This window comes from Streptomyces sp. NPDC056948, assembly GCF_042674225.1.
In the GTDB taxonomy this organism is placed as follows: domain Bacteria; phylum Actinomycetota; class Actinomycetes; order Streptomycetales; family Streptomycetaceae; genus Streptomyces; species Streptomyces purpurascens.
In genome coordinates, this window is sequence record NZ_JBHUQX010000011.1 from 1 (window position 1) to 48,192 (window position 48,192).

The window sequence follows — 48,192 nt, forward strand, 5'->3', positions numbered from 1 at the left end:
CGGTTGGTTCCGTCCGGGGCCGCGGCGTCGGTGAGAGGGCCCGGGGTCAGCCGGAGTTGGCGCTCGACGGGCCGAAGAACTCGATCTCCGCGATGGCGACCTGCTTCTTCGCCGAGATGCCGTGGGCGGACTCGATGGTGAAGCGGACGGCGGTGACCTCGCCCACGCGGAAGGCACGTCGCTGGGGGCCCGCGCCCTGGTCGAGGGTGATCTGACGGGTCGTCTTCTTACCGTCGGCCCCGGTGATCGTGGCCTCTACGCGGTGCGGGAGCGCCGACTCGCGGAGCTTGTCGGGGCGGATGGAGACGCCCGGCGTGATGATCAGGTCCAGGAGCCGGGTCGGCTGGTCGAAACGGGCCTCCACCCACTGGCCCTTGCCCGTTTCGGAGACGCCCGGGCCCCACCAGGTGTCGTTGAGCTTGTCGAAGGCGAGGCCCGGCTTGTGGCCCGGGAAGTAGCGGGACGCGGCGTAGCGGTCCGGGGACACCTCGGCGCGCTTGGCGAAGTGGTCGCGGGTGGCCTGGATGCCCTGGGGGATGTTGATCACCAGAACGATCAGCAGGGACAGCACGATCACGATGCCCAGCCAGGACAGGACGCGGTCGAAGGTACGGCGCAGCCGGGGGCGGTCGCCCGCCCACGGTGCCTCCTGGCTGCCGAAGGGGCCGAGCCGTCGCCACCAGGGGAGCCGGATCGGGCCGGCCGGTCCGTCGCCGGCCATGGGCATCGCGCACCGGGCGCAGAAGTGCCGCTCGGGCCGGTTGCGGGTGGCACACCAGGGGCAGGGGGTGCCGCCGTCCATGCCGTGTTCCTGACCGGGGGCGCGTACGGCCTGCGGGCGCTGCGGTTCGGGGCGGCCGGGCAGGACCGGGGTGACGGAGGGGTGCGGCTCGGACTGGGGCTCGGGGTCGCCGACCGGGATGAGGAGGCTGCGGGCGCGGTCGGTCATGCCGTGCGTGTCGGCGTCGGCGGGGTGGGGGGTGTGCGGGGCCGGGGGGAGGGGTTCGGTGGGGGCGGTTTCGTCCGGGGGCGGGGTGGTGTCGGGGCGAGCGTGGGTGTTCGCGCTGTCGGTGTCGGGCGGGCCGGGGTGGTCCGGATGCCCGGGGGAGGCCGCTTCAGGGGTGGCCGTTCGCGGAGTGGACGGGTAGTGGGCGGCGGCTTCGTCGGTGGCAGCGGCGCTGGTGGCGGCCTGTCGCGTCGCCGTGCCGGTGCCGAGCCGGTCCCGGGGCGTCCGGGCCAGACCCGCCCCGCCGTCCGGCCGGGCGAACGCGTCCCAGCCGGGCTCGGGCGAGGAGGCGCCGCCCGGCTCACCGTCGGGCCTGGCGTGGCCGGTGGGCCCCGAAATCCTGGAACCTCCGGCGGACCCGGACGCCCGGGTGGGCCCGCCGGGCTCGGGCTCCCCGGCAGGCTCGGAGGTCCGGGAGGACCCGGTCGGCTCGAAGGCCCGGCTCGGGCCGGCCGGCCGGGACGCCGAGGCCGGATCCGAGGGCCGGGACGCCTCGGGGGTCCCGGACGCCCCGGCGCGGGGGCCGGTGCTGCCTGCGGGGCGGTCCGTCCAGCTCAGTACCGCCCCGCAGGCGTCGCAGAAGGACTGGCCCGGTTCCGCGCGGGTGCCGCAGTCGGCGCAGTTCTGGGGGGTTGTCATGTCTCCCGGGTCCTTTCGGCGGGGGCACCGGCGGTCACCTGGACCGTGTACGGCATATGAGCGGGGCGGGCGGCGGACACGAGGGTCTCCAGGCGGTAGTGGTCCGCGGGGGTCGGGGCGGGCAGTCGTAGGTGGACGTGCAGACGGGGGCGGGGTGCGCCGGGGAACGGGCCGAGCGGCCGGGCGTTCCACGCGGCGCCACCGCTCTCGCTGATCTCGGGCTGCACGCCGAACGCGAGCCGGACCGCCTCGGACAGCCCGCGCCGGGTGCCGCGGATGCGGTGCAGATACGCGGCGGCGGCCACGGCCGCCCGCAGGCGTGCCTCGGGTTCGTCGCCCGCGGTCTCCGCGCCGACCCAGCTCCCCAGCCACTGGGTGAAGTCGAGCGGGGTGAGGGACGGGCGGAAGTAGGTGTCGAGACAGTCCAGCACGCTCAGGATCGGGGCGATCACGTCGTCGAGCCCGGCGACGAACCGCTGGGCCAGGTCGTCGTCGGCGAAGACGGCCGGCAGCATCGAGCCGATCGGAGCGGAGGTTCCGAGGCCGTCGATCGAGCCCCTCATCAGGAACCGTCTCCGATCACCCGGACGCGGTGGTCGAACGAGAACACCAGCGACGGCGCGGACAGATCGATCCGGTTCGTCGGTTCGCCGCGTTTGCCGGTGAGCGGGTCCGCGGGGTGCAGGATCACCTCGTCGACCAGTTCCACCCCCGGTACGCGTTGCAGCACCGCGAACACCTCCCCGGCCTGGACGGGCCGCCCGAACGGCCAGCCGGTGCCGTCCGTGCCGCCGGTCAGCGGATCGAGGTGCCGGTAGAGGGCGTCGTGCGCCTCCCGGCGCACCCGGTCGGTGTCGACACCCCGGAAGGCATGCACCGTGGCCACCACGGTGACGCCCTGGTAGTACGGCGGGCCCACCGCCAACCGGGTCCCGATCAGGCGCCGTTCGTCCAGATGCCGGGTGATGCGGTCCAGCAGCGCGTCGCCGGGCACGAGTTGTTCGAAGCGCAGCCGGCCGCCGGGGTCCGGAACGGCCTGCGGCACGACCAGCACCCGTACCGCGTAGGCCCCGTGCTCGCCCTCCTCGCCCTCCAGGCAGGTGATGCGCGCGGTCTCCGGGGCGGCGCGGCGGGCCAGTTCCTCGTAGTCGCGCAGCGTCACGGCACGCTCCTGGGCGCGCAGGGTGATGGGGGCCCGGACCTTCGCCTCCTCCACCGTCTCCCCGTCCACACCGCCGCGCGCGGCCTCGCGGTTGACGACCTCGGAGATGTACGGGATGGAGGTGCGCAGGACCTGTACGGCACCGCGCGCCACATTGCCCGCGCGCCCGCCGCCCGTGCGGTAGCGGCGGGCCCGGACGGGTGCTCCCTTGGGGGCGACCATCCCGTACTGCCGCAAGGATCCGTCGGGTTCGCGCACGGCCGGGCCGAAGGCGATCTCGCCGGTCGTGGCGTCGAGGGTGATGTGCCGGTCGTACGGCCCGGAGCCCGCGAAGTTCGGGACGACCCGCCAGTCCGTCCAGCCGTCGTGCTCGGCGCTCTGCAGCAGCACCGGCGGGTCGTCGCCGACCACGGGCGCGTGCACCAGGCGCAGCCGCTGGCCCGGCAGCCCGGTGGACTCGCCGAGCGCCTCGTCGTACACCGTCTCGGCGTGCACGGCGGCGGTCGTGCCGCCGATCGTGAAGGCCTCGGCGGCGCGCACGGTGGGCGAGGTCGTGTAGAAGGGCTGGTTCGGCCGGGGGTCGGTGACCCGGCAGCGCAGCCAGCCGGCCTCCTGGCCGGCGTTGCGGGACAGCACATGCCCGCCGGGGATGTGCAGGACCACCTCGCCGGGCCGGTTCAGGCCGCCCGTGCCGTCCCGGTCGACCTCACAGGGCTGCCAGCCGTCCGCGGTCCACGCCTCCCACACCAGCGGCGGCTGCCGCGGGTCCACGCCGACGCCGTCCACCCGGCTGTCCAGGTCCAGGGCGACCGCGCAGTGCGGGACCGCGGAGGTCAGGCCGAACAGCACGGCATCACCGGGGCCGGGCGCCTCGGCGAAGCACAGCAGGTCCTTGTCCTCCTCGGCGAGGTCGGAGGTCCGGTCGACCATCGGCTCACCCCGGTGCTGCACCAGCAGATGACGCAACGCGCAGGGCACCACCGTCAGTTCGCGCTCGGTCCCGAAGACCACCGCCTCCTCGCTCTCGGTGCGCAGCGTGGCGACCTCCGTGCCGACCGGCACCCACACCGGCTCCTCCTGCGGAGCCGACAGCCAGAACGTCACCTCGGTGCGGGCCGCGGACGGCGGGAACAGGGTGATCCCGACGAGGTCCAGGAACGCCAGGTGGTTCTTCTCCGGCACCCGGTTGAGCCGGTACACGATCTGGTCGGCCATGTGGGCGACCGTCTCGACGAGGGTGACGCCGGGGTCGGAGACGTTGTGGTCCGTCCACTCCGGGGCGCGCTGCTGGATGTAGCGCTTGGCGTCGTCGACGAACTGCTGGAAGCGGCGGTCGTCGAGGTTGGGGGAGGGCAGTGCCATCAGCGGTCGCTTTCGGGGGCGTCGGGCTCGTCGTGGGACGGAATGACGTAGAAGGGGAAGACCAGGCTGCGCGGGTTGTTGGTGCCGCGGATCGAGTACCGGACGTCGATGAAGAGGACACTCTGGTCGGTGCCGGCGCTGACCTCGACGTCGTCGACCTCGATGCGCGGCTCCCAGCGGTCCAGGCTGGCGTACACCTCGTGCTGGATACGGCCCGCGGTCTGCTCGTTGACCGGCGCGAACACCAGGTCGTGGATCGCGCAGCCGAAGTCCGGCCGCATCGGCCGCTCGCCCGGAGCGGTCGACAGGACCAGCCGGATCGCCTCCTCGATCTCCCGCTCCCCGCTGACCAGGGCGATCCCGCCGGTCGGCCCGATGCGCAGCGGGAACGACCAGCCGGAGCCGACGAACTGCTCGGCCATCAGAACCACACCCTGTCTTCTCTCGAAACGGTCACGGGATCGGCATCGGCACGGGAATGGTCTTGACGCCGAACACCGGCGACCCGATGAGGGTGGTCGGAGCCTTGATCGTCGTGTTGATGAGCGAGTTGATCTGCACCGTGCCGACGCCGGTGAGGTTCGCGACGCCCTTCGCGTCCAGGTTCAGGGCGCCCATCGCGTTCACGCTGATCGCACCGGCGGCCCGCATGTTGACCACTCCGCCGCCCTGGATGGTCAGCGGACCGCCGCTCTTGAGGGTCAGACTGCGCCGCGCGCTGAGCAGGAGATCGGCGCCGGCCTCCACCGACACCGACCGGCTGCCCTTGATGGTGACCGAACCCTTGCTGTCCACGACGATCTCGGTCTTCGTCCGGTCCAGGTTGATGACCAGCTGCTTGTCGCCGGAGGCCAGCCGGACACCCTGTTTGCGCAGGCCGGTCTTCTGGCTGAGCAGGTCCATCCGGTTGCCGTCCCGGTCCGAGACCGTGTGCCGGCTCGCCTTCTTGCGCACGGTGTCGTGCAGCGGCACGTCGTTCACGGGCGTCGGCTTGTCCTTGCCGTTGTAGAGCCCGCCGATGACGAAGGGATGGTCGAGGGCTCCCCGGTCGAACGCGACGAGCACCTCGTCGTTGACGTCCAGCGGGAAGATGCCACCGCCGCCGAGGCCGCCCCACTGCACGGTCCGCGTCCAGTCGCTGACATAGCTGTCGTCCAGCCAGGGGAACTGTAGCCGGACCCGCCCCTGCTTGAGCGGGTCGTTCACATCGGTGACCAGGGCGTTGGCCACACTCGGCAGCCGCGGCGCGCTCTCGGCGCCGCCGGAGGCGAGCCCGTACAGCGACCGCCACTGCCGCCCGCTGACCGTCACCCACACCTCGTAGTGCCTGCCGTCGCCGAAGACATGCCGTACGGACGTGGCCGTGTACTTGCCCTCGAAGGGCTGCCCGACGTCCGAGAGCGTGACCGGAACTCCCGGGCGCAGCTTGGGATTTCCGCGCGCGACGACCTCCATCTCGGCGAACGAGGAGGTGAGGTCGTCGGCGAGGGCGTCGGCGGCGAACTTCACCTCGTTCTGCCGGTCGTACGGCGTGCCCGTCTCGACCAGCTTGGCCGGCTTGAACTTGCCGGCCGCCGCGCCGGGTGTCGTGCCGATGCCGAAGCCCGGGTTGTCGGTGGCGGTCGCGGTCGCGGTCAGCTTCTTCTTCGTCGTGACGTCCCAGCCCCGCGACTCGACCTTGCCGACCTGGTCGGCGGCGGTGACGGCGGACCGCAGCCGCAGGATGTCGTGCCCGGCCTGGAGCACGAACGGGCTCCGGTCGCCGTCGGTCTTCGGCGAGGGCGCGCCGGACGACGGCTTCGGCTTCACGAACTGGAACTTGCCGTCCGCGTCGACGGACATCACCATCTCGTTCTCGTCGGCGAGCCGGGCGAGGAAGTCCCAGTCGGTGACGTTCGACTGGCTGATGAACTCGTACACCGTCTTAGTCGACTGCACCCGCCCCAGCGGCACCCCGTCCTGCGCGGCCAGCTTGCGCGCGATGTCCGACGCGCTCTGGTTGCGGTAGGCGGCCACCCGGCGGCGGCGCAGCAGACGGTGCCCGACGTCGTAGCCGCGGATCACGGTGAAGGTGCCGGTGCCGTCGTAGTCGGCCTCCAGACCGGTGACCTCGCCGGTCAGCAGCGGGTCGGCGGCGCCCTGGCCGTCGGACACCGGCGTGATGACCACCGGCGTGCCGAAGGTGACCTTCAGATCGCGCAGGAGGATCCGGTACGGGTCCCGGAACGTCAGCCGGAACGCGGCCGGCACCCCGGCGCCCTGGTCGACGTAGCTGTCGACCAGCGCCCGGGCGAAGTCGGGCGGCAGCTTGGCGCCCCCGAGCTTCACCTCGAGGACGTTGGAGAACGCTGACTGCACCATTACGGACGTACCTCCTCGGCGGCGGGCAGCACCAGTTCCGCACCGGCCGGCAGCCGGGACGGGTCGTCGATGCCGTTGGCCTCGGCGATCGAGCGCCAGGCGGCGGCGTTGCCGTACTCCCGCCAGGCCAGCGACTGCAGCGAGTCGCCCGCCACGACCCGGTGCACGCGCTGCGCGGTGAGCGCGCCCGACGTGGGGTTCTGCCTCTTGGTCTTGCTCGGTATCTCGTGAAGCTGGAGCCGGCAGGTGGCGCGGATGGGCACGCCGGTCGTGCCGAAGAGGGAGTACGTCGCCTCCACCGAGCTCACGTACGCCGTGAACCGGGCCGTGGAGAACGACCCCCACTGGAACACCACCCAGGGCGGCGACGGCTGCTTCGCGGCGATGCTGGCGTTGGTCACCTCGCAGCAGGCGAGCAGCGACTCCACCTTCTTCAGCACGGTGTTGCCGGTGGGCTTGGCGGAGGAGTCGAGGAAGATCTCCACGCTCATCTCCCGCGCCTCGGCGCCCATGAACTCCGGCAGGGCGCCGTCCCGTTCGATCTGCGCGGGCGTCGACTTCCACTGGGCGCGGCGGGTCAGGGAGAGCTGCGACGGATTGAAGTCGAAGCCGAAGGTCTTGATGATCCCGCCGGGCGTGGTGCTCTTGCCGACGGGAGGTTCGTGGATCGCGAGCGTCGCCCTGACGAGGCTCTTTCCGGCGCCCCTGCTGCTGGCTCTTGCCATGTCGTGATGCCCCTTCAGTCCGTGAACCCGTGGTGGGCGATCTCCAGGACCTCGGTCGCCACGGCCGGGTTGGCGGGGTCCAGGCTGGGACCGCTCCAGCTCACCGGCAGTACCTCGATCAGCCCCCAGCGGGCCACCTCCGAACCGTCCGCGCGCAGCGCCGCGATCTGGGCGGTGGGCCGCTTGATCCCCGTCTGCACGGACGAGATCCACTTGGCGACCTTGGTGGTGTCCGGGGTGAGCGGGCGGGTCAGCCGGATGGTGGAGAAGGTGACACGGGTGGGCAGTTGCCAGACGAACCCGTTGTTGCCGCCCTCCTGGCGCTGCTCGACCTCCACCTGGGACGACAGCCCTTCGCATCCGTTGAAGTAGCCGAGGCTCTCACCGTCGATGCTGAGGGTGAACCAGATGGTGGAGCCCGGGTCCTGGCGGGACATCGAGGGCCTTTCTGTATCAGTGGCGGGGGTCGCGGAGTCTGCCGATCCGCTCGCGGTCCATGCGGAGTTCCGTGCGGATCAGCCGGGTGATGCGGCCGATGAGGCGGTGGACCAGTTCGTCGAGCTGGAAGTCGGTGAGCTCACGGGGGTCGAATCCGCCGTTCGGGATCTCTGTGTAGGCGGGCGGGGGTGGTTGGTTCGCGGACGCGGATGCGGTTGCGGATGCGGATGCGGGTGCGGACGTGGACGTGGATGCGGGTGCGGATTCCGAGTACGGGGGTGGGGGGCTGGGGCTTTGGTGTGGCGAGGGGGGTGTGTAGGGGGGTGGTGCGGTCTGGGTCGTGAGGGTGTTGGCGATGGTGGCGGCCGCGGCGGCCGCGAGGGCGCCGGTGGTGTTCTTGGGGGCGTTCTTGGTGCTGGACTTCGGCTTCTTCCAGAAGCGTTGGACCACGGGGAGGGGGGAGGTGGCGGATGGGGTGGCGGGGGTGGTGGGGTTGTTGGTGGCCGGGGGTGTCGGTGCTGGGCTCACGGGGGCGCCCAGTGGGGCGCGGCGGGGTGTGGTGCTGGGTGTGGTGAGGACCGGGGCCGGGGCCGGCTGCTGGGGTGAGGCGGCGGGCTGTGGGGTGATCGGTGCGCCTAGGCCGAGGTGGGGGGTACGGGGGGTACGGCCTGTGGCTGGGGGCTGTGTGGGGCTGGTTGCCGTGGTGGGAGGGAGTGCCGCTCGCTGAACGGTGTGCACCGACGGTGGAGCGACGGTTGCCTTGGCAGCGGGGTGTGCGTGCGAGGGGTCGTGGGGTGGCTGTGCTTCAGGGCTCGTGGGGGGCTGCGCGACGCCGGTGGGTGCGGGAGCGGGGCTGTCGGCAGGCGGCCGTGGTGATGGTGCGGTGGGGGCGCCTGCTGTCGGGGTGGGAGCGGGGGAGTTGGTTCGGCTGTTGTCGGCTGGTGTTGGGGTGGTGGCGCCGGTGGGTTTCGTAGAGCTGTTGCCGGGCTGTGGGCGGGGCGGTCGGGCAGGGGCGGTCTGTTGGCGTTGGACCGTTGGGGCCGGGCTGGGGCCGGTGGGGATGCGTGCAGGCGTGTGGGGCGGTGAGGCGGGAAATCCTGTTGGCGGTGTGGGGTCGCCGGTGGCTGGGGTGCGGTTGGGTGCGGTGTTGCCATCGCTGGGCTGTGGGCGTGGGGTGGGGGTGGTGGGTGTCGCGAGGCTGCCCTGGCCGGGTGTCGGTGCTGAGTTGCCGGCGGGTGTTGAGGCGCTGTTGCCGGGCTGTGTGCCCGTCGACGGTGTGGGGGTGGTGGGTGTTGTGTGGCTGTGCCGACCGGGTGCCGGTGTGGTGTTGCTGGTGGGTGACGTCCTAGCGGCGTTGTTCGACTGCGTGCGTCGTGGCGCTTGGGCGGGGGCGGCGGGCGGGGTGTGGATCGGTCCTGTGCCTGTGCCGGAGGGCGACGGCTGCGGTCGGGTAGGGGTGGCCGGTCGTCGTTGAACGGACGGGGTCGGTGCGGCTGCGGTGTCTACCGTGCTGTGCGCGGACTTGCCCGGCATCGACGGAGTGCCCGCCCTGCCCGACAGCGTGGGCCCTTGCGCCCCGGCCGGTCCTGACGGCGGCGTCACCGCACCCGGCCCGGGCACGGCCCCCTTCGGCTGCGTGAGTGCTGCCTCCGCAGCCGGGCTGTTCGTCGTACGGCTGATGACGGCCGGGCCCGACGGGAGAGCGTCGCCTCGTTCGGCGGTGTCCGGGGTGTTGCCGTTGCCCTCATCGGCAGGGCCGGTGACCGCCCGCTGGACAGAAGCCGGGGCTGCGGGCGTGGGTGTGTCAACTCCCGGCCTGCTGACGCTCGTTGAAGTACCCTCGTGCCTCGCCGTCCGCCGCGTCGCAGGGAGCGTTCGTCGCTGTACCGGTGCCGCTTCTGCCTGTGTCCTCGTCAGGGAGTTCGGCCGGGACGGCCGGCTTGCCGGAACGGGCGTCACGTGGAGGCCCGGAACGGGGAGCGGTGCGGCGACCTGCTCCCGGACGGGCGGCGGTATCGGGGACACCACGGGAACCGCCGCAGCAGCCGGAGTGACGGGAGCGGTCGAACGGGCGGTCGCGGCACGTGCGGCCCTTGGGGCCGGCAGCGACCCGCCACCCGAAGGTGCGGAGCTGCCCGTACCCAGCCGCTGGACCGCGGGCGCGTGCGCCCGGGCAGCCCTCGCGACCCCACCGGCCTCCGCGCTCGCGGCAGGCCCCGGGGTCATCCCGACTTCCGCGCCGCCCCCGACGCGCTCCGAGACCCCGGGCGCGTCCGAGGCCCCGGCACTCGTCGAGGCCTTGGGAATCCCCGAGCCTCCGGGCACCTTCGAGTCCCCGGCACCCTGAGAAGCTCCGGGAGTCCCCGAAGCCCGGGGGGTCTTCGAGCCACTGACCCCCTTCGAAGCCCTGGCCCCCTTCGAAGCCCTGGCCCCCTTCGAGGTCCCAGCCCTCTTCGAGGCTCCGGGAGTCTCCGAGTCCCCAGCCCTCTTTGGGGCCCCGGGAGTCTCCGAGGCCCCGGGAGTCCCCGAGGCCGTGGGAACCTTCGAACCCCCAGCGCCCTTCGAAGTCCCGGGAGTTCCCGAACCTGCGGGAGTTCCCGAAGCCCCGGGAGTTCCCGAACCCGCGGGAGTTCCCGAACCCCCGGGAATCCCCGAGCCCCCGGAAACCATCGAACCCCGGACAACCTCCGAAACCCCGGACCCCTCCGAGCCCCAAGGCACCTCCGAGCCCCCCGAAACTCCGGCAACACCCCCAGCCCTGGCGGCACCGGCACTGCCACTGGAACGGGAACTGGCACCGAAGTCGGCACCGCCACCGCCACCGCCACCGCCACCGCCATTGCCACCGGAACCGCCACCGGAACCGGCACCGCCACCGGAACCGGCACCGCCACCGGAACCGGCACCGCCACCGGAACGGGAACCGCCACCGGAACCGCCACCGCCACCGAAATCGGCACCGGCACTACCACCGGTACCTCCACCAGCACTCCCACCACCACGGACCCCCGTCCGCCCCACCGCCCTCGCCGGAACCTCCCGCAACGGCACCGCCGGTGCCCGCTGCACCACCGGTTCCGGGCCGGTCAACGGCAAAGCTCCCGTGGGGCGTTCGAGGCCGAACACCGGGCGGCCCGACGTCGGGTGCGAGAGGTCGCCGAGCAACGTGCGCGACTGCCCGTTCAGGACCGCGGGCGACGCCGTGCCCGCGAACGACGGGTTCTGCCACGTCGGCAGGCGTCCGCCGAACCCCGCGTCCGCGACCCCGGGCTCCTGACCGGAGGCCAGGGCCCGCTGGATCGACGGCAGCCTCGACCAGGCGGCGCTCACCACGGGGCCGGCACCCGCGCCGGCCGCCGCCGCACCGGTCTCCGTACCGGCGTCCGTACCCGTACTCGCGGAACCACCGTCCGCCGGTACCGCCTCGGCGGCGGCGACCCGGTCGCCGCCGTCAAGCCCGTCGTCCCGCCGCCCCCGCAACCGGTCCAGGAACCCCATGCCTCAGTCCTCCGCCCCGGCCCGCGTGACCAGGGACGCGATCTCGGCCGTGTAGCGGCGCCGGTCGCGGTGTTCCAGGTCCAGGATCTCGTCCATGCTCCAGTGGAAGTGGTAGGCGACGTACGCGATCTCCTCGTGCAGCCGGTCGGTCGCGTACGTCACGATTCCCCCAGGCGGCTCCCGCCGAGTTCCACCTCGAAGGGCTCCGCGCAGTGCGGGCACTCCACGGCCGCGCGGGTGTGGCCCTCCGCGTTGATCTGGCGGTAGAAGTCCTGCAGGAAAGCGAGGTCCGAGGCGAACATGTTCTCCACGGTCCCGTCGTGCACATGCGGCAGCGTGCCGAGCCGGGTGATCACCCGGCCCAGCAGCACCACCGACAGGAACGCCGGGTTCTCCTGCACCCGCACGTCCCGCAGCGGCACGAGTTCGTCCCGGGCCGTCGACAGGCGCATCACGCCGTCGCGGTGGACGGTGCCCGCCTCGTCGACGTACCCGCGCGGCAACTGGAAGGGGAACTCGGTGCGCAGTTCGTACTGTTGCTGTGGCGCGGCCTGCTCCGGGACCGGGGCGGCGGGCGGGGCCTGCATCGGCCCCGGCCCCACCGTCCCCGCCGCGTCGGCGCCCGCGTGCACGACCGCGCCGCCGGCCCTGGCGGCCGTACGCCTCATTACTCGATGTCCAGTTCTTCGAACACGATGGTGACGGTCTCGGTGAGCGCCGACGCCTCGCCCGCCTTCACGGTGCTCGTGTCGATCTTGCTGCACCACGCGTTGCGCATGTTGTAGCGCTTCACGGGGTTGCTCTGGAAGTCCATCATGATGATGGACGCGTTCTTGCGGGCCGTGCTCATCTGGCCGGTGATCGACTGGTTGATCCACTCGGTGAACGCGGCCGACTGGGTCATACCGCGGACGACCGTGCAGGTCCCGTTCTTCTTCACGCCCGGCAGGTTCACGACCTTGTTCTGGCCGTTCTGGGTGTTCTGCTGGTACGTGATGACGTCCTGCTCCATGGACAGGCCGCTGACCTCGGCGAGGTACTCGACCATGACGCCGTCGATCTGCAGCCCGAAATTGTGTGAGGTGAGGGAGTCACCCGGCGAAAGGCTCATGTGCTGTCCGCTGTCCTTCTAGGGGGTCGTGGTGAATGGCAGGGGTGCGGCCGGGGCTACTCCTCCAGCTCCCCGCCTCCGCTGGAGAACTGGGCCAGCCTGAAGATCACGAACTCGGCGGGCTTCACCGGTGCGATGCCGATCTCGCAGACCACCCGGCCGACGTCTACCGACTCCGGCGGGTTCGTCTCGTCGTCGCACTTGACGTAGTACGCCTCTTCGGGACGCTGGCCGAACAGGGCGCCGTCGCGCCACTCGTTGACCAGGAACGCCGAGATGTTGCGCCGGATCCGGGCCCACAGGTTGTGGTCGTTCGGCTCGAACACCACCCACTGGGTGCCGATCAGGATCGACTCCTCCAGGTAGTTGAAGTACCGGCGGATGTTGAGGTAGCGCCAGGCCGGGTCGGAGGAGAGGGTGCGGGCGCCCCAGACACGGATGCCGCGGCCGGGGAAGGCGCGGATGCAGTTGACGCCGATCGGGTTGAGCAGGTCCTGCTCGCCGCGGGTGATCTGGAGTTCGAGGTCGACGGCGCCGCGGACGACCTCGTTGGCGGGGGCCTTGTGGACGCCGCGCTCGGAGTCGTTGCGGGCCCAGATACCGGCGACATGGCCGCTCGGCGGCACCAGCCGGGAGTGGCCGGTGGCCGGGTCGAAGGTCTTGATCCAGGGGTAGTACAGGGCCGCGTACTTGGAGTCGTAGCCGGCGGTCTCCTGGCGCCAGACCCGGATCTGGCGGGCGTTCATGCCAGGCGGCGGGTCGATCACGGCGACCCGGTCGCCCATCAGCTCGCAGTGCGCGATCAGCCCGAGCTGGACGGCCTTGACGGCCTCCAGGTCGATCGCGCCGCGCTGGTAGGCGGCCATCAGGTCGGGGACGGCCACCATGGAGACCTCGTCCACGGCCTCCAGACCGCCGAAGCCGGTGCGGTCGGCGGAGTCGCCGAGGTACTGGGCCGGGCCCGGGTGCGAGGCGTCCGCGTTCCCGGTGGAGGCGGCGGGGGCGGCGGGCGCGGGCGCCGGGGCCGCGAGGGCCACCGTCTGGTTGTCCGGGCGGGCGAGCTGCGCGGCCGGCGCGGCCTCGGCGACGGTGATGAGCTTGGAGCGCTCCTTGACCTGCGTGACGACGTAGTTGCGGCCGCCCTTCTTGGCGGTCACGTCGAACGTCTCGACCGGCTTGTCGCCGTCCTTGACGATGAGCTTGAAGCGCTCGGCGGGACCCTCGCCCTCGGGGTCCGCGACCTCGACGCTCAGATCGCCCTGCGCCACCGCGGTGACCGCGAAGGTGCCGAGCTGCTTCGGCTCGCCCGCGGGCAGTGCGGCCGGGGCGTTGCCGGAGCGGCCGGTGACGGCGGCGGGGCCCTGGCCGGCCTCGGCGGGAGCACCCTCGGAGGAGCCTCCCACGCGGACGACGTAGGCGGCGGAACCGCCGTTGTTGAAGAAGCCGTAGACGGAGTGCGCGAGGTAGTACCCATCGGTGAACTCACCGAAGGCCGCCACGTACTGCGTCCAGTTGGTGACCAGTGTCGGCTCGTTCAGCGGTCCGGTCGGCGCGAGTCCGACGAAGGCCGCCACCGACGTCCCCACCCCCTCGATCGGGCGCGAGCCGCTGGCCACCTCCTCGACGTAGACGCCGGGCGACAGGTAGGACGGCATGCTCTGCTCTCCTCGGGGTACGAGACACGAACAGCCCTCACCCTCGCGCGCGCCGGACCGGTGCGGGAACGGCCTTCGGTGCCGAAGCGGGGGCAATCCCGTTGCCCGCAAGGGCATTTCCGAAGGTGTCCCGGCCCTCGCCGAGCGGGCCCTGCCCTCACCTCTGCCCTCGTGGCCCTCCCTTTCCACGGCCACGGCGGGCGAAACTGACGGGTCAGCCGTCGAGTCGAGGAGAACGCCGTGCACGCACACGGAACAGGGGGCAAGCGGACCGCCGATCGGGACGACCGCAGCGCGAACGCGCCCGGCGTGCCGGCGCACCCGATGCTGGCGCTCCAGCGCATGGCCGGCAACGCGGCCGTGGCCCGGACCGTGGCGGAGGAGCGGCACGAGCACGACGCGCACTGCGGGCACACGCCCTCCGTACAGCGCCGCGCCCTGGTGCACGACGTGGTGAACACCCCGGGGCAGCGCATGGACTCCGGGCTGCGGACCGAGATGGAGGCCCGTTTCGGCGGCGCCGACTTCAGCGGCGTACGTGTGCACAAGGGGTCGCTGGCCCGGGAGTCGGCGGCGGAGCTGGGCGCGAAGGCGTACACGTCCGGGGCCCACATCGTCGAGGGCGCGCCGCTGACCAAGGAGGACTGGGCGCACGAACTCACCCACTTCCAGGACCAGATGGCCGGCCCCGTCCCCGGCACGGACAGCGGCGCCGGCGTCAGGATGTCCGACGTGGGCGACTCGGGCGAGCGACACGCGGTGGACAACGCCCGGCGGGTGATGAACGGTCCGGTGCCCGCCGTTCAGCCGACAGCGGCCGAGGGCACCGGCGGGCCGGCCGGCGGCGCGACGGGCGAGGGGACCGTCCAGCGGACCGTGTGGACGTTCGACCAGGGCGCCGGCGTCCAGGACGAACGCGAACGACCGCACTAGCGGTGGCGTAGCGAGGGCGGGGCCGGCGCTCTCAAGACCTCCGCCGAGCTGGGCCTCGACCCCGGCAGGAAGCCCCACCCGGGTGACACGTACGACGACGAGAGCGAGCGGCTCCACAGCAGCGAGAACGTCGCGTTCTCCACCAAGGGCCGGATCTCCGAGAAGGATCTCGTCCGGCGCAGGACACAGACCAGCCGCGCGGTGGCCGAGGCCAAGCAGCGCATCGCCTCGGCACTGAAGATGCTGAGGGAGGCCGACGGCGACCCCGAGGGGGCGCTGCCGGCGGGTCTGGAATCGGGCTTCCCCGTGTTCCGGACCGCCCCTCCCGGGGCGCTCGCGCCGTTCCTGCCCCGGATCGCCGAGATCGTCCAGCGCATCCACGACGGACTGAACGCGCAGGGCGCGAAGATCGCCCTGGTCGGCAGCGGTGTGCCGGGCGTGCCGCAGAACGCCACCGCCTGGGTCGACGGGAACCTGTCGGAGAACGTGGCGGGTCTGTTCAGCCTCGGCCACGACAAGATGAGCGAGGAACTGCCGCCCCTGATGGAGCGCTCAGGACCGATCCACCTGCTGGAGCCGGGCCAGATCGCGTGGTACATCGTCCACGAGGCCACGCACCGCTTCGCCGGCACCCTCGACTACCAGTACAGCCCGTACTTCGAGGAGGTGCAGGAGGACGAGTTCACGGCGTCGGCGGATCCGGAGGTGGCGGCCGCGATGGAGCCCGCGATGCTCGACCGGCGCAAGGTGCGCGATCCGAAGGAGTTCAACGGCAAGGACGAGCAGACGTACCTGGGCAAGCAGTCCAACTGGTACGCCCTGGGGCGGCGCGCCCTCATGAACGCCGACTCCTACGCCCAGTTCGTCCTGACGGCGACCGGCGCACCGGCGCCCCGGACCTGATGGCCCGCACCGTGGCCCGTTCGGCCCTCTCATCGTGCCCTTAAGCTTCCTGACGCGCCGTGCACACCCCGGCTAGCGTCGCGACGTGAGCCTGTGGACATCTCTGGAACCCGCCTCCGCGACCGTCGACCCGGGCAGCAGCACGCGCGTGCGCCTGCGCCTGCGCAACACCGGCGACATCGTCGACGAGTACCGCTTCGAACCGGTCGGCCCCGTCGCCCCCTGGACGACGGTCGAGCCGGCGTCCCTGCGCCTCTACCCCGGCACGACCGGCACGGTGGAGCTGACGTTCGCGCCGCCGCGTACGCCGGACGCCACGGCGGGCCCGAACCCGTACGCGGTGCGGATCACGCCGACCGAGCATCCCGAGGCGACGACCGTCCCCGAGGGCAACCTGACCATCACGCCGTTCACCGAGGTCCGGGCGGAGCTGGTGCCGCCCACGGTCAAGGGGCGGTTCCGGGGGCGGCCCCGGCTCGCCGTCGACAACGTGGGCAACACCAAGCTGACCGCGTCCCTGAGCGGCAGCGACAACGGCGACGAACTGTCGTACGACATCCACCCGTCCAATGTGCAGATCGAGCCGGGCCGGGCGGCGTTCGTCAAGACCACGCTCAAGCCCAAGAACATCATCTGGTTCGGGTCGAAGGAACAGCGGCCCTACACCCTCGCCGTGCAGCGGTCCGGCGCCACGGCGATGCCCGTGGAGGGGACGTTCGTCCAGCGCGGGTTCCTGCCGGGCTGGCTGGCGACCCTCTTCGGGATCCTGTTCGCCCTCGCGTTCACCTTCCTCATGCTGTGGCTCGCCTACAAGCCCTCGGTCATCACCAAGGCCGACGCGTCGCCGGCCGCCGCCGGCAGCACCCTCGAGCCGTCCCCGACCCCCACCCCGTCCCTGACCTCGGCCCCGCCGCCCCCGTCACCCACCCCGCAGAAGCCGGAGGGCGGCGACGGCCAGGGCGGCGGAGGAGGCGCGCCCAAGCAGACCAAGAAGCCCCCCAAGCCCGTGGTGCCGGCGGAGAACATCCTGCTGCGCAACACCACCACCAAGATGTGCGTCGGCCTTCCGGGCGCCGGTAAGGACGACGGCCGCCCGCATCAGTACACGTGCAACGAGTCCCCGCAGGGCACCCAGCGGTGGAACCTCGAGGTGACGGAACCGGACAAGGGGCCGGGCGGCCACGCGCTCTTCCTGATCCGCAACGTCAAGGAGCAGCTCTGCGTGGACCTGCCCTACTACGGGGCGGCTGACGTGCGGTCCCCGATCACCAAGTACACCTGTGACGGCACGACCCGCGACAACCAGCTGTGGTGGATCGACAAGCAGCCGAGCGGCGCCTACTGGATCCGCAACTTCGCCAGCAACAACAAGTGCCTGGACGTGGCCGGTTACAGCACCGGCGTCGACGGCACCAACCTGACCCTCTTCGACTGCTCCAACACCGACGACCAGGAATGGGAAATCGTCAAGCCGTCGGAGGACTGAGCGCGAGGCCGCTACCAGGTGCCTTCCCCCGGCACCAGGCGGCCGGCCTTGCGGTACTCACGGCGGGCGCCCTCCAGGAGGTCGTCCGCCGTGACGTTGCCCCCGCGCCCCGCGGCCAGGTACGCGGCGGTCACCACCGCGCTGCGGATGGAGCCGCCCGCCAGCTCGAAGCCGGAGGCCACCGCGTCGAGTTCGATGCCGTCCGCGCGGGGCACGTGCGACAGGCTGTGCCACCACAGCGCGAGGCGCTGCCCGGCGTCCGGGAACGGGAAGTCGACGATCAGGTCCAGACGCCGGGTGAACGCCTCGTCGATATTGGCGCGCAGGTTGGTGGTGAGCAGAGCGATGCCGTCGAAGGACTCCAGCCGCTGGAGCAGATAGGCGCTCTCCAGGTTGGCGTACCGGTCGTGCGCGTCCTTCACCTCGGACCGCTTGCCGAAGACGGCGTCGGCCTCGTCGAAGAGGAGCACCGCGTCCGTGCGGTCGGCCTCGGTGAAGATGCGTTCCAGGTTCTTCTCGGTCTCGCCGACGTACTTGTCGACGACGGACGAGAGCTGGACGACATAGAGATCGAGTCCGAGGTCGGCCGCGACGACCTCCGCCGAGAGTGTCTTGCCGGTGCCGGACTCGCCCGCGAACAGGCCGAGGACGCCCCGGCCCCGGCCGCCGCCCGCGCTGAGCCGCCAGTCGCCGAGGACCCGGTCGCGGTGGCGGGCGCGCAGGGCGAGTTCCCGTAGCTGGGTCAGGGGCCCGTCGGGCAGGACGAGGTCCCGCCAGTCCACGTCGGGCCGGATCCGGCGGGCATGCTGCTCAAGGCCGGAGGCGGACTGCTGCCGGGCGGCGAGGCGCAGGTGGGCGGGGGAGAGCGGGGTCCCGTCGAAGTCGGCGAGGCCCCGGGCCGCACGGGCGGCACGCGTGATGTGGTCACCGGCCAGGTGGTACGGGGCGACGGTGGCGGCCAGGTCGAAGCCGGGTTCCCCGCCGAGCGCGGCCGACCAGGCGTCCACCGCGCCCGCGCGCTGTGCGGGTGCCTCCAGGACGAGTGGGTCCTGGTCGCACCACTGGGGGTCGTACGGGCGGGACCCGGTCACCAGCACGGGGACATCGACCGCCGCGGCCAACTCCCGGAACAGCGCCGCCGGTTGTTCCGGCAGCCCCGTGACGACGACCGCACGGTCGCTCAGCCGGGCCTCACGCAGCAGGTCCGGGACGCGGTCCTCGGGACCCGTGAACCGCACGGCCGCGACGCCCGCGGCGCGCAGGGCGGCGTCGACACAGGGAAGCCCGTCGCCCTCGCGGCGCTCGCGCAGATACACGGTGAGCGGCGGCCCGGAGACCAGCAGGGCGGCCAGCCGACGGGCGATCCGGGCGGCCTCGTCGTCCGGGCCGGGGAGGTCCGTACCGGCCTCCGGCGCGGGCAGCGTCTGCAGATGGCCGGCGAGTGACGCGTCGGGGGTCTCGTCGCCGAGGAGGTGGGCCACGAGACGGTCCGGCACGCGCAGCGCGCGGCTGAGGAAGGGGCGTTCGGGTTCCTCCACGGTGAGCAGCCCGAGCGCGGACAGCGGGGCCGTGGGATGCAGCCGGGCCCGTCCCTCGGCCAGGTGCACGGGGATCCCGCACAGGTCGAGGGCGAGCGCGACGGTGGCCCGCCGGCGGCTGACGTCGTCGTTGAGGTAGCCGTACAGCGGCTCGAAGCCGCGGTCCAGGTCGGGGGCGAGGGCGATGAGGAGCAGCGCGGTGTCGAGCTCGGTCAGGCGGAGCCGGGCGGAGAGGCCGGCCAGACGGTCGAGACCGGCGTCGGGTCCGGGCGGCCCGCCGGTGCCGGGGGAGCTGAGCGGCAACTGCTCGGCCGGGCGCAGCAGATGCCGTACGGCCTCCTCCGACAGGTACAGGCCGCGCAGCGGGTCGCCTGCCGTGGGGTCGCCGGCGGACCGGTGCTCCACCAGCAGGGCGACCCGGTCCCGCAGTTCGGCCAGGCGGGAGAGGAGTGCGGTGGCGGGGGTCTCGGTGTCGGACGTCCGCGTGGTCATGTCGTGCGGTCCGGTCCCTGGCCCCGTCGTGCCGTTCTGCGGGCTTCGCGGGCCTCTTGGGCCGCCGCCACCTGCCGTGCGCTGTGGGCGCGTTCCTCCGTCCGCGGCTGCGTGTCGTCCACGGTGCGGACACGGACCGCCACGCCCTCGGTGACGGGCGGACCGGCGTCGTACTCGGGGTAGGCCGGGAAGGGGGCGGTGATCACGAGGTCGAGGGACGGCTTGAGTTCGCCGCCGAGCGCCGACCAGATCTCCGCGAGGGAACGCGACTCGGTCTGGGTGCCGGCCACGGACATCGGGATCGTCATGCCCAACGCGCCGAGGGACCCCGGCAGTTCGGAGGAGCCGATCAGCTCGCGCGGGATCAGCGTGGCCAGCACCGCGGACAGCAGCCGGTGTTCGTCCTGGGGCTGCTTCGTCCACGCCGTCACCAGGTACGACAGGCGGAACCAGCGGGGCGGCTGCCGGTGCTTGACGACGAAGTCCCGTTCGTCGTGGACCGGGACATGGCCCCGCTGGCGGCGGGCGACGTCCTCCCGGATGTCGTACAGATAGGCGTTGATCGTGGGCGCGTTGCGGCGGGCCGCCCAGTCACGGGTCGGGGCGTCGAGCGCGACGTCGATGCCGGAACCGGCCAGTGCGCCGCCGCTGAGCAGGTTCTTGAGAACCTCGTCCACCTCGTGGATCACCGATGTGCTCCCGTTCCCACACTGCCGTGCTGTGCGCCGCCGTATCCGATCCTGCCCTCCGCCCCGCCACGGCCCGCAGGGTCGCCGGGGACGGCGGCGGGGCAGAAAGCGCTGCCCGTGGGGTCGCCTTCGGATGCCCGTTCGGTCAGATGTAGCCTTCCCGCAGGGCATGGGCCACGGCGTGTGCCCGGTTACGCAGGTGCAGTCGGGTGGTCAGCCCGTGCATCACGTTCTTGACGGTGCGTTCGGAGTAGGACAGCTTGCTGGCGATCTCACCGGTGTCGAGTCCCTCGGACACCAGCCGCAGTACGTCCACCTCACGGGGTGTCATCCCCGAGGCCGGAGCTCCGGTACGGCCGGCGGCGCCGCGATGCAGGGTTCCCACCTGGTTGATCAGCCGGCCGAGCAGATCGGCGGGCAGGTCGCCGTCGCCGCGGGCGGCCGCGAGCACGGCCTGCACCAGCCGGGTCGCGGTGGCCTCGCGGCGCCAGACGATGGCACCGACCCCGCACTCGATCACGTCGAGCAGTTCCGTCTCCCGCAGCGCGGACACCACGAGCACCGCCCGCGCGCCCTCGCTGCGCACCACCCGGCGCAGCCGGGTCAGGGCCGTGTCGTCGAGGACGTCGTCGATGAGCAGGGCCACCGTGCCGGGGCCGGACTCGGTCTCCTCCCGCAGGTCGATCTCCGGGAACCGGCGCAGCTGGCTGAGCGCTCCCTCGCGCGTTATCGGGTCCGTGGCGTGTACCGCCACGGGTATCCGGGACGCGGAATCGGCCGTGCCGGGGCGTGTGGTCCGCGATGAGCTGAGCAACCGTTTCCCCTATGTCCACGTACGCGCCACCTCTGTGGGGTCGGTGGCGGATGTGCACTCCTCACCCTTCTGGGGCGGACGGTCCGGTCGCAATCGTGGATCACCACGAGGCGCACCACGAGATCGGCCCCGCGCCGACCACGAGATCGCCGGCGGCCGCAGAGCAGCCGTGCGGTGACGGCCCGTCCGGTTCCACCGGGGCCGGAACTCGCCGCCGTGGCACTTGTCACGGCACCAGCCCCGGGCGCAGGCCGTCCTCGACGGGGGAAGACGCCACGTCCGACCAGGGAGGCAGGAATGCCCGATCCTCAGCTCGAGCAGTCGCGGCGTGCGCGGCCGGCCGAACACCGGGAGGCCGCTGCCCTGCTGGCGGCCGGCCTCGCACGCGCCCGATCCGGGACGGGCGGCCTCGTGCTGCTGCGCGGAGCCACCGGCACCGGCCGGACCAGCGTCCGGGAGGCGGCCGCCGAGGCCGCCGCCGCCCAGGGCGTACGGGTGCTGCGCGCCCGCTGCTCGCAGGGCTGGGCGGCCGCGCCGTTCGCCGCCGTGCTCCAACTCCTGGGACCCGTACCGGGCTCGGGGCAGGCCGACCCGGCCGGCGACGAGCGCGAGCAGTCCGTCCTGCTCCGGCACGCGCTGCGCTCGTACGCCGGTGAGTCCCCGCTGCTGCTCGCCGTGGACGACGTCCACCTCGCCGACGGTCCCTCGTACCGCTGGCTGGTGGAGGCCGCCCGGCACGTGGACCGATTACCTCTCCCGATCCTGCTGGCCGTCACCGAACGCGGCCAGTACGACGTCGATCCGCCCGCCCCCGGCTTCACCCACACCCTCTCTCCCGCCCTCGTCGACACCCACACCCTGCCCCCGCTCACCCCGGACTCGGCGACCGGCCTGGTGCGCGTGGAGCACCCGGACGCCCCCACGGCATGGGTCGAGAGCTGCGTCCGGGCCGGCGCGGGCAGCCCCCTGCTGCTGAGGGCCCTCCTGGACGACCTCAGCGCCTCCGGCGGGTACGCGACCGGCGTCCCGCTCCCGTACCCCGCCCTTCCCGAGGCCTCCGCCGCCCTGTACCAGGGCTCCTATGTGGCCGCCGTGCAGTGGTGGCTGGACAGTGCCGGGAACGGCACGGCGGAGGTGGCCCGGGCTCTCGCCGTGCTCGAGGAGGGATGGGAGCGGGTGGAAGGGGGAGCGGCCGGGGGCGACGCGCCGGCCGGTCTGCTCGGGGAGCTCGCCGGTGCCGATCCGGCCCGGGTGGCGGGCTGGCTCACCGCGATGACCGGGCTCGGCCTGCTGCGCCCCGGCCCGGACGGCCTGCCCCGCTACGCCCATCCGCTGCTGAGGGACGCCGTACTCACCGGCGTCCCCGCGGCCCGGCGGCGCGCGGTGCACCGGACCGCGGCCGACGCGCTGCTGCAGCGCGGTGCCCCCACCGCCGCGGTGGCACGGCACCTGCTGCGGTCCGGACCCGTGGGCGCCTCCTGGGCCCCGGCCGTGCTGCGGGACGCCGCCTCCCTCGCGCTGCGCGACGGCCGCTCCGACGACGCCGTCGCGCTCCTGCGCAGAGCCCTGGAGGAGCCGCTGCCCGACGACCACCGGCAGCGGGTGCTGACCGAGCTGGGCTCCCTGGAGTGCGCGGGCCGGGAATCCTCGGCCGGCATCCCCCGGCTCACCGAGGCACTGGGGCTGCACGGCACACCGCAGGACCGGGTGCGTGCCGCCGTGGCCCTCGGCACCGCGCTGGCCGGACGCGGCCGGGCCCGCGCCGCCGTGGAGGTACTGCGCACGGTGGACGGCCAGCTCACCGGACACCCCGACCTGGGCAGCGCCCTCCAGACCGCGTCCGCCCTGCTGTCCGACCAGGACCAGACGGTCCGCAGCGAGGTGTACCGCCGGCTGTCCGAGACCGTCGAGCGCTCACCGGAACTCGTGGGACCGGCGACCCGGGCGCTGCTCGTCCGGTACGCGGCCAGCGCCGCACTGGCCTCGGCGGGCGACGCGATGCGGCAGGTGCGCGCGCTCCTCGCCGAGCCGGCCCACCCGCTGACCGAGCCCTTCCTGCTGGGCACGTCCGCCGCGGTCGCCCAGTGGGCCGACGAACTCGACGAGGCCGACCGCCTCGTGGACCGCGGCCTGGCCGGACAGCGCCCCGACCTGCTGCACCCCATGCACGCGGCGCTGCTCAACACACGGGCCGACATCGCCGCCGCGCGCGGCCAGTACACGCTGCTGCCCGCCGAACCCCCCACTCACGCCCACGGCCCCTCCAACGTGCACGCCACCACCCTGATCGCACTCGTGGAGACCGGCCGCGCCGCCGAGGCCCGGCGGCTCGCGGACGGCTTCGACCTGCGCGAGGCGCCCGACAGCTGGGAGCTGAACCGCTTCCTGTACGCGCGGGGCGTGCAGCGCGCCGACGCGGGCGACACGGCCGGGGCCCTGCACGACTTCCTGGAGTGCGGCCGCCGCCAGACCGGCCGCGACGTGGTCAGCCCGGTCGTCACCCCGTGGCGCTCCGCCGCCGCCGAATGCCGGCTGGCCCTCGGCAGCCCCCAGGAGGCGCTCGCCCTGGCCGAGGAGGAGTTGCGCCTGGCCCGGGTGTGGGGCACGCCCCGCACGGTCGGCCGCGCCCTCAGGGTGCTCGGCACGGTCACCGGCGGCCGCCGGGGCCTGCACCTGGCGGAGGAGGCCGTGGCCCTCCTCGCGGACGCGCCGGCCGCCACGGAGGGGGAACTGGTGGCCGCGCTCCTCGCGCAGGGCCGGCAACTGACCGCCGCCGGCGAACGCGCCCGGGCCCGGGACTGTCTGCGCACCGCCGCGGAACGCGCCGAACGCCTGGGCGCGGTGCGGCTGCGGACCCTGGCGGAGGAGGCCCTGCGCGAGGGCGGGGGCCGTCGCGCCGCCACCGCCCGCACCGGCTCCGGAGCCCTCACCGGAAGCGAGCTGCGCATCGCCCGGCTGGCGGCCGGCGGCCGTACGAACGCCGAGATCGCCGGCCTCCTCCACCTCGCCCGGCGCACCGTGGAGACCCATCTGACCAGCACCTACAAGAAGCTGGGCATACGGCGGAGGGGTGAGCTGGGACAGGCGCTGAGCAGGGACTGACCACTCGAGGGGAAGGTCCCGGCGCCACGACGCGGCGCCAAAAAGTGTTATCGCCCGCCCTTCACGCCGTCTCCACCTTGTGATCCCCGACATAGCGGGGACCCCGGGACCGGCTGAGAGGGTGCGTGCGGAACATCAGTGATCCGGACATCAGTGATCCCAGGCGTCGAGAGGCCACCGTGGACAGTCAGGACTGGCGCGCCACCGTCACGGCGGCGCAGGACGGCGACCGGCAGGCGCTGGACGAGCTGGTCGCGGGCTGGCTGCCGCTGGTCTACAACATCGTGGGCCGGGCCCTGAACGGCCACGCCGACGTCGACGACGTCGTCCAGGAGACCATGCTGCGCGCGGTCGGCAACCTCGGCTCACTGCGCGACCCGGACAGCTTCCGGTCCTGGCTGGTGGCGATCGCCATGCGGCAGATACGGGACCGCGCGCGCCGCAGGACCCCGGAACGGCTGGAGGAGACGGAGTCCTCCGACTTCGCCGAACTGACCGTGCTGCGGCTCCAGTTGGAGGGCCAGCGGCGCGAGGTCGCCGAGGCGGCGCGATGGCTCGACGACGAGGACCGGCAACTGCTGTCGCTGTGGTGGCTGGAGGTCGCGGGCGAACTGACCCGGCGCGAACTGGCCGCCGCCGTCGGCATCACCCGGCAGCACGCCGCCGTGCGCGTCCAGCGGATGAAGGAGCGCCTGGAGACCTCGCGCGGCATCGTCCGCGCCCTGGACGGCGCCTGCGCCGACCTGCGTGAGCTGACCGGCCGCTGGAACGGCAGGCCGGACTCGGTGTGGCGCAAACGGCTGGCCCGGCACATCCGCGGCTGCGGCTACTGCGGCGACACCCGCGAGTCCGTCGTACCGGCGGAACGCCTCCTGGTCGGCATCGCGCTCGTCCCGCTGCCCGTCGGGTTCACCCTGTCGCTCGCCTTCGGCGGCAAGACGGCCGTGGCCGCCGGCTCGGTCGGCTGGTCGGCCAAGCTGCTCGGCGCCCTCACCAAGCCGGCCGTCGCGATGACCGCCGGCGCGACCATCGTCGCGGGCGGCGCCTACGTCGTCACCCAGCCGCCGGACGCCCCGCCGCCCCGGGCCGCGGTCACCCCCACGGCGACGGCCACCACCTCCGGCCCCCCACCGCCCTCCGCCCCGCCCGCCCCGAAGCCCTCGCCGACGAAGAAGGCCGACCCCTACGGCACGGTCGTCGACGCCGTCGACCGCGCCCCCGACCCGAACGCCCGGCCCGCCGCCCTGCCGCGCCGCCCCGAGCCCGGCATCACCAGCACCGGCGGCCCGAAAGCGGTCATGCAGCACCGGGGCGACAGCGTGACGCTGAGCGGCCGGGGCTATGTCCTGGTCCGCTGGCAGATCTCGCCCAAGTCCCGGCCCGGCGCGCTGGTCATGCCCTCCTGGACCGGCCTGAAGGGCAAGCTCTTCCACGTGGCGTCCGGCGGCTGGCGCCGGATGGACGACCCGCTGCCCGGCGCCCCGAACGGCTACGCCACCGGCATGGGCGGGCCCGCCATCGGATACGCCGAACTGCCGTCAGGCACCCAGCAGATGTGGCAGAACGAGTACTTCTACGTCGACGGCACCGTCACCCTCACCCAGAACGAACGGGGCTGCGACTACGGCCTGACCGTCTTCCCGTCGAACCGGCAGGCCGTGGACGAGGACATCAACGCCGGCCCCGACCAGGGCGCCCTCCGCTACGGCCTCGTCCGCGACACCGGCACGGACAGCGCGCCGGTGCCGCAGTACGTCACACGCTCGACCCCGGCCGATCCGGCGACGGTGCCGCAGCGCTCGCGCGTGTAGCGCACAGCACGTCGATGCGGTTGGTCGTGATCGAGTCCACCCCGGCGTCCAGGAGCCGCCGCATGGAGCGGCGGGTGTCGGGGGTCCACACGGACAGCAGATACCCGTCGCGGTGCACCTGCTCGGCGAGGGGCCGGTCCACCAGGGAGAAACGGTAGTTGAGCCAGCGCGGGCGGATCGCCTCCAGCAGGACCGGCCGGGGCGGGGCCAGAGTCGTCCAGGTGAGGGCGATCTCCGCGTCCGGGTCCGCCGCGCGCACGGCGAGCATGGCGTCGGCGCCCGCGCAGTAGTACACGCGGTCCGCCGCCCCGGCCTCCCGTACGGCGTCCATGACCCGGCGCACCGACCGCACGCCGGGCGAGCCGGGCAGGTCGATCATCACCCGGTGCCCTTCGGTCGCGGCCAGCGCCTCCGGCAGGGACGGCACCCCGCCGCCGGTCAGCCCGCGCACCTCCTCCCAGGACAGCGCGCGCACCGGCCGCTCGTGCTCCCAGAGCCGCTTCAGCGTGTCGTCGTGCAGCAGCACCGGCACGCCGTCCCGGGTGAGACGTACGTCGATCTCCACCGCGTCCGCACCCCGTCGCAGCGCGGAACGCAGCGAGGCCACGGTGTTCTCGCGGTGCCGATAGGGGTCGCCCCGGTGGCCGACGGCGAGGGGGACGGAGGTCACCGGTCGAGCCACCCCGCGGTGTACGTGTCGATCTCGCCCTTGATCCGGGCCTTGCCCGCCGCGTCCAGGAAGGACACCTCGACGGCGTTCTTCGCCAGCTCGGCCAGGCCCCGCTCGTCGAGGCCGAGCAGCCGGGCGGCCACCGCGTACTCGTTGGCGAGGTCGGTGCCGAACATCGGCGGGTCGTCGGAGTTGATCGTGACGACGACCCCGGCCTCGACGAACTCCTTGAGGGGGTGCTCGTCGAGGGTGCGGACCGCGCGGGTGGCGATGTTGGAGGTCGGGCACACCTCCAGCGCGATCCGGTGCTCGGCCAGGTGCGCGAGGAGCTTCGGGTCCTGCGCGGCGCTGGTGCCGTGGCCGATGCGCTCGGCCCGCAGATGCGTGAGGGCGTCCCACACCGTCTCCGGTCCTGTGGTCTCGCCGGCGTGCGGTACGGAGTGCAGCCCGGCCGCGATCGCCCGGTCGAAGTAGGGCTTGAACTGCGGCCTGGGCACGCCGACTTCGGGCCCGCCCAGACCGAAGGAGACCAGGCCCTCCGGGCGCAGCCGGTCGTCGGTGGCGAGCCGGGTCGTCTCCTCGGCGGCCTCCAGACCCGCCTCGCCGGGGATGTCGAAGCACCAGCGCAGCATCGTCCCGAACTCGGACTCGGCGGCCTTGCGGGCGTCCTCGATCGCGTCCATGAAGGCGCGCTCGTCGATGCCGCGGCGGGTGGAGGAGAACGGCGTGATGGTCAGCTCGGCGTACCGCACCTGCTGCCGTGCCAGGTCACGGGCCACCTCGTAGGTGAGCAGCCGGACGTCCTCCGGGGTGCGGATCAGGTCGACGACCGACAGGTACACGTCGATGAAGTGGGCGAAGTCGGTGAAGGTGAAGTAGTCCACCAGGGCCGCGGGATCGGCCGGCACCTTGGAGTCGGGATGCCGGGCGGCCAGCTCGGACACGATCCGGGGGGAGGCGGAGCCCACGTGGTGCACATGCAGTTCGGCCTTGGGCAGTTCCGCGATGAACGCCGTGAGGTCGCGCGGGGCGTGGGGGTCGACAAGATGCTGGGCCAAGGGTTCCTCCCCGGAACGGCGCCCCTGCCGGCGCAGGCGGGCGGGCGCGGGTGATCGGCTGATCGATGACTCGAGCTTCATCGTAGGCGGTGCGACAGCGCAGCCCTCAGGGGCGCGGGGAACTGCGCGACCAGCCCCGATGCACCCGCACGATGGCACGCACCGAACCGCCCCGTAGCATGACGGCACGAACGATCCCGGGGGGATTCACGATGACGGACGCGACGCAACCAGACGGAGGCAGCCACGACCCGTGGGCGCCGCCGGAGAGCAAGACCTCACTCGACAAGAACCAGACGCCACAGCCGCCGTCCGTGCACGACCAGGCCACGGTCACCTCCATGCCCAGCGCCGGCTTCACCCCGCCCGCCGGCATGCCGCAGTTCGACCACACCGGCTCCGGCCCCACCGTCCCGCCCCCGCCCGCGGCCCCCGGCGGCTACGGCTACCCCGCCTACCCCCAGGCGGGCTCCGGCTACCCGCAAAGCGGCGGCTACGGCTGGCCCGGCATGCCGATGGCCCCCCAGAACGGCATGGGCATCGCCGCCATGGTGCTCGGCATCGTCTCCTGCACGCTGTTCTGCCTGTACGGCGTGGTCTCCCTCGTCACCGGCATCCTCGCCGTGGTCTTCGGCATCAAGGGCCGCAAGCGGGCCGAGGCGGGCGTCGCCACCAACCACGGCCAGGCCCAGGCGGGTCTGATCATGGGCATCATCGGGATCATCCTCGGCATCACGGTGATCGTCCTGATCGCCGTCGGCATCACGGCCGCGATCAACAGCGACACCTCCTCCGACGACGACCCGTACTACGGCGCCCGCGGCCCCGTGGCCACCGCACCGTCCCACCGCTGAAACACCCGTCCTCCTCGGCGGACTTGGCCACTACGATGCCTTGGTCTGACAACGAGGGGAGAACGTCCATGTCCAACACCAACCCCACCCCCGGTGGGTTCGGTCCGCCGTCCCAGCCGCCGCAGCCCCCACAGCAGCCGGCCCCCGGCTACGGCTATCCGCAGCAGTCCGGCCCGGGCTACGGCTACCCCCAGGGCAGCCCCGGCTACCCGGCCGCGCCGCCCGCCGCCTACCCGCAGGCGCCCGGCTACGGGATGCCCGCGCAGCCGAGCAACGGCATGGGAACCACCGGACTGGTGCTGGGCATCATCGGCGTGGTGTGCAGCCTGACCTTCTTCCTGTGGTTCTTCGGCGTGATCCTGGGCATCCTGGGCATCATCTTCGGCGCCATCGGCCGCGGCAGGGCCACCCGCGGTGAGGCCACCAACAAGGGCGCGGCGACCGCCGGCCTGGTCTGCGGCATCATCGCGACGGTGATCCTGCCGCTGCTGGGTTTCCTGCTTTTCGCCAGCATCATGGGCGGGCTCGGCGCGGCGAGCTGAAGCCGCCGCTCAGAGGGGGCCGGTCCCGTGGGCCGGCCCCTCACTCATGCCCTCAGTGATGTCCTCGGTGATGACCTCACTCAGACCCCGCGCAGCCGCTCCCGCGCCGCCATCAGCGCGAACCCCAGCAGGTTCGGCCCTCGCCACCGCTCCGGATCCGACGCCGCCTCGTCGTCCGCGGCCAGCCCGATGCCCCACACCCGGTCCACGGGGCTGGCCTCGACCAGCACCCTCTCGCCCGTGTTCAGCAGGAACTCCCGCAGCCCGGGATGCGCGGCGAACTTGTGGACGCTGCCGTCCACGACGATCCGGAAGCGCTCCCGCTCCCATATCGCCTCGTCGAAGCCGCGCACCAGCCGCCCGGCCTTCTTCGCCTCGGCGGGATGCCCGGCAGCCAGCACGGCCCGCTCCGCCGCCGCGTCCCCGAACAGCCGGGCCTTGCCCGCCATCATCCAGTGCTCCGCCGTCGCGTACTCCACGCCGGCCACCGTGAACGGCGCCGGCCACCACTGGCTCAGACAGCTCGATCCGATCCGGCCGTCCGGCCGCGGCCGGTGCCCCCAGAAGTGCAGATACTTGATCCTCGCGCCGCCGCGGGACGCCCTGATCAGGGCCTCCCGGGAAACGACCGCCCCCGTGATCTTCTCCATGCACGCGAGTGTGGCACGCACCACTGACACACCGTCCTGCCTTTTCGCGGCGGACTCGACACCTGGTCGACAGATTCCGTCGCGTAACCAAAAAACAACAACGGAATCCCTTGTTGGCGTGTCATTGCTCTGCCAGGATCGGCACTCAAATCGAGTCTGAGCCACGCCGGCCCCGCCAGGGGACACGGAGGAGAGCGACATGCACAACCCGGGCAACGCCACCCCCGACCGATTTCCGGCCGCGGAGCGCTTCGAGGAGGGCGCCCAGTTCATCGCGGGCCGCCTGACCAGGGGCACCTCCGGCCGTACCCACGCGGTCGTCGACCCGGCGTCGGGCGAGGAGGTCCTCCGCTACGAACTGGCCGGCCCGGCCGACGTCGACCGGGCCGTCGCCGCGGCCCGCGAGGCCTTCCCGGGCTGGGCGGGGGCCACGCCCGGCGAGCGTTCCGACGCCCTGCACCGGTTCGCCGCGGTCCTGGCCGACCGGGCCGAGGACTTCGCCCGCGCCGAGTCGCTGCAGTGCGGCAAGCCGCTGAAGCTGTCCCGCGAGTTCGACGTCCCGGGGACCATCGACAACACCGCCTTCTTCGCCGGTGCCGCACGGCATCTCCAGGGGCAGTCCGCCGGTGAGTACTCCGGCGACCACACGTCGTACATCCGGCGTGAGCCCATCGGCGTCGTCGGGTCGATCGCGCCCTGGAACTACCCCCTCCAGATGGCCGCCTGGAAGGTCCTCCCGGCGATCGCGGCCGGCAACACCATCGTCCTGAAGCCCGCCGAGCTCACCCCGCTGACCTCGCTGCTCTTCGCCCGGGCGGCGACCGACGCGGGGATCCCGGACGGCGTGATCAACATCGTCACGGGCACCGGCAGGGAGGCCGGTGAGCACCTCGTCGGCCACCCCGACGTGGCCATGACCTCCTTCACCGGCTCCACCGCCGTCGGCAAGCGCGTCGCGGAGGTCGCCACCGCCACCGTCAAGCGTCTCCATCTGGAGCTCGGCGGCAAGGCGCCCTTCGTGGTCTTCGACGACGCCGACCCGGAGGCCGCCGCCCACGGCGCGGTCGCGGGCGCGCTCATCAACACCGGGCAGGACTGCACGGCCGCCACGCGCGCGTACGTGCAGCGGCCGCTGTACGAGGCGTTCGTGGAGCGGACCGCCGCGCTCATGGAGAGCGTCCGGCTCGGCGATCCCTTCGCCGCCGGTACCGACCTCGGGCCGCTGATCTCGCACGTCCAGCGGGACCGGGTGGCCGGTTTCGTCGACCGGGCGCGTGCCTACGCGCGCGTGGTGACCGGCGGAGAGGCACCGGGAGGCGAGCTGGCCAAGGGCGCCTACTACCGGCCCACCCTCATCGCCGACGCCGCCCAGGACAGCGAGGTCGTCCAGTCGGAGATCTTCGGGCCGGTCCTGGTGGTGCTGCCCTTCGACACCGACGACGAGGGCATCGCGCTCGCCAACGACACGCCGTACGGGCTCGCGGCCTCCGCCTGGAGCCGGGACGTGTACCGGGCCAACCGTGCCACGCGCGAGATCAAGGCGGGCTGTGTGTGGGTCAACGACCACATCCCGATCATCAGCGAGATGCCGCACGGCGGCCACAAGTCCTCCGGCTACGGCAAGGACATGTCCGCGTACTCGTTCGAGGAGTACACCCAGATCAAGCACGTCATGTTCGACAACACCGCGGTAGCCGCGAAGGACTGGCACCGCACCGTCTTCGGGGACCGATAGCCGCATCAGGCCGCCCGACCCGCGGCCGCCCACCCTCCGAAAGGGCACCACGCGCATGGAGCAGTACGAGCCCGACCGCCTGTCCCCGGCCCAAGTGGCCGCCATGCGGCGCAGCTTCAGGAACGGCAGGGCCGCCCTCACCCGGCGGTCGCTGCTGCGCGCCTCCGCCGGCGGAGCGCTCGCGGCCGGCGGACTCGGGACGCTGAGCGCCTGCGGCATCCCGGCGGCAGGCACGTCGCAGGGCGGCGTCTCGGCGGAGGACCACTCGGCGAAGGAGAAGACGGTCGCCTTCTCCAACTGGACCGAGTACATGGACGTCGACGACAGCGGCAAGCACCACCCGACGCTGGAGCAGTTCACGAAACGCACCGGCATCAAGGTCAAGTACACCGAGGACATCAACGACAACAACGAGTTCTTCGGCAAGATCAAGCCGCAGCTCGCCGCGGGCCAGGACACCGGCCGGGACCTGATCGTCCTCACCGACTGGCTGGCCGGACGGCTCATCCGCCTGGGCTGGGCGCAGAAACTCGACCCGGCCAACCTGCCCCACGCCTACGCCAACCTGTCGGCCCAGTTCCGCAGCCCCGACTGGGACCCGGGCCGCGCCTACTCGTACGTCTGGCAGGGCATCTCCACCGTCATCGCGTACAACAAGAAGGCCCTCGACGGCGTCGAGGTGAAGTCGCTCTCCGACCTGCTGGACAACTCCAAGCTCAAGGGGCGCGTGGGCTTCCTGTCGGAGATGCGCGACAGCGTCGGCATGACGCTGCTCGACATGGGCAAGGACCCGGCGAAGTTCACCGCCGACGACTACGACGCGGCCATCGCCCGGCTCCAGAAGGCCGTAGACAAGGGCCAGATCCGCCGCTTCACCGGAAACGACTACACCTCGGACCTGACCAGCGGCGACTTCGCGGCCTGTGTCGCCTGGGCCGGTGACGTCGTCCAGCTCAAGGCGGACAGCCCCGACATCGACTTCCTCGTCCCGGACAGCGGCTACATGACGTCGACCGACAACCTGCTGATCCCCAACAAGGCCCGTCACAAGACGAACGCCGAGCGGCTCATCGATTTCTACTACGAGCCGAAGCCGGCCGCCGAACTCGCCGCGTACATCAACTACGTGTGCCCCGTCGACGGGGTGAAGGCCGAGCTGGAGAAGATCGACAAGGACGCGGCGAACAACCCGCTGATCATCCCCGACAAGGCCATGGCCGCGAAGTCCCACGCCTTCCGCTCGCTGAGCTCGAAGGAAGAGACCGAGTTCGAAGCGAAGTTCGCGAAGCTGACGGGGGCGTGACCACCATGACGAACAAGACAGACCCCACCGGCGACGTCCGCCTCAAGGGCATCAGCAAGACCTACGGCGCCTTCACCGCCGTCCACCCGCTCGACCTGACCGTGCCGCAGGGCTCCTTCTTCGCCCTGCTCGGCGCCTCCGGCTGCGGCAAGACCACCACCCTGCGCATGATCGCCGGCCTGGAGGAACCTTCCTCCGGGACCGTCTCGCTGGGCGACCAGGACGTGACCGCGCTCCCGCCGTACAAGCGGCCGGTGAACACGGTCTTCCAGTCGTACGCCCTCTTCCCGCACCTCGACATCTTCGAGAACGTCGCCTTCGGTCTGCGCCGGCGCGGCATCAAGTCGGTGAAGAAGCAGGTCGGGGAGATGCTCGACCTCGTGCAGCTCGGCGAGCAGGCCCGCAAGAAGCCGCACCAGCTCTCCGGCGGCCAGCAGCAGCGTGTCGCCGTGGCCCGCGCGCTGATCAACCACCCCAAGGTGCTCCTGCTCGACGAGCCGCTCGGCGCCCTCGACCTCAAGCTGCGCCGCCAGATGCAGCTCGAGCTCAAGCGCATCCAGACCGAGGTCGGCATCACCTTCGTGCACGTCACGCACGACCAGGAGGAGGCCATGACCATGGCCGACACGGTCGCCGTGATGAACGCGGGCCGCGTGGAGCAGCTCGGCGCGCCCACCGACCTCTACGAGAACCCGCGCACCACGTTCGTCGCCAACTTCCTCGGCACCTCGAACTTCATCGAGGCCGAGGTCGACTCCAAGAGCGGCGAGGAGATCGTGCTGAAGGCGGGCGGCGGCAAGCTCGTCCTGCCCGAGTCCCGGTGCGGCGCGCCCACGACGACCGGCGGCAAGGTGCTGGTCGGGGTCCGCCCGGAGAAGATATCCCTCGCCCACGCGGACGACGCCGGCGAGATACCGGAGGGCCGCAACCGCATCACGGGCCGGATCGCCGACTCCAGCTTCATCGGCGTCTCGACGCAGTACGTGGTCGACAGCCCGGTCTGTTCCGGCTTCGAGGTCTACGCCCAGAACATCGACCGAGACCCCCGCCTGGTGCCCGGCGCCGAGGTCGTCCTGCACTGGAACCCGGCCCACACCTTCGGTCTGGACGCGGCCCAGGACGCCGATGCCGGAGTGGAAGAGGCGGCCTGATGTCCACACTCACCGAGGCGCCACCGCCGCTCGCACCGGAAGCCCCCGAGCCGAAACCCCCGAAGCGCAGGGGCCGCTGGACGCCGTACTGGCTGCTGCTGCCCGGCATCCTCTGGCTGCTGGTCTTCTTCGCGCTGCCGATGATCTACCAGGCCTCCACGTCCGTGCAGACGGGCTCCCTGGAGGAGGGCTACAAGGTCACCTGGCACTTCGCCACGTACTGGGACGCGCTGTCCGCGTACTGGCCGCAGTTCATCAGGTCGGTGCTCTACGCGGGCACCGCCACGATCCTGTGCCTGCTGCTCGGCTACCCGCTCGCGTATCTGATCGCCTTCCGCGCGGGCCGCTGGCGGAACCTGATCATGATCCTGGTGATCGCGCCGTTCTTCACCAGCTTCCTGATCCGCACCCTCGCCTGGAAGACGATCCTCGCGGACGGCGGCCCGCTGGTCGGCGCGCTCGACACGCTGCACGTCCTGGACGTCACCAATTGGCTCGGCTGGACCGCCGGCGACCGCGTCCTGGCCACACCGCTCGCGGTGGTCTGCGGTCTGACGTACAACTTCCTGCCGTTCATGATCCTGCCGCTCTACACCTCGCTCGAGCGCATCGACGGCCGGCTGCACGAGGCCGCGGGCGATCTGTACGCCCGGCCCTGGACGACCTTCCGCAAGGTCACCTTCCCGCTGTCGATGCCGGGTGTCGTCTCCGGCACGCTGCTCACCTTCATCCCGGCGACCGGCGACTACGTCAACGCCGACCTCCTCGGCTCCACGGACACCCGCATGGTCGGAAACGTCATCCAGACGCAGTTCCTGAGAGTGCTGGACTATCCGACGGCCGCGGCACTCTCCTTCATTCTCATGGCGGCCATTCTGCTCATGGTCACCCTCTACATCCGCAGGTCCGGGACGGAGGATCTGGTCTAAATGCCCTTCGTCAACTGGCTCAAGAGAAAACTCGTCGTCATCGCGGGACTGCTGACACTCGGCTATCTCCTGCTGCCGAACATCATCGTGACGGTGTTCTCCTTCAACAAACCGAAGGGGCGCTTCAACTACGAATGGCAGCGGTTCTCCCTGGACGCCTGGAAGGACCCGTGCGGGGTCTCCGACCTGTGCGGCTCGCTGTCGATCAGCCTCCAGATCGCGGTCTGGGCGACGCTCGGTGCCACCCTCCTCGGCACCCTGATCGCCTTCGCGCTGGTCCGCTACCGGTTCCGGGCCCGCTCCGCCGTGAACTCGCTGATCTTCCTGCCGATGGCCATGCCAGAGGTCGTCATGGCCGCCTCGCTGCTCACCCTGTTCCTCAACATGGGCGCCCAGCTCGGCTTCTGGACGATCCTCATCGCGCACATCATGTTCTGCCTGAGTTTCGTGGTCACGGCCGTCAAGGCGCGCGTGATGTCGATGGATCCAAAACTGGAGGAGGCGGCGCGGGATCTGTACGCGGGCCCCGTCCAGACTTTTGTGCGGGTCACCCTGCCGATAGCCGCCCCGGGAATCGCGGCGGGCGCCCTGCTCGCCTTCGCCCTCTCCTTCGACGACTTCATCATCACCAATTTCAACGCCGGCTCGACCGTCACCTTCCCCATGTTCGTCTGGGGATCGGCGCAGCGCGGAACGCCCGTTCAGATCAATGTCATCGGCACGGCCATGTTCATCGTCGCCGTACTGTTCGTTCTGGCTTCCATGGCCGTCGGAAATCGCCGCAACAGGCAAAAGGCATAAAGGCATCACCGTAGGGAGTTGAAATCATGGCCCCGAGCGCCATGAATCAGTGGACTCATTCGCTTTCCGACGTCCAGCCGGTCCCGTACTGGCTGGACGACCCCGGCCGGCCCCGTCCGGAACCCGCCCTCACCACCTCCGAGACCTGCGACCTGCTGGTCGTCGGCGGCGGCTACAGCGGACTGTGGACGGCGCTGATCGCCAAGGAACGCGACCCGGCACGTGACGTGGTGCTGGTGGAGGGCCGCGAGGTGGGCTGGGCCGCCTCCGGCCGCAACGGCGGCTTCTGCGCCGCCTCCCTCACCCACGGCCTGCCCAACGGCCTCGCCCGCTGGCCCGACGAGATCCACAAGCTCCAGGAGCTCGGCACCCGCAACCTCGACGCGATCGAGGAGGCCGTTTCCCGGCACTCCATCGACTGCGACTTCGAACGCACCGGCGAGATCGACGTCGCCACCGAGCCGTACCAGGCCGCGGAACTGCGCGACTGGCACGAGGAGACCGCCAGCCGGGGCCTCGCCGAGGGCGTCGAGTTCCTGGACGCGGACGCCGTACGGGAGCAGGTGGACTCACCCACCTTCCAGGCGGGCCTGTGGGACCGAAGGGGCGTGGCCATGCTGCACCCGGCGAAGCTCGCCTGGGGCCTCAAGCAGGCGTGCCTCCGGCTCGGTGTCCGCGTCCACGAGCACACCCCGGCGCTGACCCTGAAGCCGTACGGCCCCGGCATGGCCGTACGCACCCCCTACGGCCGGATCCGCGCCCGCCAGGTCGCCCTCGGCACGAACATCTTCCCGAACCTGGTCAGACGCGTCCGTTCGTACACCGTCCCGGTCTACGACTACGCCCTGATGACCGAGCCGCTCACCGCCGGCCAACTGGCGTCGATCGGCTGGAAGAACCGCCAGGGACTCGGCGACAGCGCCAACCAGTTCCACTACTTCCGCCTCTCCGCCGACAACCGGATCCTGTGGGGCGGCTACGACGCGATCTACCCCTACGGCGGCCGCGTCCGCGCCGAGTACGACGACCGCCCGGAGACCTACGCCAAGCTCGCCGGGCACTTCTTCACCTGCTTCCCGCAGCTCGAGGGGGTCCGCTTCAGCCACGCCTGGGGCGGCGCGATCGACACCTGCTCCCGCTTCTCGGCGTTCTTCGGCACCGCCCACCAGAAGAAGGTCGCCTACGCGGCGGGCTACACGGGCCTGGGCGTCGGCTCCACCCGCTTCGGCGCCGAGGTGATGCTGGACCTGCTGTCCGGTGAGCCGACGGAACGCACGGAACTGGAAATGGTCCGCAAGAAGCCCCTCCCGTTCCCTCCGGAGCCCTTCGCCTGGACGGGCATCGCCCTGACCAAGTGGTCCCTGGCTCGCGCGGACGCCCACGACGGCCGCCGCAACCTGTGGCTGCGCACGATGGACCGGCTCGGGCTCGGCTTCGACAGCTGATCGAGCGGGCTGATCGAGCGGGGTGTGATCCGGTTCACTCCAACGAGAAGCCGAAACCCGCGTAATGACCGCAGGGAGACCCCCTTCTCCCTCGTGACGCTCTCGGGACGCGCCGCGCGTCCGCGAGATCCACGAGCTTCACGAGGGAACAGGGGGTCTTTCTCATGACCGGTGCGAAGACGGCGGTCGAGTGGCTCGCATCCGCCGCGCCCGACCCCGAGGCCTGCCGCTGGGAGTGGGAGCGCAACCCGCTCGGCGTCGCGCTGCTGCCGGCCGGCGGCGCCTGGGACGTGCTCATCCTGCCCGGCGACCTCGGCTACGCCACGCTCGACGTGCTCTCCCGCGTGCTCGACCGGCCGGGGCCCGTGCTCGTCGACTTCGGCGACGAGCGCATCGGGTTCTTCGTGCCGCCGGGCACCGCGGCCCGCTGGCTCGGCACGGGCATCAGGACGGCGGGCGCCGGCACCTGGATCGTCGTGCCGTACCCGGGCCGCTCCTCACCCGGCGGCGTCCGCTGGCTGATCCCACCGGACGGCTCGGGCATGCTGACGGACCCGACGCTGCTGGAACTGGCGATGCACGAGGCGGCGGCGCGGCTGGCCACAGAACGGGACGACTAGGACACGCGGCCGGGACTCACCGCGGCTGCCCGGCCGTCCCCCGCCTGAGGAACAGCCACAGCGAAGCGAGCAGCACCGCACACAGACACCAGCTCGCCGCCACGTCCAGTGGCCAGTGGTAGCCACGGCGGACCAGGCCGTAGCTCGCGCCGAGCACGAGGGCGAGGCAGACGGTGACCAGGGCGCCGCGGGTGAGGGGTGTGCGGAGCCGGGGGAGCAGGAGCAGGGTGGCGCAGCCGTAGGCGATGGCGGCCGTGGCGGTGTGGCCGGAGGGGTAGTAGCCGGTGCCGGGCGGGACGGCCGGGGTGCCCGGGCGGTCCGTGAGGTCCTTGAGCGGGATGATCAGCGCCGGGACCAGGGCCATGAGGAGGGCCGCGGCGGTGACCGGCAGCCACCAGCGTGCCGTGCGGCGGGTCCGCAGGGATACGTATCCGAGGGCGACGGCGAGGACCGGGACCGCGACCTGGACGTTGCCGAGGTCGGCGAGGAGCTCGGAGTAGCGGTCCGGGTGGACGAGTTCGCGGCTGGCGCGCTCGTCGAGGCGGATGAGGGGGCCGTCGGCGACGACCTGCCAGGTGATCAGCACGAAGAGCAGGGCCGGGAGGCTGAGCAGGAGGGCCAGGAAGCGCGAGTATGGCGCGGTGGGCTCGTCGCGAACCTGGATCCCGGAGATCGGCATGGGACACAGCTTGGCACGGGCACGGATATCCCCTGTCCAACCGCTGTCCCCTGTCCACCCGCACGACCCCAGTGGAGGATCACGTGAACCAGCCGGAGAGCGACGGCCTCTTCGACCACTGCCCGTGGCTCTACGCCGAGCAGGCGTCGGAGGAGCAGCGCGCGGCACAGGAGCAGCAACGGAAGCGGCTCCTCGCGGGGGCGGGGGCGGGGGCGGTGCGGCTGGGCGAGGGCTGCTTCGTCGCGGAGACGGCCGCCGTGTACCCGGAGCACCTGGACCTGGGCGACCGCTCGTACATCGCGGCCCACGCGTACGTCACCGGTGACATACGCACCGGCGCCGACTGCTCGATCAACCCCTTCACCGCGGTGCGCGGCACCGTCACCCTGGGGGACGGCGTACGCGTCGGCGCGCACAGCTCGCTGCTCGGCTTCAACCACGGGACCGCGCCCGAACTGCCGGTCCACCGGCAGCCGGTCACCAGCCGCGGCATCACGATCGGCGACGACGTGTGGATCGGCTCGCACGTGGTCGTCCTGGACGGCGTCACCATCGGCGACCACTGCGTCATCGGCGCGGGCGCGGTCGTCACCAAGGACCTGCCCGCCTGGACGATGGCGGCGGGCAACCCGGCCCGCCGCATCCGCGACCGCCGCGATCCGCGCGAAGCGGGGCCCGGCAGCGGGGCAGGGGAGAGGACGGCGCCGGTCGGCACGGCGCCGCGCCCCGCCGGCACCCCCGACCTCGTCGAGGCGCTCTCGGCCTTCGCCGGGTCCGCCCGTGCGCAGGCGGTCGAAGTGCTGGGCCGCTGCCGGCAACCGGACACCGGCCGGTACGTCGACCGGCCCGGCGCCGAGCCCACCGTGCGGGCGCACTGCGACGCCGTAGAGATCGCCGACCTCCTCCTCGGGGAGGCGCCGCCCCAACTGCCCGCCGCCGAGCACGTGGCACTACTGCGCGGCCTCCAGGACCCGGTCACCGGCCTGATACCCGAGTACGGCGCACCACCGCCGCTCCCCGGCCCGGCCGGAGTGCCGGACGACGGGGCCGCGGCCTATCACGTGCTGTGCGTGGGGTACGCGCTGGACCTGCTCGGCAGTTCCTTCGCCCACCCCGTCCACGCGGTCCGCCGCACCACCGCGGACCGACTGGTCCCGCACCTGGCCGAACTGCCCTGGCACGACCGTGCCTGGCACGCCGGTGCGTGGGTCGACTCCTGGGCCACCGCCGCGCACTGGAACCTGCGCCTCGGTGCGGAACCGGCCGCGCCCGGGGCGCTGGAGGCGCTGTTCGGCCGGCTGCACACCCGGGTCGACCGCCGCAGTGGCATGTGGGGTTCGCCCACGCCGCGGGACGGACACCTCCAGATGGTCAACGGCTACTACCGGCTCACCCGCGGCTCCTTCGCGCAGTTCGGCCTGCCCGTGCCGTACGCGGAGCGCGTGATCGACACGGTCCTCGACCATGCCCGCGACCCCCGCCACTTCGCACCCGGCCGCGAGAACGCCTGCAACATCCTGGACGTGGTCCACCCTCTGTGGCTCTGCGCCCGGCAGACCACCCACCGCTTTGAAGAGGCCCGCTCCTGGGCAGGGACCCAGCTCACCGCCGCCCTGCGCCGCTGGCATCCCGGCCAGGGCTTCGCCTTCGGCCCGGCCCCCGACGGCACCGGCCCGGGCCGCGACCCCGGCCTCCAGGGCACGGAGATGTGGCTCGCGATCATCTGGCTGCTCGCGGATGTCGTCGGTGTCGCCGACGCCCTGGGTTACCGGCCGCGCGGCATCCACCGCCCGGAGCCCGCTCTGCCCGGCTGATTGTCAGTGCCGGGTGCCAGACTCCCGGCATGACCGAACCCCACCCGAAAGCCGACCTGCTCCGTTACCTCCAGGACGCCCGTGACGCCCTGCTCTGGAAGCTCGAAGGGCTCTCCGAGTACGACGTCCGCCGCCCGTTCACGCCGACCGGGACCAACCTGCTGGGCCTGGTCAAGCACGTCGCCGGGGTGGAGCTTGGGTATTTCGGCGACACGTTCGGGCGGCCCTACTTCGTCGAGGAACCGCCCCCGCCCTGGTGGTACACGCAGGACGCCGAGCCCAACGCGGACATGTGGGCCTCCGCCGACGAGACGCGCGAGCAGATCGCCGGGCTCTATCGCGCGGCGTGGGAGCACTCGAACCGCACGATCGAGACACGGGCACTGGAGGCGACCGGTCATGTCCCGTGGTGGCCCGAGGAGCGCCGGGAGGTGACGCTCCACCACATCCTGGTCCGGGTGATCGCCGACACGCAGCGGCACGCCGGCCACGCCGACATCGTGCGCGAACTCATCGACGGCAGTGTCGGGCTGACGAAGAGCACCGACAACATGCCGGAAGGCGATCGGGACTGGTGGGAGAACCACCGACGCCGGCTGGAGCGCGTCGCACGGGAGGCCGGTGACAGCTGATCCGGCTCGCGAACCGCGGCGAAGAGGAGAGGGAGAAGAAGAGGGAGGTCGGCCGCCCCGGAACAGGGGGGGTAGTTCCGAGGCGGCCGTCCGGATCGGAACGTCGCGCGCCCCGGGGGGTTTGGGGCGGGCGACTGTCCGATCGGTGAGGAGATCCAGAGCCTCAGGCTCCGGTTATGTGCGCGAGGGCACGACCAGGTCGAAGCTGGGGAGGCCCCGGCCTGATGTCACCCACAGTCCCCTGTGGGCGGGGGTGTATCTCTCATCTGGGTAGAACCTACGACAGGGGCTGGGCGGAGGACAGGCCGTAGGGCCGCCTGTCATCCACCTCGCACACCTTCTTCACACGCTCTGACGCTCGCCGCCCCGGGAGCGGAACCGCGACGGCTCACCTGCCCCGGCGGCGGCTCAGATGCGCAACTGCCGTGTCAGATACGGGCGAAGGCCTGCTCGATGATGTCGAGGCCCTCGTTCAGCAGGTCCTCGCCGATCACCAGCGGGGGCAGGAAGCGGAGCACGTTGCCGTAGGTGCCACAGGTCAGGACCAGCAGGCCCTCCGCGTGGCAGGCCTTGGCGAGCGCGGCGGTCGCCTCCGGGTTCGGCTCCTTCGTGGCACGGTCCTTGACGAGCTCGATGGCGATCATCGCGCCGCGCCCGCGGATGTCGCCGACGATGTCGAACTTCTCGGCCATCGAGGTGAGGCGGGCCTTCATGACCGCCTCGATGTGCTTCGCCCGGGTGTTGAGGTCGAGCTCCTTCATCGTCTCGATGGAGCCGAGCGCACCGGCGCAGGCGACCGGGTTGCCGCCGTAGGTGCCGCCCAGGCCGCCCGCGTGCGCGGCGTCCATGATCTCGGCGCGACCGGTCACGGCGGCCAGCGGGAGACCGCCGGCGATGCCCTTGGCGGTGGTGATCAGGTCGGGGACGATGCCCTCGTCCTCGCACGCGAACCACTGGCCCGTACGGCAGAAGCCGGACTGGATCTCGTCGGCGACGAAGACGATGCCGTTGTCCGAGGCGAACTGGCGGATCGCCGGCAGGAAGCCCTTGGCCGGCTCGATGAAACCGCCCTCGCCGAGCACCGGCTCGATGATCACGGCGGCCACGTTCTCCGCGCCGACCTGCTTGCTGATCTGGTCGATGGCCTGCGCGGCGGCCTCGGGGCCCGCGTTCTCCGGGCCGGTCGGCCAGCGGTAGCCGTACGCCACCGGCACCCGGTAGACCTCGGGCGCGAACGGCCCGAAGCCGTGCTTGTACGGCATGTTCTTCGAGGTCAGCGCCATCGTCAGGTTGGTCCGCCCGTGGTACCCGTGGTCGAAGACCACCACGGCCTGGCGCTTGGTGTGGGCGCGGGCGATCTTGACGGCGTTCTCGACGGCCTCGGCGCCGGAGTTGAAGAGGGCGCTCTTCTTGGCGTGGTCACCGGGGGTCAGCTCGGCGAGCGCCTCGGCGACCTCGACGTACCCCTCGTAGGGCGTGACCATGAAACAGGTGTGGGTGAAGTCGGCGAGCTGGGCGGAGGCCCGGCGGACGACGGCCTCGGCGGAGGCGCCGACGGACGTCACGGCGATGCCCGAGCCGAAGTCGATGAGCCGGTTGCCGTCGACGTCCTCGATGATCCCGCCGCCCGCACGCGCCGTGAACACGGGCAGTACGGAGCCCACGCCCTGCGCGACCGCGGCGGTGCGGCGGGCCTGCAGCTCCTGCGACTTCGGTCCGGGGATGGCGGTGACGACGCGGCGCTCCTGCGGAAGTGAGGTCATGCGGGGCTCCTGGGGTGGTGCGGACGGTGTTCTGCGGACGCTTGGCTTCTTTTCTCGCAGGCTAGGGCGGGGAAAGGGGGGTGGGCATGCTCCATGTGGGCGTTGTCGGCGGGGCGGCTTGTCCGGGGTGGACATGGCGCTCTGGTGGGCTGCTGCCCACGACCCGGCCGCGTAAGCGGTGAACTCCCCAGGGGAGGGCGTTAGATTGGCTCGCTGATGGTGGACGGAGCGGCTGGTCAGGGGGAAAGGGCGATGGACAGCGACGGGACGCAGGAGGCGCGGGGTACGCAAGCGAATCCCGTACCGCGTCCGGCGGGAGCGCCGGAGGTGCCTGCGATGCCTCCCCGGCCGCCGCGGGCGCCGGAAGCACCGCCGCCGGACGGGTCGGCCTTTCTCACCTGGCTGCGCGCCTCACGGCCCGACGCGGCACCGGGCGTGTGGCGGTTCGGGCACCGGCCGCGGCCCGCGGAGGAGCCCGAGGAGATCCCCACCCGGCAGTTGCTGAGCGGGGCGCTGATCGCCTTCCTCGTGGGATGGCTGATCTGGTCGCTGCTGCAGAACGGGTACCTCGGCAACTGGTGGTGGGTGCCGTTCGACCTGATCATTCCCGATGCCTGGCGCGGCGGCGACAGCGATCTCGGCGAGACCGGCACGTTCATCGTGTACCAGGGGTACGAGCTGCTCGTCGCCCTGGCGATCATGGTCGGGGTGGCCCGGCTCGGCCGCTGGGGCGAGGTGTGGCGCCGCTTCGTCGTCCCCCGCTTCCGCCGGCCGGAGCCCCGGACGGCACCTCGGGATCCTCAGGACGACCCGGCCCAGTGGAACGAGCTCCGTGCCGCCGGAGCCGCCGACGCCGCCGAGCGGCTCGCCGCCGAGGCCCGCTCCGGGCTCATGCGGGACGTCGACCACGCCCGGATCCTCCGCGCCTGGCAGGGCGTGCGCACCGGACGGCACAGCCTCGCCACCTTCAGCTCCACCGTCCTGCGGGACGGCGCCGCCGCCTGCCTCCACCCCTCCGGAGAGCGCGACCTGCCGGCGCGCCTCGCCCGGCACGACCTCGTCACCGGGCAGGTGCGGCTGGGGACCACGGTCGACGACACCCGTAACCCGTACGCGTACCGAGGCGCGGGGCTCGGTCTGGGGCCCGATCTGCTCGGTACCTCGCTCGTGGCCGTCGGCCCCGCCGGGTCCGGCAAGACCGGTACCGTCGTCCGGCCGCTCGCCGAGTCGCTGTGTCTGCACGCGCTGGCCGGACGGGCCGCCGTGGTCGTGGTCGGAGGGGCGGGCGCGGGGCTCGGGCCGGCCGACGCGTACGACGTCGTCGTGCGGATCGGGAACCAGGACTCCGAGTACGACCTCGACCTGTACGGCGGGACCGCCGACCCGGACGAGGCCGCGGCCGTGCTCGCCGAGGCACTCGTCGGGGACCTCGCCGATCCGCACCCGGGCAGTGACACCCGGCGCTCCACGACCGTCCTCGCCCAGCTCCTCGGACCGTTCCGGGCCGTGCACGGGCGTTTTCCCTCCGTACCGGAGCTGCGGCAGCTCCTGGACGGGTCGTCCGGGCCGTTCGCCGCGCTGCGGCAGGGGCTGCAGGACGGCGGGCAGGAGTCGCTGCTGCGGGAGCTGGACGCCCGGGAGCGGCAGATGGGGCAGCCCGGAGATGTCGGCGGGGTGCTCGCGGACCGGGTCGCGCTGCTGGACCGGCCCGCCTTCGCCTCGTTCTTCGACACGTCCGGGGCCACCCGGCCCTTCACGCTCAAGGCCCTCGACCACCCCGTGCGGGTGCGGATCGATCTGCCCGAGCGCGGGCACGCCGACGCCTCCCGGATGCTGGCGCGGCTGGTGCTCGCGCAGTTCTCGGCGAGTGTCGCGGTGCGCGAGGACCGGTCGCTGTTCGCCTGCCTGGTGCTGGACGACGCGACCGGCGTGGTGACGCCGGAGGCCGTGCGCGGCATCCAGCGGCTGCGGTCGGGCAACGCCGGTGTCGTGCTCACCCTGCGGACGCTGGACGACGTGGCCCGGCCGCTGCGCGGACCGCTGCTCGGGGCCACCGGCTGCCGGATGGCGCTGTCGGGGCTCACGCCCTGGGACGGGCAGGACTTCGCCGAGGTGTGGGGCAAGGAGTGGATCGAGGCCCGGGACGTCACCGACCGGCAGATCATCGCCGAGACCCCGGCGGGCAAGGCGGTGCACATGCTGCGCCGGGTGATCACCGGCAAGGCGCCGACCGCGCGGGCGGTGACCGTGCGGCAGGTCGAGCGGGAGCGCTGGTCCGCGTCCGAGCTGGCGCACGGAGTGCCGGCGGGGCACGCGGTGCTGTCGCTGACCGACGTCAAGGGTGAGCACGCGCCACCGCTGCTGGTGGATCTTCGGGGCTGACCTCTACGAGCCGGTGCGGTACGCGGGGACCGTACGGTGAGGCAGAATCGTCACAGGTCGTTCATACGCGACGGCCAAAAGAGCACAAAGATCACACAGCCCTGACGCAGACCTGAAGGCCTCATGCCCCCGACGCTCGCCTCGCTCGTCCACCACTCCGCGCTGAAACTGACCGTGCGGGCGGGCGAAGACCGCCTCGACGTGCCGGTGCGCTGGGCACACGTCAGCGAGCTCGCCGACCCCGTGCCCTACATGGAGGGCGGGGAACTGCTGCTGATCACCGCGCTCAAGCTGGACGCCGAGGACCCGGAGGCCATGCGCCGTTACGTGCGGCGGCTGGCCGGGGCCGGAGTGGTCGGGCTCGGCTTCGCCATAGGCGTCAACTACGAGGAGACGCCCAAGGCGCTCGTCGACGCGGCCGGGGAAGAGGGCCTGCCGCTGCTGGAGGTGCCGCGCCGCACCCCCTTCCTCGCCATCAGCAAGGCCGTGTCCGCCGCGATCGCCGCCGACCAGTACCGGGCCGTCACGGCCGGGTTCGCCGCCCAGCGCGAGCTGACCCGGCAGGCGCACACCGGCGGGCCGGAGGGGCTGCTGTCCGCCCTCGCCTCGCAGGTCGACGGATGGGCGGCGCTGTACGACGCCTCGGGCGCCGTCGTCGCCACGGCACCCGAGTGGGCCGGGCGGCGGGCCGCGCGGCTCACCGGCGACGTCGAGCGGCTGCGGGAGCGGCCCGCGCCCGCCTCCTCGGTGGTCGGCGGGCCGGAGAACGAGGACCGGGTCGAGCTGCACACCATCGGCACGGGCCGGCGCCCTCGCGCGGCCCTCGCGGTCGGCACGGCCGCCGCCCTCGGCACCGCCGAGCGCTACGCCGTCCACTCGGCCATAGCGCTGCTGACCCTGACCACGGAACGCTCCCGGTCCCTCCAGGCCGCCGAACAGCGGGTCGGCGCGGCGGTGCTGCGCATGCTGCTGGCCGGGGAGCCGGACCACGCGCGAACGGTCGCCGGGAGCCTGTACGGCGCGCTGCTGGACGCGCCGTTCCGCATGCTGGTCGCGGAGCGGGTGCCGGTGTCCGCGTCGGCCGCGCTGACCCGTGCCGAGGCCCGGGCCGGCGCCCCGGCCGTGGACCGGCCGTCGGCCGCCGCGCTCGCCGCCGCCGACACCGGCGGCGACCCCCTCGCGGCGCTCGCCGACGTCATGGAGTCCGCCGCGGCCCGGGCCGGCGAGGCCGTCCTGGTGGTGCCCGAGGGGGAGCGGCTGGTGGTGCTGGCCGCGGACCGCGGTGCCGCCGCCGCTGCCTGCGGGGAGTACGCGGCCGCCCTGGAGACGGCCCGGGCCGGCACGCGCGAGAAGGCGCCGGGCGGCGAGGAGGCCGAACTGGTCGTGGGCCTGTCGGCACCGGCCGGGCCCATCGCCGCCTCCTCCGCGTACAAACAGGCCGAGCAGGCCCTGTCGGTGGCCCGGCGGCGCGGACGCGTCCTGGTGGAGCACGAGCAGATGGCGGCCGGATCCGTGCTGCCGCTGCTGGCGGACGACGCGGTGCGGGCCTTCGCCGACGGGATGCTGCGGCCGCTGTACGAGCACGACGCCACGGGCCGCGGCGACCTCGTCGCCTCCCTGCGCGCCTGGCTGTCCCGGCACGGCCAGTGGGACGCGGCGGCGGCCGACCTCGGCGTCCACCGGCACACCCTGCGCTACCGCATGCGCCGCGTCGAGGAGATCCTCGGCCGCTCCCTGGACGACGCGGACGCGCGGATGGAGCTCTGGCTGGCCCTCAAGGCGACGACCACGGAGCCGGCCCCGTCCGCCAAACCGTAGTGTTCGCGGCCGGTACTGCTACATCCCGTACAAACGCCGTTCGGCCACCCCGCCCCTACCGTGGGAACCCGCAGCACAGGAACCACCCCCGACGCCGAAGGGCCGGAACTGAGATGACTTCCACCCACGCCTTCTGGCTCGCCGGCCGCCAGGCCACCGGCGAGGACACCTTCGACGTCAGCTCCCCGTGGGACGGGCGGCTCGTCGGCAAGGTGAGCGTGCCGACGGACGCGCAGGTCGAGGAGGCCGTGGCCGCCGCGTACGCCGTGCGGGAGGAGTTCGCCGCCACCCCCGCCCATGTGCGGGCCGCCGCCCTCGACCACGTCAGCAAGCGTCTCGTCGAGCGCACCGAGGAGATCGCCCGGCTGATCTCCGCCGAGAACGGCAAGCCGCTCAAGTGGGCGCGCGGCGAGGTCGGACGGGCCGTGTCCGTCTTCCGGTTCGCCGCCGAGGAGGCCCGGCGCTTCAACGGCGGTGAGGCCCAGCGCCTCGACACCGACCTGGGCGGCCAGGGGCGGCTCGCCCTCACCCGCCGCTTCCCGAAGGGCGTCGTGCTCGGCATCGCGCCCTTCAACTTCCCGCTCAACCTCTGCGCCCACAAGATCGCCCCGGCCATCGCCGCCGGCGCTCCGATCATCCTGAAGCCGGCCCCGGCCACCCCGCTGTCCGGCCTGATCATCGGCGAGCTGCTCGCCGAGACGGAGCTCCCGGCGGGCTCCTGGAGCGTCCTGCCCGTCGCCAACGACAAGATGCCGGCCCTCGTGCAGGACGAGCGCCTGCCCGTCATCTCCTTCACCGGCTCCGAGAAGGTCGGCTACGCGATCATGGACTCGGTGCCGCGCAAGCACTGCACCCTGGAGCTGGGCGGCAACGGCGCGGCCGTCGTCCTCGCCGACTGGGCGAGCGACGAGGACCTGGACCGGGCGGCGCAGCGCATCGCCACCTTCTCCAACTACCAGGGCGGCCAGTCCTGCATCTCCGTCCAGCGCGTCATCGCCGACGCCGCGGTCTACGACCGGCTGCTGCCGCGCGTGGTCGCCGCCGTCGAGGCCCAGGTCACCGGTGACCCGGGCGACGACGCGACCGACGTCGGCCCGCTGGTGAGCGAGGACGCCGCCCGGCGCGTCGAGACGTGGGTCCAGGAGGCCGTGGACGCCGGTGCCGCGCTGCTCACCGGCGGCAAGCGGGACGGCGCCTCGTACGCGCCGACCGTCCTGGCCGACGTACCGGCCGACGTCACGATCTCCTGCGAGGAGGTCTTCGGGCCGGTCCTCACCGTGCGGAAGGTGAACGGCGAGGCCGAGGCCTTCGCCGCCGTCAACGACTCCAAGTACGGCCTGCAGGCGGGCGTGTTCACGCACGACCTCCAGACCGCCTTCCGTGCCCACCGGGCCCTGGAGGTCGGCGGTGTCGTCGTCGGCGACGTGCCGTCCTACCGCGCCGACCAGATGCCGTACGGCGGCGTCAAGCAGTCGGGCGTGGGCCGCGAGGGCGTGCGGTTCGCGATGGAGGACTACACCTACGAGCGCGTGCTGGTCCTGACGGGGATCGACCTCTAGCTCATGGGAACCATTTTCATATAGGCTTGGCGAAGAGGCCCGGCACCGATGCCTTCCGGTGC

At 72.4% G+C, this 48,192-nt stretch carries 39 protein-coding genes and 1 pseudogene; 19 read left to right on the forward strand and 21 right to left on the reverse strand.

The window, feature by feature from the left end:
* Positions 1-46 precede the first annotated feature (46 nt).
* The 12 genes from ACFTZL_RS02735 to ACFTZL_RS02790 all read right to left on the reverse strand — a co-directional run bounded on the left by ACFTZL_RS02735 (position 47) and on the right by ACFTZL_RS02790 (position 13,957).
* Positions 47-1,645, reverse strand: a complete 1,599-nt coding sequence (locus ACFTZL_RS02735) for an NADase-type glycan-binding domain-containing protein (protein WP_382577372.1) — start codon at positions 1,643-1,645, stop codon at positions 47-49.
* The gene (locus ACFTZL_RS02740) at positions 1,642-2,208 is read right to left on the reverse strand and encodes a phage tail protein (RefSeq protein ID WP_382577374.1); all 567 of its coding nucleotides are present in this window, start codon (positions 2,206-2,208) and stop codon (positions 1,642-1,644) included. Before ACFTZL_RS02740 ends, ACFTZL_RS02735 begins: the two co-directional genes overlap by 4 nt.
* On the reverse strand, positions 2,208-4,169 hold the full coding sequence (locus tag ACFTZL_RS02745; RefSeq protein WP_382577376.1) for a putative baseplate assembly protein: 1,962 nt from the start codon (positions 4,167-4,169) through the stop codon (positions 2,208-2,210). Before ACFTZL_RS02745 ends, ACFTZL_RS02740 begins: the two co-directional genes overlap by 1 nt.
* Entirely contained in the window at positions 4,169-4,591 is a 423-nt protein-coding gene (locus tag ACFTZL_RS02750; protein ID WP_382577379.1) for a GPW/gp25 family protein, read from the reverse strand. The genes ACFTZL_RS02745 and ACFTZL_RS02750 overlap by 1 nt, the downstream gene beginning before the upstream one ends.
* Before the next feature lie 31 nt (positions 4,592-4,622).
* Complete coding sequence (locus ACFTZL_RS02755; protein ID WP_382577382.1) at positions 4,623-6,530, reverse strand: VgrG-related protein; 1,908 nt, start codon at positions 6,528-6,530, stop codon at positions 4,623-4,625.
* Complete coding sequence (locus tag ACFTZL_RS02760) at positions 6,530-7,255, reverse strand: LysM peptidoglycan-binding domain-containing protein (RefSeq protein ID WP_382577384.1); 726 nt, start codon at positions 7,253-7,255, stop codon at positions 6,530-6,532. Before ACFTZL_RS02760 ends, ACFTZL_RS02755 begins: the two co-directional genes overlap by 1 nt.
* Before the next feature lie 14 nt (positions 7,256-7,269).
* The gene (locus tag ACFTZL_RS02765; protein WP_184598457.1) at positions 7,270-7,692 is read right to left on the reverse strand and encodes a phage tail protein; all 423 of its coding nucleotides are present in this window, start codon (positions 7,690-7,692) and stop codon (positions 7,270-7,272) included.
* Between the two features lie 16 nt (positions 7,693-7,708).
* On the reverse strand, positions 7,709-8,221 hold the full coding sequence (locus tag ACFTZL_RS02770; protein ID WP_382577387.1) for an extensin: 513 nt from the start codon (positions 8,219-8,221) through the stop codon (positions 7,709-7,711).
* A gap of 2,973 nt (positions 8,222-11,194) precedes the next feature.
* Positions 11,195-11,353, reverse strand: coding sequence for a DUF6760 family protein (locus tag ACFTZL_RS02775; RefSeq protein ID WP_382496829.1), 159 nt, complete (start codon positions 11,351-11,353; stop codon positions 11,195-11,197).
* A complete protein-coding gene (locus ACFTZL_RS02780; RefSeq protein WP_382577390.1) occupies positions 11,350-11,859 on the reverse strand; it encodes a hypothetical protein in 510 nt (169 codons plus the stop codon). Before ACFTZL_RS02780 ends, ACFTZL_RS02775 begins: the two co-directional genes overlap by 4 nt.
* Complete coding sequence (locus ACFTZL_RS02785; RefSeq protein WP_382577392.1) at positions 11,859-12,302, reverse strand: phage tail protein; 444 nt, start codon at positions 12,300-12,302, stop codon at positions 11,859-11,861. The genes ACFTZL_RS02780 and ACFTZL_RS02785 overlap by 1 nt, the downstream gene beginning before the upstream one ends.
* Before the next feature lie 56 nt (positions 12,303-12,358).
* Positions 12,359-13,957 (reverse strand): phage tail sheath subtilisin-like domain-containing protein, encoded by a 1,599-nt coding sequence (locus tag ACFTZL_RS02790; protein ID WP_382577394.1) that lies wholly within the window; start codon positions 13,955-13,957, stop codon positions 12,359-12,361.
* Between the two features lie 240 nt (positions 13,958-14,197).
* Between ACFTZL_RS02790 and ACFTZL_RS02795 the strand changes: the two genes are divergently transcribed.
* The 3 genes from ACFTZL_RS02795 to ACFTZL_RS02805 all read left to right on the forward strand — a co-directional run bounded on the left by ACFTZL_RS02795 (position 14,198) and on the right by ACFTZL_RS02805 (position 17,279).
* Positions 14,198-14,890, forward strand: coding sequence for a DUF4157 domain-containing protein (locus tag ACFTZL_RS02795; protein ID WP_382577396.1), 693 nt, complete (start codon positions 14,198-14,200; stop codon positions 14,888-14,890).
* 201 nt (positions 14,891-15,091) lie between these two features.
* Complete coding sequence (locus tag ACFTZL_RS02800; protein WP_382577399.1) at positions 15,092-15,793, forward strand: hypothetical protein; 702 nt, start codon at positions 15,092-15,094, stop codon at positions 15,791-15,793.
* A gap of 85 nt (positions 15,794-15,878) precedes the next feature.
* Positions 15,879-17,279 (forward strand): RICIN domain-containing protein, encoded by a 1,401-nt coding sequence (locus ACFTZL_RS02805; RefSeq protein ID WP_382577400.1) that lies wholly within the window; start codon positions 15,879-15,881, stop codon positions 17,277-17,279.
* An 11-nt stretch (positions 17,280-17,290) separates the two neighbouring features.
* On the opposite strand, the gene ACFTZL_RS02810 is transcribed toward ACFTZL_RS02805, so the two are convergent.
* From ACFTZL_RS02810 to ACFTZL_RS02820, 3 genes are all read right to left on the reverse strand, one after another.
* Positions 17,291-19,309, reverse strand: coding sequence for an ATP-binding protein (locus tag ACFTZL_RS02810; RefSeq protein ID WP_382577403.1), 2,019 nt, complete (start codon positions 19,307-19,309; stop codon positions 17,291-17,293).
* Positions 19,306-19,998, reverse strand: a complete 693-nt coding sequence (locus ACFTZL_RS02815) for a DUF4255 domain-containing protein (RefSeq protein WP_382577405.1) — start codon at positions 19,996-19,998, stop codon at positions 19,306-19,308. The genes ACFTZL_RS02810 and ACFTZL_RS02815 overlap by 4 nt, the downstream gene beginning before the upstream one ends.
* Before the next feature lie 145 nt (positions 19,999-20,143).
* On the reverse strand, positions 20,144-20,812 hold the full coding sequence (locus ACFTZL_RS02820; protein WP_382577406.1) for a LuxR C-terminal-related transcriptional regulator: 669 nt from the start codon (positions 20,810-20,812) through the stop codon (positions 20,144-20,146).
* A gap of 297 nt (positions 20,813-21,109) precedes the next feature.
* Here ACFTZL_RS02820 and ACFTZL_RS02825 point away from each other — a divergent pair, with 297 nt between their 5' ends.
* Together ACFTZL_RS02825 and ACFTZL_RS02830 are read left to right on the forward strand one after the other, a co-directional pair.
* Complete coding sequence (locus ACFTZL_RS02825; RefSeq protein WP_382577409.1) at positions 21,110-23,914, forward strand: AAA family ATPase; 2,805 nt, start codon at positions 21,110-21,112, stop codon at positions 23,912-23,914.
* Between the two features lie 179 nt (positions 23,915-24,093).
* Positions 24,094-25,725 (forward strand): RNA polymerase sigma factor, encoded by a 1,632-nt coding sequence (locus ACFTZL_RS02830; RefSeq protein ID WP_382577411.1) that lies wholly within the window; start codon positions 24,094-24,096, stop codon positions 25,723-25,725.
* Here ACFTZL_RS02830 and ACFTZL_RS02835 read toward each other — a convergent pair.
* Together ACFTZL_RS02835 and ACFTZL_RS02840 are read right to left on the reverse strand one after the other, a co-directional pair.
* Complete coding sequence (locus ACFTZL_RS02835) at positions 25,670-26,395, reverse strand: glycerophosphodiester phosphodiesterase (protein WP_382577414.1); 726 nt, start codon at positions 26,393-26,395, stop codon at positions 25,670-25,672. The two genes, ACFTZL_RS02830 and ACFTZL_RS02835, sit on opposite strands and share 56 nt — an antisense overlap.
* The gene (locus ACFTZL_RS02840) at positions 26,392-27,453 is read right to left on the reverse strand and encodes an adenosine deaminase (protein ID WP_382577416.1); all 1,062 of its coding nucleotides are present in this window, start codon (positions 27,451-27,453) and stop codon (positions 26,392-26,394) included. The genes ACFTZL_RS02835 and ACFTZL_RS02840 overlap by 4 nt, the downstream gene beginning before the upstream one ends.
* Before the next feature lie 212 nt (positions 27,454-27,665).
* On the opposite strand from ACFTZL_RS02840, the gene ACFTZL_RS02845 reads away from it, so the two are divergent.
* Positions 27,666-28,307, forward strand: coding sequence for a DUF4190 domain-containing protein (locus tag ACFTZL_RS02845; protein ID WP_382577419.1), 642 nt, complete (start codon positions 27,666-27,668; stop codon positions 28,305-28,307).
* 68 nt (positions 28,308-28,375) lie between these two features.
* Positions 28,376-28,849: a DUF4190 domain-containing protein gene (locus ACFTZL_RS02850; protein ID WP_382577422.1), complete on the forward strand. Its 474-nt coding sequence runs from the start codon at positions 28,376-28,378 to the stop codon at positions 28,847-28,849.
* A gap of 80 nt (positions 28,850-28,929) precedes the next feature.
* On the opposite strand, the gene ACFTZL_RS02855 is transcribed toward ACFTZL_RS02850, so the two are convergent.
* Entirely contained in the window at positions 28,930-29,499 is a 570-nt protein-coding gene (locus ACFTZL_RS02855) for an NADAR family protein (RefSeq protein WP_382577424.1), read from the reverse strand.
* Positions 29,500-29,698: 199 nt separating this feature from the next.
* On the opposite strand from ACFTZL_RS02855, the gene ACFTZL_RS02860 reads away from it, so the two are divergent.
* From ACFTZL_RS02860 to ACFTZL_RS02890, 7 genes are all read left to right on the forward strand, one after another.
* Entirely contained in the window at positions 29,699-31,234 is a 1,536-nt protein-coding gene (locus ACFTZL_RS02860) for a gamma-aminobutyraldehyde dehydrogenase (RefSeq protein WP_382577427.1), read from the forward strand.
* Between the two features lie 55 nt (positions 31,235-31,289).
* On the forward strand, positions 31,290-32,537 hold the full coding sequence (locus tag ACFTZL_RS02865; RefSeq protein ID WP_382577428.1) for a spermidine/putrescine ABC transporter substrate-binding protein: 1,248 nt from the start codon (positions 31,290-31,292) through the stop codon (positions 32,535-32,537).
* A gap of 5 nt (positions 32,538-32,542) precedes the next feature.
* The gene (locus ACFTZL_RS02870; RefSeq protein WP_382577430.1) at positions 32,543-33,688 is read left to right on the forward strand and encodes an ABC transporter ATP-binding protein; all 1,146 of its coding nucleotides are present in this window, start codon (positions 32,543-32,545) and stop codon (positions 33,686-33,688) included.
* Positions 33,688-34,617, forward strand: coding sequence for an ABC transporter permease (locus ACFTZL_RS02875; RefSeq protein WP_382577433.1), 930 nt, complete (start codon positions 33,688-33,690; stop codon positions 34,615-34,617). The genes ACFTZL_RS02870 and ACFTZL_RS02875 overlap by 1 nt, the downstream gene beginning before the upstream one ends.
* On the forward strand, positions 34,618-35,418 hold the full coding sequence (locus ACFTZL_RS02880) for an ABC transporter permease (protein ID WP_382577435.1): 801 nt from the start codon (positions 34,618-34,620) through the stop codon (positions 35,416-35,418). It abuts the gene before it with no gap.
* Positions 35,419-35,444: 26 nt separating this feature from the next.
* Positions 35,445-36,863, forward strand: a complete 1,419-nt coding sequence (locus ACFTZL_RS02885) for an NAD(P)/FAD-dependent oxidoreductase (protein ID WP_382577438.1) — start codon at positions 35,445-35,447, stop codon at positions 36,861-36,863.
* Between the two features lie 164 nt (positions 36,864-37,027).
* The gene (locus ACFTZL_RS02890) at positions 37,028-37,483 is read left to right on the forward strand and encodes a hypothetical protein (RefSeq protein ID WP_382577440.1); all 456 of its coding nucleotides are present in this window, start codon (positions 37,028-37,030) and stop codon (positions 37,481-37,483) included.
* A gap of 16 nt (positions 37,484-37,499) precedes the next feature.
* Here ACFTZL_RS02890 and ACFTZL_RS02895 read toward each other — a convergent pair whose 3' ends face one another.
* The gene (locus tag ACFTZL_RS02895) at positions 37,500-38,162 is read right to left on the reverse strand and encodes a phosphatase PAP2 family protein (RefSeq protein ID WP_382577443.1); all 663 of its coding nucleotides are present in this window, start codon (positions 38,160-38,162) and stop codon (positions 37,500-37,502) included.
* An 83-nt stretch (positions 38,163-38,245) separates the two neighbouring features.
* On the opposite strand from ACFTZL_RS02895, the gene ACFTZL_RS02900 reads away from it, so the two are divergent.
* Complete coding sequence (locus tag ACFTZL_RS02900) at positions 38,246-39,976, forward strand: acyltransferase (RefSeq protein WP_382577445.1); 1,731 nt, start codon at positions 38,246-38,248, stop codon at positions 39,974-39,976.
* A 29-nt stretch (positions 39,977-40,005) separates the two neighbouring features.
* Entirely contained in the window at positions 40,006-40,608 is a 603-nt protein-coding gene (locus ACFTZL_RS02905; RefSeq protein ID WP_382577448.1) for a DinB family protein, read from the forward strand.
* A gap of 39 nt (positions 40,609-40,647) precedes the next feature.
* On the opposite strand, the pseudogene ACFTZL_RS02910 reads toward ACFTZL_RS02905, so the two are convergent.
* Positions 40,648-40,843: pseudogene (locus ACFTZL_RS02910) on the reverse strand (hypothetical protein); the annotation flags it as partial.
* A 193-nt stretch (positions 40,844-41,036) separates the two neighbouring features.
* Complete coding sequence (gabT, locus tag ACFTZL_RS02915; RefSeq protein WP_382577450.1) at positions 41,037-42,371, reverse strand: 4-aminobutyrate--2-oxoglutarate transaminase; 1,335 nt, start codon at positions 42,369-42,371, stop codon at positions 41,037-41,039.
* 252 nt (positions 42,372-42,623) lie between these two features.
* Here gabT and ACFTZL_RS02920 point away from each other — a divergent pair, with 252 nt between their 5' ends.
* The 3 genes from ACFTZL_RS02920 (at position 42,624) to ACFTZL_RS02930 (ending at position 48,130) form a co-directional block, all read left to right on the forward strand.
* Positions 42,624-44,753: an ATP-binding protein gene (locus tag ACFTZL_RS02920; protein ID WP_382577452.1), complete on the forward strand. Its 2,130-nt coding sequence runs from the start codon at positions 42,624-42,626 to the stop codon at positions 44,751-44,753.
* 123 nt (positions 44,754-44,876) lie between these two features.
* Complete coding sequence (locus ACFTZL_RS02925; protein WP_382577453.1) at positions 44,877-46,571, forward strand: PucR family transcriptional regulator; 1,695 nt, start codon at positions 44,877-44,879, stop codon at positions 46,569-46,571.
* 113 nt (positions 46,572-46,684) lie between these two features.
* Entirely contained in the window at positions 46,685-48,130 is a 1,446-nt protein-coding gene (locus ACFTZL_RS02930; protein ID WP_382577456.1) for an aldehyde dehydrogenase family protein, read from the forward strand.
* The last annotated feature ends 62 nt before the right edge of the window (positions 48,131-48,192 follow it).

Bases quoted from the DNA above. Each gene is read 5' to 3' on its own strand.
- ACFTZL_RS02735 (WP_382577372.1), bottom strand. From the start codon at position 1,645: ATGACAACCCCCCAGAACTGCGCCGACTGCGGCACCCGCGCGGAACCG.
- ACFTZL_RS02740 (WP_382577374.1), bottom strand. From the start codon at position 2,208: ATGAGGGGCTCGATCGACGGCCTCGGAACCTCCGCTCCGATCGGCTCG.
- ACFTZL_RS02745 (WP_382577376.1), bottom strand. From the start codon at position 4,169: ATGGCACTGCCCTCCCCCAACCTCGACGACCGCCGCTTCCAGCAGTTC.
- ACFTZL_RS02750 (WP_382577379.1), bottom strand. From the start codon at position 4,591: ATGGCCGAGCAGTTCGTCGGCTCCGGCTGGTCGTTCCCGCTGCGCATC.
- ACFTZL_RS02755 (WP_382577382.1), bottom strand. From the start codon at position 6,530: ATGGTGCAGTCAGCGTTCTCCAACGTCCTCGAGGTGAAGCTCGGGGGC.
- ACFTZL_RS02760 (WP_382577384.1), bottom strand. From the start codon at position 7,255: ATGGCAAGAGCCAGCAGCAGGGGCGCCGGAAAGAGCCTCGTCAGGGCG.
- ACFTZL_RS02765 (WP_184598457.1), bottom strand. From the start codon at position 7,692: ATGTCCCGCCAGGACCCGGGCTCCACCATCTGGTTCACCCTCAGCATC.
- ACFTZL_RS02780 (WP_382577390.1), bottom strand. From the start codon at position 11,859: ATGAGGCGTACGGCCGCCAGGGCCGGCGGCGCGGTCGTGCACGCGGGC.
- ACFTZL_RS02785 (WP_382577392.1), bottom strand. From the start codon at position 12,302: ATGAGCCTTTCGCCGGGTGACTCCCTCACCTCACACAATTTCGGGCTG.
- ACFTZL_RS02790 (WP_382577394.1), bottom strand. From the start codon at position 13,957: ATGCCGTCCTACCTGTCGCCCGGCGTCTACGTCGAGGAGGTGGCCAGC.
- ACFTZL_RS02810 (WP_382577403.1), bottom strand. From the start codon at position 19,309: ATGACCACGCGGACGTCCGACACCGAGACCCCCGCCACCGCACTCCTC.
- ACFTZL_RS02825 (WP_382577409.1), top strand. From the start codon at position 21,110: ATGCCCGATCCTCAGCTCGAGCAGTCGCGGCGTGCGCGGCCGGCCGAA.
- ACFTZL_RS02845 (WP_382577419.1), top strand. From the start codon at position 27,666: ATGACGGACGCGACGCAACCAGACGGAGGCAGCCACGACCCGTGGGCG.
- ACFTZL_RS02850 (WP_382577422.1), top strand. From the start codon at position 28,376: ATGTCCAACACCAACCCCACCCCCGGTGGGTTCGGTCCGCCGTCCCAG.
- ACFTZL_RS02855 (WP_382577424.1), bottom strand. From the start codon at position 29,499: ATGGAGAAGATCACGGGGGCGGTCGTTTCCCGGGAGGCCCTGATCAGG.
- ACFTZL_RS02860 (WP_382577427.1), top strand. From the start codon at position 29,699: ATGCACAACCCGGGCAACGCCACCCCCGACCGATTTCCGGCCGCGGAG.
- ACFTZL_RS02865 (WP_382577428.1), top strand. From the start codon at position 31,290: ATGGAGCAGTACGAGCCCGACCGCCTGTCCCCGGCCCAAGTGGCCGCC.
- ACFTZL_RS02870 (WP_382577430.1), top strand. From the start codon at position 32,543: ATGACGAACAAGACAGACCCCACCGGCGACGTCCGCCTCAAGGGCATC.
- ACFTZL_RS02875 (WP_382577433.1), top strand. From the start codon at position 33,688: ATGTCCACACTCACCGAGGCGCCACCGCCGCTCGCACCGGAAGCCCCC.
- ACFTZL_RS02880 (WP_382577435.1), top strand. From the start codon at position 34,618: ATGCCCTTCGTCAACTGGCTCAAGAGAAAACTCGTCGTCATCGCGGGA.
- ACFTZL_RS02885 (WP_382577438.1), top strand. From the start codon at position 35,445: ATGGCCCCGAGCGCCATGAATCAGTGGACTCATTCGCTTTCCGACGTC.
- ACFTZL_RS02890 (WP_382577440.1), top strand. From the start codon at position 37,028: ATGACCGGTGCGAAGACGGCGGTCGAGTGGCTCGCATCCGCCGCGCCC.
- ACFTZL_RS02895 (WP_382577443.1), bottom strand. From the start codon at position 38,162: ATGCCGATCTCCGGGATCCAGGTTCGCGACGAGCCCACCGCGCCATAC.
- ACFTZL_RS02905 (WP_382577448.1), top strand. From the start codon at position 40,006: ATGACCGAACCCCACCCGAAAGCCGACCTGCTCCGTTACCTCCAGGAC.
- gabT (WP_382577450.1), bottom strand. From the start codon at position 42,371: ATGACCTCACTTCCGCAGGAGCGCCGCGTCGTCACCGCCATCCCCGGA.
- ACFTZL_RS02920 (WP_382577452.1), top strand. From the start codon at position 42,624: ATGGACAGCGACGGGACGCAGGAGGCGCGGGGTACGCAAGCGAATCCC.
- ACFTZL_RS02925 (WP_382577453.1), top strand. From the start codon at position 44,877: ATGCCCCCGACGCTCGCCTCGCTCGTCCACCACTCCGCGCTGAAACTG.
- ACFTZL_RS02930 (WP_382577456.1), top strand. From the start codon at position 46,685: ATGACTTCCACCCACGCCTTCTGGCTCGCCGGCCGCCAGGCCACCGGC.